Here is a 49,354-nt window from a genome sequence, read left to right as displayed (position 1 = left end):
GCTCACAACTTCCCGCTTGACTTGGCGGCTGGCGAGTCTGCACCGGTTGCACTGACTGCTCCTGCCATCAACGGTTAGTTTTCCTTAGTTAATTCAGGTTAACTATTGTAAGAAGGCGCTCCCACTAGGGAACGCCTTCTTCGCTGTTTAGGGGAAACGGGTGGCTCAGTTAAGGTTACGGAAGCAGGGTCTTCAAATGAGCCGCAAAAAGAGCCGAAAAGCATCGAGATGCTAAGATAATCACCTCGCCTGGCTTCAAAATCCAAAAGCCCCCAGGTGTATGATTCCTGAAGGCCCTGGAACTGAGCATAGAGATTTTATAAAGGGTTGGCTAGGCCAGAATAGAGCTTGCGAATAGAGGGTTTAGTTAGGCGATAAAGAATTAGAGTTTCCCCTAACTCCTGGAGTTTGTACCATCCTAGTCGGCTTTTTAATTTATCGGTAGAAAATATACATAAATTTAAATGATGGGAAAGGTGATCATAACTGCGATCGCTCTATCCATCACTCCCCCCGGGCTATCCTCTGACCTCACGGATCAGGTCACGATCGTTCCGTAAGCTTCTGGATCGACCCCCGTTCACGCGCTACCCCCTACCGCCCTTGAGTTCCTCAACCCTCCACCTGATTGAAGCCGCCGTTGAGGCGCTTTGTTCCCTCAACGCTCAGGCCTTTGCCCGATGTTTTACCCCGGATGCCCGCCTGGTTTTACCCAATGGTCAGCAACTTCAGGGCCGCGCCGAAATTCAAGGCGCCCTTGCCGATCTATCGCAGCGCCTGATTCAGGTTGACCTGAAAATCTCTGGAATGACCATAGCTGCTGGCACTGCCTACGTAGCGTGGCACTGGCGTAGCTTAGCCAGGCAAACGGGGAAGTGGCAGGTTTCAGACAATCTAATTGTCCTACAGTTCAATCAGGGGCTGATCTCTGCCTGGCGAGAGTACCAGGCCCAACCCCTTGAAAACCCTGCTTCTCCCCAGCCCGCGAGTTTAAAATCTCAGCGGCCGCCCGACGCATGACATCCACCTCGGGTGGCGATCCCAGCCAAATTTCCAAGGCTGCTGCACCTTGCTGAACCAGCATTTCTAAGCCGTCGATAGCCTGATAGCCCTGGGCGATCGCCTCTTTCAGCAGCTGTGTTGGCTGGGGGGTGTAGATTAAGTCATACACTAGGGCATGGTTGGGTAACTGCGCCATGGCCTCTCCAGTCAACGGCATTCGGTCCACAGCGGGAGCCATGCCGATGGGTGTGGTGTTGACCAGCAAGTCTGTGTGGGGGAGAAGATCCGTGATCTCATCCCAGGTGTGTAAGGTGATCTGGGCAGGAGAGGGAGTAAAGTCTTGAAGCAATTGGGCTAAGCGCTGGTCGTCGCGACCCACAATCTGAATGTGCTGAAACTGAAGCGTTTCACAGCCTGCAATGATGGCGCGAGCAGCCCCCCCGTTGCCCAGAATTACGGCTGTGCCGTCTGGCCAGTGGGCCTGAAGATGTTGCAAAGGAGCCATGAAGCCTTGCATATCGGTATTGGTTCCCGCCCAGCCCGTGGCGGTTCGCCAAACGGTGTTAACGGCACCAATGCGCGCGGCAATCGGGGTAATGGATTCTAAAAATGGAACAATGGCCTGCTTGTGGGGAATGGTGACATTAAACCCCTGACAGCCCATGGCCTGCAGTCCTGCAAGCGCCGTCCCCAGATCAGGGTTTGCAATCGGAAGGGGAACATAGACATGGGAGACCCCCTGCCTTCCCTGCTGGGTCGCCAGCGCCTGGATCGCTGCATTGTGCATGACCGGCGAGAGGGAATGCTCGACGGGATCGCCGATCACCCCCAACAGTTGGGTGGACCCTAAAATGGGCAATAAACCTGTAGTGCTCATCAATCCAACACAACGGCAATTAAAACCAAGCCGAATCAGTCAGACCCTGGGGCTCACTGATTCGGCCAATCCTCTTAGGCAGCTCCAGGGATCGCAAACGCGGAGCTTCGCCGGTTAAGGAAACTTGGGGGATCTGTAAAGATCGGCTAAAGCGGTCTAGACAGCCTCCATATCTTTCTCGCCGGTGCGGATTCGAATCACTTGGGAGACAGAGGAGACGAAAATCTTCCCATCTCCAATTTCTCCGGTCCTGGCTGCCGAGACAATTTTCTCGACCACCATTTCCACCTGACTATCTTCCACCACAATTTCAATTTTCAGCTTTTGCAGAAACTCTACCGTATATTCAGAGCCTCGATAGCGCTCCGTTTGTCCCTTCTGCCGCCCAAAGCCGCGAACCTCAGATACAGTCATTCCGACCACACCCGCGTTCACTAGCGCAATTTTGACTTCTTCGAGCTTAAAAGGGCGGATAATAGCCTCAATTTTCTTCAAGGGTCTTCTCCAACGTTAATACAAGCGTATTTTCCTATAGTGAACACGAGTTTTCGCAAACTGCGTTCTGTCCATGCACTATAGCTTACAGTGGGAAACCAAGATGTTAAAATCCTACAAAATTATTTTCACAAGAATAATTTAATAGAGGGCTGGCATGCAGGGCTTCAGCTGCGATCAGGCAAATCTCGGTCTGCCAGGTTTGCCTGATCGCTGATCGAATGACCAGCCTGTAGGGACGTAGCCTCTCCCGGTGACGGTGCCAGCTTCTGCACAGCACCGGCCAGGTCCACTCCAGTGGTTTGCTTGATCTGCTCAATAAAGGACGCTGCCTTAATCGCAGTGCCGCCCCGTTCGGCATCAATCACCGTCACGTTTTGTAGCTTGACCTGAGGAATCGTGGACGTCAGAGTTTTCAGCAAGACCTCCAGCTTTTGCAGGACAAAGATATCTCTTGCATTGGGTCCAGCGGCATTCCAGGAGGCGGCCAAACTCTCGGTCCCCTCTGCCAGGGCTTTTCCATCTTCAATGATCTGGGCTGCCTCGCCCTTGGCATAGGCGATCGCCCGCTTAGATTCAGCCTCTGCTGGCGCAATGATGTCCGCCTGAAGCTGTTGACGAACCTGTTTAATGCGCTCCTGCTGCACAGGCAGTTCGGCCTGAGTTTTGGCGAGGGCTGAGGCAATATCGGCCTCGGCTTCTGCCACCACGGCGCCCCGCATGGTGGTCGCATCTTCAATGCGACGTTTCGCCTCCGCTCTGGCAATGGCAATATCGCGATCAATTCGCTTGAGCGCCGTAATTTTCTCGTTCTCTGCGGTTTCAATCGCAGATTCAGCCGAGGCTTCTGCCTCGGCGATGCGGGCATCTCGCAGCAGATCCGCCTGCTGTTTGCGGCCAATGGAATCCAGATAGCGGACATCATCAGAGATATTTTGAATTTGCAACGTATCCAGGATCAGCCCCAGCGACTCGAGGTCCTCTTCTGCTTCGTCGAGCAAGCTGCGAGCAAAGGCGATTTTATCTTCGTTGACCTGCTCTGGGGTCAGCGTGGCCAGGACCCCCCTCAAATTTCCCTCCAGTAGTTCCTTGGCAATCTGTTCAATTTCCTTGCGAGATTTCCCCAGCAGACGTTCAATCGCATTGTGAATTGTGGGTTCATCTCCAGCAATTTTAATGTTGGCCACCCCATCCACCTTCAGGGGAATGCCCCCCTTGGAATAGGCATTTGCCACGTGCAGCTCAATGATCATATTGGTCAAGTCCATGCGCAGCGCCCTCTCTAGCAGCGGCACCCGCAAACTGGCACTGCCCTTAACCAGGCGATAGCCCACCTCTCGCCCGGTGGCGGTCCGCTTTTTGGGTCCCGCAAAAATCAGAATTTCACTGGGCTGGCAGATATAGTAGAGATTTTTAATCACAAAGGTTGTGGCCCCAGATCCTAAACCTAAGATCACTAAAATCAGAAAAATAATTTCCATGGTGCTTGCGTCTTGAGTGCTTACGTTGCTTGTCTGGAATGATTGCGGGTTATCGCCTGGGAAAGGGGCATCGCCAGAGAGTCGGTTCTTCTCAAACTAACGAGACGAGAATTCTCCGTCGATCACCGATTCACCGGGCTAATTGTTTGGGCCGACCGCCTCTGCCCCTGGAAACGGATCTGATGGATCCGCCTTCGATGGGACTGTTTCCAAGGAAGCCGCTAGGGTCTGGGCCTTGGAGGCGGCTGGGGATTTCATCAGCTGAATGCCCAGGGTTTGGTCAACGCGCTCTAGAAACTGGCGCACCATCTCTGGATAGGCATTCACCAGACCTGCGATCGCCTGACCGTTACCCGTATCAATCACGTTGATCCGGTCGATTTGCACCCGGTTGGGAATTTCAGCCGCCTGTTTCAGAATCATCTCAAGCTGCTGAATCAGGAACACCTCGGAGGCGCTGGTGCCGGTGTTCGCCCAAACCTGCGTTAGCATCTCATTTACCTTTGCCGCAGCCTTAGCGTTCTCGGCAAGGGCTGCGGCTGCCCCCTTCGCGTGGAGTTCCTGGGATCGACTGTGGGCTTCGGCGGGCAAAACTTCGTCCGCTTCTAAGCGCAGTCTCTCCAGTTCAGCCCGCACCTTTTGGAGCGTCTGCTCAGCTCGGGCTCGGGCCTCTTTTCCGGCCGCAGTGGTGCGCTCTTCTTCAGATCGAGCCTCCTGTTCCAGCTCAGCCTTAATGGTGCGCAGTTCATTTTGCTTTTGTTGCACCAGGGAAAGGGCCTCGGTCTTGGCAATTTCGGCTCGCTGCTGGCATTCCGCTTCAATGCGCTCTGCCTGCCCAAGGGCCTGGGATTCAGCAATTTCGGCGTCGCGGACAATTTGGGCAATACGGCGTCGACCAATGGAACTTAAATAGTCCACATCATCCGCAACGCTTTGGATTTTGAGGGTATCCAGGTGCAGACCTAGCTTCTCTAGATCCCGCGACACATCTTGAGCAATGCGCTCAGCAAATTGCAGCCGGTCTTCATTGATTTCCTCTGGGGTGAGGGTGGCCACTACCCCGCGCAGGTTACCTTCTAAGGTTTCGCGCGCCACTCGCTTAATCTCGTTACGACTGCGATCTAGGAATCGTTCAATGGCATTCCCCACCACCCGCTCGTCTCCCGAAATCTTCACGTTTGCGATCGCCTGAATATTGAGAGGAGTGCCCCCCTTGGAATAGGCATTGGTCACCTCCACCGGGACCGGCATCGTTGTCAGATCCATGCGCTTGACGGTCTCGATAACGGGAATCACAATGGCCCGCCCCCCAAACTTGACCTGATATCCCACCTCTTTGCCACTTTTGTTACGATGCTTCCGCCCCGAAATAATCAGAATTTCATTGGGATTACAAATTTTGAGGAAGCTTTTAATAAACCAAAGCGTCAGGCCTGCGGCAATTAAGGCTATCACCAGAGGCAAGGCCACTGACATGGATGTCGGGGAAGGAGGCGGCCCCTGTTCAACCACCAGTCCTCCCTCAAGCCCCGCCGGCAGGTCTTCCCTGCGCTCAGAGGCAAACCGGGGTACAAAGGTTGCATTCAGGGACAGGGTGGAATCATTCATAGGTTTTATCATCCTGGACAAACTTATTCACTCCGTCGACTTCACTCCATTAAGGTCAATCTACCCACTTTCCTCTATCGATCAACGCCAATCCTTCAGCCCTCCTGGGTCGGATCGCTTGTGGGGCTTCATGTCAGTCAGGGGATCGCAAGCTATCTTCTGAAACTACCCACAGCTGATTGCTTTCAATCCCCACCACCACCACCGACTCTCCCACCGAGAGGGATCGGGTGTCGCTGGTGCGCGCAATCATCTCTCGACTCCCATCATTAATCTGAATTCGAATCTTGCCACGATGGTCCATGTCAATGGGCAGTTCGACGGTGCCCACCTGACCAATCAAATCCTCTGGTTGTAGGAAGCCATCGGGATTCCGTTGGCGCAAAACCTCCAGAGCTATGGCAATCATACTGCCCACCAGCAATCCCATCAGCAGGGCGATGATCAAAATGACCCGCGCTCCTAGCTGGGGCTGAAAGGCTGTAAACAGAAGCCCGGTCAGTCCAAAAAAACAGCAGCCAAAGGTCCAAAATTTGATCGTTCGCAGCAACAGCAATGGATTGAATCGCCATCGCTGCCGCCGAGATGGGATCAGACGATCGGATCGCTGATTTTGGGGATCAACCAGCTCGGCATCGGCATCTATGCCCGTAGAATCAAACTCGGGTTCACCCCACAGCCCAACATCAGCACCATCAATTTCAGCACCGTCAATCCCCCCAATGGCTGCCAAAAGAACGAAAATGCCGCCAACTGTAAAACAAATCCAGTAGATAGGTTGCATAGGTCAACCAATGCGAGCGCTATGTCCAATCATAGCCAGGCTTTTGGGTCTCTTCTGAAATCTTTAACTTTATTGCGAGAAGTCTGCCCAGGGGTTGCGGCAGGGGAGCTTTGAGGTTGAGCGGTGACGCCCCGCCGTTACGCCACTGCTGGGAAGCGGATCAGATACAGATTAAACAGCTTCCCCTCTCGGGTTTTGACAATTTTGCCACCCCAGGATTTTATCTGCTGATGCCACTCCTCAAGGCTCTGCAAAATGACCTCAGCGCCCAGGTAGGTCTCCAAAATGGCCCAGTCCTCAGCCAACTCATTGGCTGGGTTCACAATATCCAGTAAAACTGTACCACCTGGCTTGAGTACGCGCTTCATCGCTGGGAACACCTGCGCCCAATAATCAACGTCAAAATATCCACTCCAGCCCGTGGCCACGATGCCATCAAAGCTTTGGTCTGGGTAGGGTAACTGATGCCCGCCGCCCAACTGCACGCCCTTAAAGAGCTTAGAGTTTAGCTGCGGACCCCGGCTTCGCAACACCTCACAGACAAAGGAACTGACATCTTGACCATAGAACGAGGCATTCCAGTCCCGCCAGGGGTAAATCAAAAAGCTCAGGCCGCAGCCAATATCAAGCCACACCTGATTCTTCTTGGGCTGATACAGATCCCAAAAGGGGGAGGCAGTCTGGTTTTGGAGCTTGCCGCTGGCCCAGTCCTGAAAGATGGCCATCGCCTCCACCTCCGCAGGCAGGTCAAAGGCCTGTCCTCGATATTCGCGGTCATAACGCTGGGCAATGGGATAGGTCAGCTTCTGCCACGGGGTAGGGGCGTCGCCAGGCCTTGGGGGCTGGTGGTTGGGCACAGCAGCGTTGGACTTTTTCCCCATGGGCTCGAAATGTATCGGTTTATCAAAAATCCATTAACAGACGGAAACCTGACCCCCTACAGTTAGAGTCATTGCTCCGAGTCTAACACCCATGTCCCGAGCTGGCGATCGCCCGAGTTTCGTCTCGAATTATGTGGATGATGCCGGGCTGCGCTGTCCCGGCACCATTCAGCCCCACGGCATGCTGATGTGGGTTCCGACCCTGGAGGGAAGGATTGAGTGGGTTAGCGAGAATCTCCCTCATTTTTTAGGCATCTCCCCGGCGCATCTGTTGGGGCAGCCCCTGGGACGGCTGTTTTCCCCGGCAACCCTGGGTCAGATTCGTCAAAGATTTCAAGCCCCTGGAGGCGCGAACTACTGTGACTGCACGACGCTGCAGTGGTCTGACCCCTGCGCTGGGCTAGATCGATCGAGTTGGGATCGATCCCAAACAGTGGATCTCAGCGCCCATCCTGCTTCCCAAGGAGTCATCCTGGAGCTAGAGCCCGCCCTGCCCCAATCCACCCTGAGGCTCACCGCCCAACTCCAGGCCCTGTTTCACCAGATCCACCAGGCCTGCAGCGTTGATGAACTGTTGCTTGTGGCGGTGCAATCTCTCCAAACCCTCACCGACTTTGAGCGGGTCATGGCCTACCGGTTTGACAGTCAGGGCGCTGGTGAAGTGGTGGCAGAGGTCAAACCTACCCAAGGCGCGATCGCGTATCAAGGGCTGCATTTTCCAGCAACCGATGTGCCTGAGGTTGCGCGGCGGCTCTATCTCCAAGGCATGCTGCGCTACATTCCCGATCTGATGGCTCCATCGGTTCCCCTCATCCCCCATCATTCGCATTTGCTGGAGACTCCTCTGGACCTCAGTGGCGCTAGCTTACGGAGTGTGGATGACTGTTGCCGAGCCTATCACCAGAATATGGGGGTGCGGGCTTTGCTGGTGGTTCCCATCCGGGTCAATCGGCAGCTCTGGGGACTGATGACCTGTCATCATCCCCAGCCCGGTCAAGTTTCCATGGCTCAGCGTCATCAGGTCTCATTACTGGGCCAGCATCTGTCTGCTACCCTATCCACTCTCATTAGCGCTGAAACCGTCACATACCAAACTCACCTGAAGCACCTGCAAACCCGGCTGATTCAATCGCTCTCAGAATCTGAACGATTTAGCGAAGTCCTCATGCAGCCGGACTTGAAAATTCTAGAGCTGGTTCGCGCCCAAGGCGCTGCAATTTGTCTGGGCAATGGTATTACCCTCGTCGGAGAAACCCCGGAGGCGGAGGAGGTGTTTGCCCTGCTGCAGTGGGCCGATCCGCAAGTGCAAGAGTTTATTTTTCACACCCATGAACTCCCGCACTGTTTTCCCCCCGCCCAAGCCTATGCCGATAAAGCTTCAGGGGTGCTTTTGCTCAAGATTTCCGAAACCCAAAAGTTCTCAATGCTTTGGTTTCGTCCCGAAGTGGTACAAACGGTTCACTGGGCCGAAAATCCGGCCAAGGCAGGTCAAATCCCCCCCCCTGGACAGATGGGGCCGCGCCAATCCTTTGCCCGTTGGCAAGAACTCATTCAGCACACCGCCGTTCCCTGGCAACCCTCAGAAGTGGAAAACGCGCTGGGGCTCCGAGCCGCAATTTCAGGGATTGCCCTGCGAAAAGCCGATGAATTAGCCCAGATTAACCAAGAGTTAGCCCGGAGCAACGAGGAACTCTCTTCCTTTACCTACGCCGCCTCCCACGATCTCAAGGAGCCGCTACGGGGCATTTACAACTACACCACCTTCTTGCTGGAAGATTATGCAGAGGTCCTGGATGAAGCTGGCATCGACCGCATGAAAGCCCTACTTCGCCTGACGCGGCGGATGGACCAGCTTATTGATGCGTTGCTGAAGTTTTCCCAGATGCGCCAAACGGATTTAAATATCCGGGAGGTTGACCTCAACCTCGTGGTGCAATCCGTTTCAGAATTGATGAGGATGAGCCGCCCCAACCTGACCTTTGACCTTCAAATTCCGCGATCGCTGCCTAGAGTGCGCGCGGACAAGCTACTGTTGAACGAATTGTTTTCCAATCTCATCAGCAATGCCCTTAAATACAACGAAGCGGACCTTAAAGTCGTTGAGGTTGGATATGTCCTGCCTGGGGAAATGGCCCCCTACGCCCTCGGCAGCATCCCCAAATCCAGCATTCGTGGAAAAATGTTGCTCTATGTTCGGGATAATGGAATTGGCATTCGTCCCCACCATCGACAAACGATTTTTAGACTTTTCAAGCGCCTGCATTCTCGCCATCGCTTTGGTGGGGGGACAGGCGCAGGGCTCACCATTGTTAAAAAGATCGTGGAGCGCCATGGCGGCATGGTGTGGGTCGAATCCCAGGTGGGCCAGGGATCCACCTTTTGGTTTACCTTAACCTAAGAAAAATATTAAGAAGCTCTGAAAATCTCGGTTTATTCGCTAGGCTGTTTTGTAAATTTTTGTAATCGTCTCGGCTTGCCATAAAGAAGGAATGACCCAGGTCTTTAATAATCCGTTATTGATTGTTGAGGATAGCGACGAAGATTTTGTAGTGCTGGAGCGGTTGATGCAGCAGATGTCGGTACAAAATCCAATTTATCGCTGTTTAGACGGGGATGAGGCCCTGGATTTTATCTTTGGAGAAGGGGACTCCAGCAGTTTATCCCTCCCCCAGCGACCGGCCGTCATTCTATTGGATCTCAATTTGCCCGGAACTGATGGGCGAGAAGTCCTGGAGCAGATCAAGCAGCATGAATCCTCTACAGACATCCCCGTGGTCATTTTCACCACCTCTAATAATCCCCAGGACGTTGAATTTTGCTACCTCAAGGGAGCCAACGGCTACCTCATCAAGCCTGTGAGCTATCCCAAACTCGTGGAAACCATCCAGGCATTTGTGGATTACTGGCTTCGAAGCAACGTCATTCCCCAGGAGGGGCTAAGGTTCAAGTCCGTCTAATCTTGTGGTCCTCCCCCCGAAGCAGGTTTGAAGCAGGTTGGATAATCCTCCCTCAGCCCTGATGGTGAATCGCTGTGCTGGTTCACCTGGGTTACATCGTAAAGATTCATGGGTGCCGTACACTAGAGACTATGCGAGTTCCTAGGATGGTTCTAATTGTTGACGATTGTGAAGAGGATCGAGAAGTCTACTGTCGATACCTCCGAGCGTCAACCTATTGCCGGGACTATCGCTATCAAGTCGTTACGGCTGAATCCGCGGAGGAAGGGTTCAAGGTCTGCCACCAGCAACAGTTTGATCTGGTACTGCTAGACTATGATCTGCCCGATGCCAATGGTCTAGAGTTTTTATCCCAATGGCAATCCCTTCATGGTCCGGCCTGTGCGGTAATTATGTTGACGGCCTACGGCAACGAAGCAGTTGCAGTCAAGGCCCTGCGCCAGGGCGCGCAGGACTATCTGGTGAAACAGTCCCTCACCCCAGAATCTTTGCACCATGCCATCCAGATTGCCTTTGAACAAGTGCAGCTGCGTCTGCAACTGTATCAGTCCCAGGAGCGCCAACGGCTCATTGCGACCTCGGCCCTGCGCATTCGCGACTCCTTAGATTTAGACCAGATTCTGGCTACGAGTGTTTCAGAAATTCGGCAGCTGCTCAAGAGCGATCGCGTGGTCGTTTACCGCTTGCTCACCGATACAGCCCTTCAGGTGCTGGCCGAATCGGTTGCGCCGGGATTCCCGGCCGCCCTAGAGATCGTTTCGCCCCAACCGCTCTGGCCCACCGCTCTGGCCCAACACCTCCAGCAGCGTCCTGCCCAAGGCCTGCTAGAAATTCAGGATGTATCCACTGCTCCCCTAGACCCTGAAGAACAAGACCTGCTCGCAGTTTTGCAGGTGCAGTCTCTTTTGGGACTGCCCATTCAGGTGGAGAAGGCTGGGCAGTCTCAGGTTTGGGGCACCTTAATGGTGCATCAGTGCCAAAGCCAGCGATCCTGGTCTGACCCTGAAAAGAAGGTTTTAGAAGAACTCTGCGTTCATCTGGCGATCGCCATTCAGCAGTCCGAGCTGCTGACCCAAACCCAATGTGCACTGCTCAAGGAGCAGGAACTCAACCAATTCAAGTCCCATATTGTGGCCACCGTCTCCCACGAGTACCGCACACCCATTACCTCAATTTTGGCCTCCGCCGCCACCCTGGAAAGGCACGGACCCCGCCTTGAAGTTTCCAAGCAGCAGCGGCTTCTCCACCTGATTATGCAGCAAGCTCGCCATCTGCGTCAGCTGGTCGATGACATGTTAGTGGTGAACCAGGTTGAGTTGGGGCAAATTCAATTTAAGCCCTTCCCCATCGACCTTGAACACTTCCTGCGCAGCCTCATCGAAGAATATTCCATGCTGGCGGAGGTATCCCATGGTTTTGATCTGGAGATTCAGGGAGACTGTAGCCACTTTTGGGGCGATATTGGGTTGCTGAAGCAAATTTTCGGCAATATTATTTCTAACGCGCTCAAATATTCCAACCAGCCGTCTCCCGTACAGATTCGGATGGGCGGGGACGAAATAGGCGTCACGATTCAGGTGCGAGATCAGGGCATTGGCATTCCCCCCGTAGATTTGGCCCAAGTTTTCCAATCCTTTTCTCGGGGCAGCAATGTGGACTCCATTCCAGGCACAGGGCTGGGACTATCCATTGCCAAGGCCTGTACCGCCCTTCACCAGGGCACCATCGCCCTGGACAGCGAACTAGGACATTACACGGCGGTCACGGTTTGGCTGCCCAAGCAGCATCGGCCTGGGCTGGCGGCTTGAGCCCCCCTAAAATGGACAGGACTGTTCCCTCGCGCCTAATTGAGAAACAGCCTGTCATCGTCCATGAGGGTGGTCAGATCTCGCATACTAAAGCGCCGCTGCTGGTCAAGCTGCTGCAGATACTGCTTTTCCTGGTAGTAAAGTCGCTTGAGTTCTTCCAGCTCCTGCAAGCAGCCATGCTCTTCCACCAATAAGGCTGAGATATGCTCAGTCTCTTCCGTCAGAATATTTTGCAGGTAGGCGGTAAACAGCGGCGTTTCTGGCCAGGATTGTTTGGCTGTTCGCACCGCTGCATCCCACATATTTAAAAGGTGGCGACAACGCTTTTCACAGATAATGCGCTCTAAGCTCGCGCTGGCGGCTTGAATTGCCAGTTTAGGCCGCAGAATATCCAACTGGGCACGCTCATCCAAATACAGCAGATGCTGAATCTGCTGAACTTCGGTGGGAAATTTGGTGCCCAGATCCCACAGGACTGCCACCAGGTCAAACGCCTCTGGAAGAATGGCCAGTTCGGGGTGGATTTGATCTCCCAGATCGACAGGGATTTGGGAAAACTCCTGCTCAATCGCCAAAATCTCTCGCCATAGAAAGCGATGGTGGGAAAGACAGAACTCCACATCTCTCTGCCGCAGGGCGTCTCGTACCTCAAAGCGCACCTCTGGACAGTGCAGGTAAATGCGCAATAGCTGCTCTTCTGCCGCCTCGCGCAGGGTATAGTCCGCCGGACGCTGCCACTTTTGCGATCGCCCATGCCAGCGCTGACCCCGCACCTGGGTTAAGAGCGCTTCCTCTAGCTGCAGAGTCATACGCGGATCGCCCTGACTCAAGAGTTGGGCGCATTGATGAACATAATGGGTGCGTAAGGCCGCATTGGGCAGCTTTCCCAAAATTGCGGCAATGTCCTGCGAGGCTTGCTGAAACTGATCAGCCTGGCTTAAATCCTGGCGTCGAATAGCGGCCTCAATTTGCCAGTCTACCCAGAGGGGAGCCTCCTCTAGGAGAGCAAAATAGTCATCGGCGCTGTACGCTTGCAAATATTCATCGGCATCCTTCCCATTGGGCAAATTTAAAATTCGCAGCTGCACATCTCCCCGGTAGGCCAGATCCTCAACCTCTGCAATTGCCCGCTCCGCCGCCTTACTGCCAGCGGCATCCGCATCAAAATTGAGGACAACCTGCTTTGACTCGCTATAGCGCAGCAGCAGCCGCACCTGATCGCGGGTCAACGCGGTCCCCATCGAGCCCACGGCATTTTCAATGCCAGCCGCATGGAGCGCAATCACATCGAAGTAGCCTTCTACCACAATGGCGCGGTCTTCTTGAACAATACTTTTACGAGCCTTGTCCAGACCAAACAAAAGCTTGCGCTTATTAAACAGCTCGGTTTCTGGCGAGTTTAAATATTTTGGCTCTTCCCCTGTCAAGGTGCGGCTCCCAAAGCCCACCACCCGCCCTTGGGTGTCATGGATGGGGATCATCAGGCGATCGCGAAATCGATCGTAATATCCTTCCCCCTGACGACGCGGCACAATTAAGCCGGCCTGTTCCACCAGGGTCGCTGGGATGCGCTTTTGCTGAACCAGGGCCTCATACAGGGTCTGCCAGCCGTCCGGCGCATAGCCGATCTGAAAGTGAAGGAGGGTCTGTTGACTGAGTCCACGCTCATGCTGCGCGTAGGCCAGAGCCCCTTTTCCCTGAGGTTGAGTCAGGGCCTGCTGATAGAAGCGGGTGGCTAAGGCCAACACGTCGTACAACTGTTCCCGGAGCGTGAGCTGACGCTGTAACGATTGCCGCTCCTCCTGCTCCAGGGTTTGGACTGGTACCTGGTAACGCTGGGCTAGATCCAGGACAACCTCAGCAAAGGGGCGTTGCTGGATCTCCATGAGAAACTTAAACACGTTCCCCCCAGCCCCGCAGCCAAAGCAGTGGTAAAACTGTTTTTCAGGACTGACCGAAAAGCTAGGAGACTTGTCGTCGTGGAATGGGCAGCAGCCGCTAAACCCTCGCCCCTGCTTTTTTAAAACAACGTGCTCAGAAACCACATCGACAATATCAGCCGCCTGACGAACGGCCTCAATGGTGTCAGGATGAAGGCGAGGAACACTCATGTGGCGGGGAGGATTGATCGGGAATAGCGATAGAGCCTGGGGGCGTCAACCAGCATGCAACGGTGATTGCGATCACGCCAATTCAGCTTGGGTAATCTAGCATAGCAGAGGTTTTTGAACGGGGCCTGCCTGGGTTGTAGCAGCTTAACGGCTCCGGTCAGAGCCCCTTCCTTGAGTTGTCTTACCCCTCGATAGTTATGGCTTGGGATCAACGCTCCACCAACACCCCTTCCAGGGTCTCCAGACCTTCCTCCAGCCAGCGGACAAGGCGCGGTTCTCGAGGGTCCATGGGGCACGGGGTCATCTTGGCGCTGCTGCTGCTGTTGGGATGGGGCGGAGGACACTGGTTTATCCACAACGGCACGATCCAGGGGGTTCCCACCACCATTATTCTCAAATTTCTCACCGACGAAGTCGCTCGTGACGCCTATTTCTCGGACCATAAAGATCTCTTGCACCAGCGACTCAATGAGCTGGGCATTGAGGAAGAGATTAAGGACTTTTACCGGCCCACCATCCCTGACGAGGCGGAGCTGGATCAATATATCCACCAACTTCTGTACGATCGCACCGGCTATGTGGGTCGCAGCTACAAGGTCGTCAACCAGCAGCTAGTTCTCAAAACCAGGCTGGATCAATCCTTTCCCCGCTGGTTTTCCCTCGCCTATCAAGCCGGGATTGTGGTGGGCAGCAAGGAAGATAACGGTCACTGGATCGTCATTACCCCCGATGGAGAATGGATTCCCTACCCCGCCATGGCCACCCTCTATCCCCCGAAAACTCTCCGACGCATGATTCGGCAGAAGAGCCGATCGGATCTATAGTTCCGCGACCGCCCGCTCAATTAGGCGACGGGCTAAGGTTTGGGTGCCAGTATGACCGTAATACTTGGCTGCGATATCCAGAAACGCGCCCAAGTAGTCAGCCTTATCTTCCGTAACCTCAACAAATCGGGTGAGATGATCAATCACCGCTTCTCGCGTCACGCCTCGAGAGGTCACAAAGTGGCTCATCCAGTCTTTGACCGAGCCAAAACTCTGGAGGATGAATCCCTGTTGACCCGCCGGATTGCCCCCTGGAATCAGCTCACTCACGCCTTGGAAGGTTTTATTCTGCTTGAGTTCAGAAGGAGAAAGGCGCTCAAGGGCATCAATTCCTTTCTGAATAAAGTCAGGCCCCAGGGGCACCAGGCCATCGAAGCAGACCAGGGCCGCCATGCGCATCAAGGATTCTCCGCTGTAGTCGCCTAAGGCGGCTACGAAGTCGCCAATGCTGTCTCCTGGGATCCCGTTGATCTGGCAAAAGGCCACGAGTTCCACCACAAGCTTCACGGTCAGATCGATGGACTGAGCCTTCTCGGGCTTGGGGGTGAGCTTATTCATAAATCCCAATAGGGGAACCTTCTGACCCACCTTATTGGCTAAGGCTGCTGTCCCGAGGGCTCCGGAGGCGCTATCCACACTGTCGTAAAGCCACATTGCACGCTGGTAGCCTTGGGATTTGTCATTGTAAAGGTAAACAGCCCGCTCACCAATTTGCTTGATGAGGGCCGGGTCCGTCTCTCCTGTCACGGCTTTGATGGTGTTATCAAAGCCCACCAAATTTTGCCATTCCCCTGGCACCACAAAATCTAGCGAACGGAGGGCAAGGATGTTAATGCCGCTGGTGGGCAGATCATCCACCCGCTTGTAGATGGGTTTACTCATGGTTTCTAGGATGTAATTGTCTAGGGTGTAATTGTCTAGGGTGTAATTGGCGCAAGGGTTCTAACAAGCTCACCCAATCTATTGATGCGATTGTTGATGCTACTGTTGGGCACTCGCCTGCAATTGCCCTAGACCTGATAGATCAAATTTTTGAATCCAGGCTTGACGATCTGCGGCGGTAAAGCTAGGGTCGCGCGATAAAATCTTCACCTGGTAGCGATCGCCCACAAGCACTGAAGTTTGGGTATTGCCCAGGGTGACGGCTGGATATCCAGCAATGGTCTGATTACTCTGGGCATATTTAGCCGCAGCGGTCGGCAAGCTCACGGTGTCGGAAATCGAGAGCATGGCTAATGTCTTGCCAGACTGCTTGAGCTTGGCTTCGGCAAAGCCTTTCTTTTCCTGGGTATAGACCCGCTCGTAGCCCTCGCCAGGCTTGGGGAAAAACTGATTAAATTGACTCCCCTGGGTCGCCTCTTTGACGATGGCCTTCGGGGCATTGCGCTGAGTGCTCTCCGCCTGCACATCGGCATAGGGAGAAGGAGGAGCCTGCTGGCAACCTGTGATCAACAACATGACACAGAGCAGCATGGCCGCCATCAGCCGCTGAAAATTAACCTGCTTCATCTCCTCCTCCTGGGGATATCAAGGTAAACGGGGGGATCGGAACTTTGATCCATAGGCCTAGAATCATTAAGCGATGACATGGATTAAGCCCCGAACTAAATCGCCTCTGTTGACAAGGTAAGGGGTATTTTCAAAACCGGGCCCTAAACTTTGGAAAATACAACAAGTGACCTTGAAGTTCAACGGTTTTTAGATTCAACCCATGGCAGACACTCGGACCCTCGGGCGGTGGATCATTGGAGTGGCGTTGGTCGGCAGCTTGCTAGGCTGCCAATCACAATCCACTTCAGGCCCATCGCCCTTTAAGCTCAAGGTTTCAGCCCAGATCCATGGAAACCTGGTCTACGTTCCCACCGCCATTAACGGTGGCCCGCCTCGTCCCCTCATTTTAGATTCTGGGGCGCAGCCGAGCCTCTTAACCCAGGAGGTGACCCGGCAAGTCGGAGCAACGTCCGCTGGGCCCATCATTATTCACGGCATCGGGGCTGCACCGGTTCAGGCCAAACGCCTGAATCCTCTGCTGTTCGACCTGACCGGGGTTCCACTGCAGCCGAGCCAAGTCCTGGCGATCCCGGACTCTGTATCCCAATCGTTGAGCCAGCAGACCGGCCGACCTTTCCAAGGAATTTTGGGATCTGTTCTTTTTCAATCCTACGTGGTGGAAGTCGATTTCCAGCGTCAAACCCTCCAGCTTCAGTCTCCCAGCACATTTCGCTATTCAGGATCCGGTCAAGTTCTGCCCCTAAAGATCAAGCAGCAGCGTCCCTATCTGGAGGCGACCGTGAGGTGGAATGACCAGGATCAGACTCCAGGCGAGTTTTTGCTGGACTTAGGCAGTACTCAAGCGCTGGATCTTCAGTCTGGTTTATCCCTCGCCGAGGCCCAGCGGTTTCAGGGAGATCCCGAACGCTGGATGATTGGTCTTGGTGGGCAGGAGCGATCGCGGGTGGGCCGGGTTCAGGCTCTTGAGTTGGGCCCCATCACCGTACCCAACCCCATCACTGCCGTCTCCCACCCAGCCTTGCTGAAGGCGGGGCAATCCAAATCACCGCGATCGGGTGTTCCTCTGGCTGGGCGGATTGGCAATCAGATTTTGTCCCGCTTCAAAGTAATTTTCAACTACCATGACCGGGTGGTCATCTTAGAACCGAACGCTCAGGTTCAGGCCCCGTTTTTCGCTGACATGAGCGGTCTGCAGATTCTAGCCGAGGGATCACAGCTCAACGAGTACCGTGTGGCTACCGTCTATCCCCACACCCCGGCCCATCGCCAGGGATTTGCGCCTGGCGATCGCCTGCTCACGATCGACCAAACTTCCGTCTCCACCCTATCCCTTCATCAGGTGAGGCAGCGGTTCATCTCATCCCCTGGAACTGTGCGGCAACTGCAAGTAGAGCGTCGGGGGGCTATTCTGACAAAATCGCTCATTTTGGAGGATCTCCTTCGCTAACACCCAAGGGCAGGATTGGGGCGACGAATCTATGCCTTTAGACTGGACCGCCGCATTCACCGCCGCATTCCACTAGAGAGAAAAATTCACATAAGGGGAAAACCTAACGGCCCTTGGGTTGGGGGCGATTTCAGCGTAGATGACTGAAAAAACTAGACATTTTCCGTTACATCCGACTAAAATGAATGGCCAGGATTCATGAATCCTCTTCAGAATGTTCAACACCCTCCAGGATAAGTACATAATTATGAAAAAAGTGTGGAAAAAGCCTAAGTTAATATCCTTTGGCAGCATCGAGTCCGTAACCCAAATGCAGATTGACGACGTGATTCAGCTGGGTGAATATGTCATTCCCAGCGACAGTCTAGGTTTGTTTTCCAGTCTGCGCCTGTAAGGAGTAAGAGACTTCGCCTGCGCTAGAGGTAATCTTTGCGAAAATCTTTAATGCAGGAGAGTTGGGCCAACTCTTCAGCTCAGGATAAGCGCCATCTTCACGACGGGGGGTGTTTTAGGGCGTTAGTCCACTGAAGAATACTTGCGTAGGGTATGCCTGTGGCGTACATCGTGATTCGTTTTCTAAATTTGTTCGATCGATGTCCTGATCTCTTAGGGATGAGGGCATTTTTTTGTCAGCGTTTTCCTTGATGACCTATCCCCTGCCTTTGTGTAACGGTATCCCTGGTGCAACGTTATACCTATCGAGCCTATGGTCTGACCATTCAGTCAGAAGTTGAAATTCCAGCCTTTTTGCAGGGAACCGGTCCTGCCCAAGTGCAGCTGAGGGTAAACCCCACGGGACAATCGGCCTTGGCACTCCCGAAAGGTCTGGCAAGTCAACCCATCGTTATTCAGCGATCGCCCTCCCACACCCTTTGGATCCACATCCAGAACGTTGGGTGTTTACGGATTCAATCAGGTCACCTCATCGATATTTTTCCTGAACCAGAGGTGTCTCCTCGCCTTCTCGGCATGACCGTCGCTGGTATGGGGATGTCTGCCCTGCTGTATCAGCGTGGCGTTTTAGTGCTCCACGGCAGTGCCGTGAAGGTCGGCAATCAGGCCGTCCTATTTGTGGGGCAATCGGGGGCCGGGAAGTCCTCTGTGGCCCTCGCTCTCCACCAGGCGGGATACTCGATCTTGACGGATGATTTAGCCGCCATTGAAACCCACGGCGGCCCTCCCACCCTCCTACCCGCCTTTCCGCAAATGCGACTCACTCAGGCATCGGCCCAGGCCTTTCAGTTAGATTGGCCCAGGCTGCAGGATCTATCCCCACTCCCCAAGCGTGGCTTTCAATTTACATCCTCATTCTGTGCGGATCCGCTGCCCCTAACGCGCATTTATTTATTACAGCGATCGCAAGATGACATTACCTTGCAGCAGTTGGGAGGGGCTGAATCGATCATGGCTCTGTTGCCCCATGCGGAGGCGATGATGCTTTTTTCCGCCAATCGCCAAGCACCCTTGCAAGCCTGTAGCCAATTAATCCAGAGGGTCCCTCTCACCCTGCTATCACGGCCCTGGGACTGGCAGGCTTGGCCACATTTGCTCCTGCAACTTCAGCAGGATTGGGCCAGAGGGACAACATCCCCTCATCGTTGCCGGGAGGAATCCTAAGATGTCCAGGAAGTCCCGCATGGCGGCAGTGCAGTCCCCCATCATCCCGGTCATTGGCAAGCTGGTGCAGGAAACCCCCGAGGCGATTTCCCTGGGACAGGGGGTGGTGTTCTATCCCCCGCCTCCAGAGATTTATCCCGCCATTGAAAGGGCGATCTCAGACCCTGCGATCCATCGCTATCAAGAGGTTCAGGGGCTGATTCCCCTGCGTCGACTTCTGTGGAGGAAACTCCAGCGTGAGAACCAGCTTCCACTCCAGGGGATTCATCAGGTGGTGGTTACTGCCGGATCCAATATGGGATTTATGAATGCCATCCTGGCGATCACAGAACCTGGCGACGACATCCTGCTCCTGACGCCCTACTACTTTAACCATGAAATGGCGGTGCGGATGGCGGGCTGTCATCCGCGGCTGGTGGCCACCGACGAGAACTATCAGCCCTCCCTGGCGGCCATTGTTGCCGCGCTGACTCCTAAAACCCGAGCCATTGTCACTATTTCTCCCAATAATCCCACGGGAATGGTCTATGCACCCCAGACCCTCCAGGCCATTAATCAGCTTTGCCAGGAGCGAGGCCTCTATCACATTAGTGATGAAGCCTACGAATATTTTATCTACGGCGATCGCCCCCACTGCTCACCGGGCTGCTTTGATGAGTCTTACCGCCACACCATTTCTCTCTTCAGCCTGTCCAAGTCCTACGGATTTGCCGGTTGGCGAATTGGCTACATGGCCATTCCCGCGGCCTTGCAATCCGCCATGCAAAAAATTCAGGACACCCTCTTGATCTGTCCTACCGTTCTGGCCCAGTGTGCCGCCTTGGCTGCCCTGCAGGTGGGACGATCCTACCCTCAATCCCATCTGCCGGCCCTGCGTCGGGTTCGTCAGACCGTGCTGGCCCAGCTGGCAACCCTAGGCGATGGCTGCCAGCTAGGCCAGCCAGACGGCGCCTTTTACGTGCTGGCCCGCATTCCAGAGACGGTCTGGCCAGGGCAGCAACCCCATCAGGTCATGGCGCTGGTGAAGACCCTGATTCGTCAGTACGGCGTGGCCGTTATTCCTGGGTTTGCCTTTGGGCAGACTTCAGGCTGCACGCTTCGCATTGCCTACGGAGCCCTGGCCCCTGACACCGTCAGTCAGGGCATTGATCGGCTGGTCACCGGACTGCGATCGCTCAGCGCATCCCCCCCTTCGTATCCAAGGGATTGATCTGGAGGGGAAGCGTAAACCGACTCAGGCTGCGGCCGTCCTCTAGGCGATGGAACTCCAGCTTGCCCCCCAGCCATTGAATAATGGTTTGGCAAGCATGGAGGCGACGCCCAGCGCCACTGTCGGCTGGAGAGGAGACCAGGCGATTGCGATGATGCCCCAGCTTCAGGTCCAGCAGGAGACGAGAGTCCCACTGACCATTGTCCGTAATGGATAACTCTAACCACTCAGGATGCTCAGATCGACTCCAAAGGTCAATGCGCCCACCCGGCTTGGAACGCTCACAGGCTTCTCTGAGCACCTCATCGAGCACCATTTGTAAATGTGGCTTTGAGCTGTTGAGGGTTACATTCGACTGGGTCAGATGGTGCACTTGCGACCAGATCTGGCGAGCTTGAAATGCATCTTCCAGTCCATCCAACACCTCACGCAGCAGGCGAACGAGGGAAATTGTCTCTGACTGTAGCGTTAGCGCCCAACTGTCTTGGGCACACAAGGTCTGAATCGCTTGCATGTCTCGCTCCGCTGCCTGAGGGCTAGCCAGCGATTGCCCAGGACCAAGGGGATGGAGATGGGCCTGGAGGCTCTGACAGTGCAGATTCAGCACCTTTTGCTGATACCAGATAAAGGTCTCCAGTTGACTGTTAATCTGGCGCCAGCGATCGTTGAGCTGGGTACTCCAGAGCACCCAGGCGATCTGCTGGGCAAAATCCTGGAGATTATCATGTTCAATCCCCTGCCACTCTTGAGGGGAAGGGAGCGCCACCAGAATCGCCCCCAGGACAGTTTGCTTCGGCTGGGGCTGGATAGGCCATAGCTGTAACGGGCAATCCAAGGGCGCCGTCAGCCATGCCTGGGTTTGAGTCGTCAGGTCCCGATAGACAAAGGAGAGGGCCTGCCCATCGACAGCCTGGGATTTCCCCTGGGCGATGACTGCCTGCAGGAGGGGATCGCTCAGATCGACCTTCGTCCCTGGATCGAGCTGAAATTCAGGCTGACTCACCTGAACCGCCTGCACCTTGGCATAGCTGCGGTGGGGGGACCACAGCAGAATGCCCACCAGGGGCACCTTCAGCAAATCTCGCAAGGATTGGACGGATTGGGTGGCAAGATCGTGGCTGGATCGAGCAGATTGAAGATTGCGCAGACCTTCCCGAAAGAGCGCCTGCAGCCTTTGGTTGCGCAGCAGATCCACATGAACTTGGTGCTTCTCCTGATGGGATTGGAACGCCTGGGCAATCTCCTGGAGCGCTTTGATTTCCTCTGGGGTCCAGGGGCGAGGAACGTCCCGACCGACCAGGATGATGGATTGCAGCGATCGCACCGGGGCCGCGCGGGCAATGAGGGCGCTTTGCAGATCCAAGGACTGGAGCGCTTCTTTCCAGGAAACCAAGCGTAGATCTTCAATCAGATCATCAATGGCCACTGCCTGCTCACTCCGAGAGAGCAGCTTAAAGTCCACCTGGCTCAAGGGGGGCAGCGTGCTTACAAACTCTGGGATGCTCCGACGACTTGAGGATTGGGCCAGCAGAATCTCAAAGCTCTGGGTCTCCTCATCACAGCGCAAGAGCAAAACCCACCGAGCTTTGAACAGCCGTTCAATCTCCATGAAGTAGCGTTTGATTCCACTTTCCCATGCGGCTGGGTCGCTCTGGGGAGAGGGCAGGGACAAAAGACCGCGATCCTCTTGGGTCCCTGGCAGGGCAGAAATCTCTTCCTCACTTGGGGGAGGCCAGATCAGTTGCAATAGGTTGGCCGCAATCCCCAGTGAGGCTTTCTCTAGCTCCGTCCAGTTTCTGGGTTGGGGATGGCTGAGAAATAAAAATCCCTGTAATGCTTGCTGAACCAAGATAGGCTGGAGCAGCAGTGATCGTGCCTCCAAGTGCTGGGTTAGGGGAGCCGGAGCGCGTAAATCTACGCTGGCCTGGACATCACTGATCGCCAGGAGGCTCTGGCTGGCCAGATATCGGAAAAAGCTGGAATTTTGCCGAGCCGACAGACGATGTTCCCGAGCCTTACCGCGATTGCTCCGCCGATCTTTGGGATCTAGAAAAGTGGGACTCACCCAGTCCTGGGATGCTTCATCCAGGTAGTAATATCCACAGCTGAACTCAGGATGCTGCCGCTGCAGATAGCTCAGCACCTGAGCCATCTGCAGGTCAAAGGCAGTCAGCTGAGTCAGGATCGTCAACAGTGGTGGGAGTTCAGCGGATAGGGATGCCTGACCCTGTCGCGGTTGGGGGACCATCGGATTGATCGGTATGCTATGCAACACCATTCCCAGCGTCCCGGCCAGAATAGAAACATGAGTTCTCTCCGGTTTTCGCGGGTTAATGCCCCAGTGGGTCGACCCCACCAGCAGCATCCCCACGGGCTCTTTGCAGTGATGAATGGGCTGGAGAATCGCCCCTTGAGTCCCAGTCCGTTTCGCTAGCTTTTGCCATCGTCCCACGCGAGTTTCATCCTGCAGGCTAGGAACGATGGCCGGTCGGCGTGTGAGCAGAGTTTGATCAAACAAATCCCCAGCTAAAACCGTCAGCGTCTCCCGAACCGGCTGTCGACTGGAAAATTGCTGGTAGTCTCCGGTTAAAGCTTGGGTTTCAGGATCGAAGCGGGCCAGCCAGACGAGGGGGTATCCAAAGTGAGCTTGTAAATAGCCACTCAAAGCTTGCAGAAGAGCGGTTTCATCCTTGGCCGATTGGAGCTGAGCCAAGATTTGCTGCAAACTCTCCAGATCCTGACTAAGTTCACCACGAGGTATGGATTGAGTCATAGAACAAGAATGCTCCCTACTCCCTTCGGTATTTGATGCATTGGCGGTCGCCCTTCCCCCTAGAGTGATCCGTCAGCCACAGATCTCCGACAGACGGATTAAAATTGCGTGGAATTACGCCCCGTCGATCCCCTCACATTCCGGGATCCGTGAGATCACGGAGGGTTTCAGTTTCGGTAACTGAGACTGTGACAAAACCTTTCCCTGTCATAATGGGCCTACCTCTGACCCACCCAGATCATGTCCCATGCGAAATGTCTCGCCGTCTCAGACGCTTCCCATCGTTTTAAGCAGCCTAGCGCTGAGCGCTCTTGCTCTTTCCGGCTGCTCCGGTGCCGTGCAGATGGAATCCGCCGCACCCGACAGCGGAGAGGTCTCCGCTGAGCGCAATCAAGATCTCGCCCAAGAATCCACGGCCCCAGATCCCAATCAGTCTGCAGAGGCCCAAGGCAATAGCCTGTCTAGAGGCAGCAATCCCCCTAGAACGGCCCCAAAGCTGATTAAAACTGCAAACTTAACGCTGCGCGTGGAGTCGGTCTCAACCGCCATCGACACTGTGCGCTCCCTGCTGCAAACCGAGCAGGGGGATCTGATCAATCTCCAGGATCAGCGTCCCCAACGAGCGGGCGATCGCGCCACTGCCTCTCTGGTCCTCAGGGTTCCCCAGGATCGCCTGGAGTCCGTTTTGAGCCAGCTCGAAACCCTGGGCACCGTTCAAGAGCAATCTATTCAAGCCGAGGATGTCTCCAATCAGCTTGTTGATGCCCAGGCCAACAAACTCTGGGATGCTCCGACGACTTGAGGATTGGGCCAGCAGAATCTCAAAGCTCTGGGTCTCCTCATCACAGCGCAAGAGCAAAACCCACCGAGCTTTGAACAGCCGTTCAATCTCCATGAAGTAGCGTTTGATTCCACTTTCCCATGCGGCTGGGTCGCTCTGGGGAGAGGGCAGGGACAAAAGACCGCGATCCTCTTGGGTCCCTGGCAGGGCAGAAATCTCTTCCTCACTTGGGGGAGGCCAGATCAGTTGCAATAGGTTGGCCGCAATCCCCAGTGAGGCTTTCTCTAGCTCCGTCCAGTTTCTGGGTTGGGGATGGCTGAGAAATAAAAATCCCTGTAATGCTTGCTGAACCAAGATAGGCTGGAGCAGCAGTGATCGTGCCTCCAAGTGCTGGGTTAGGGGAGCCGGAGCGCGTAAATCTACGCTGGCCTGGACATCACTGATCGCCAGGAGGCTCTGGCTGGCCAGATATCGGAAAAAGCTGGAATTTTGCCGAGCCGACAGACGATGTTCCCGAGCCTTACCGCGATTGCTCCGCCGATCTTTGGGATCTAGAAAAGTGGGACTCACCCAGTCCTGGGATGCTTCATCCAGGTAGTAATATCCACAGCTGAACTCAGGATGCTGCCGCTGCAGATAGCTCAGCACCTGAGCCATCTGCAGGTCAAAGGCAGTCAGCTGAGTCAGGATCGTCAACAGTGGTGGGAGTTCAGCGGATAGGGATGCCTGACCCTGTCGCGGTTGGGGGACCATCGGATTGATCGGTATGCTATGCAACACCATTCCCAGCGTCCCGGCCAGAATAGAAACATGAGTTCTCTCCGGTTTTCGCGGGTTAATGCCCCAGTGGGTCGACCCCACCAGCAGCATCCCCACGGGCTCTTTGCAGTGATGAATGGGCTGGAGAATCGCCCCTTGAGTCCCAGTCCGTTTCGCTAGCTTTTGCCATCGTCCCACGCGAGTTTCATCCTGCAGGCTAGGAACGATGGCCGGTCGGCGTGTGAGCAGAGTTTGATCAAACAAATCCCCAGCTAAAACCGTCAGCGTCTCCCGAACCGGCTGTCGACTGGAAAATTGCTGGTAGTCTCCGGTTAAAGCTTGGGTTTCAGGATCGAAGCGGGCCAGCCAGACGAGGGGGTATCCAAAGTGAGCTTGTAAATAGCCACTCAAAGCTTGCAGAAGAGCGGTTTCATCCTTGGCCGATTGGAGCTGAGCCAAGATTTGCTGCAAACTCTCCAGATCCTGACTAAGTTCACCACGAGGTATGGATTGAGTCATAGAACAAGAATGCTCCCTACTCCCTTCGGTATTTGATGCATTGGCGGTCGCCCTTCCCCCTAGAGTGATCCGTCAGCCACAGATCTCCGACAGACGGATTAAAATTGCGTGGAATTACGCCCCGTCGATCCCCTCACATTCCGGGATCCGTGAGATCACGGAGGGTTTCAGTTTCGGTAACTGAGACTGTGACAAAACCTTTCCCTGTCATAATGGGCCTACCTCTGACCCACCCAGATCATGTCCCATGCGAAATGTCTCGCCGTCTCAGACGCTTCCCATCGTTTTAAGCAGCCTAGCGCTGAGCGCTCTTGCTCTTTCCGGCTGCTCCGGTGCCGTGCAGATGGAATCCGCCGCACCCGACAGCGGAGAGGTCTCCGCTGAGCGCAATCAAGATCTCGCCCAAGAATCCACGGCCCCAGATCCCAATCAGTCTGCAGAGGCCCAAGGCAATAGCCTGTCTAGAGGCAGCAATCCCCCTAGAACGGCCCCAAAGCTGATTAAAACTGCAAACTTAACGCTGCGCGTGGAGTCGGTCTCAACCGCCATCGACACTGTGCGCTCCCTGCTGCAAACCGAGCAGGGGGATCTGATCAATCTCCAGGATCAGCGTCCCCAACGAGCGGGCGATCGCGCCACTGCCTCTCTGGTCCTCAGGGTTCCCCAGGATCGCCTGGAGTCCGTTTTGAGCCAGCTCGAAACCCTGGGCACCGTTCAAGAGCAATCTATTCAAGCCGAGGATGTCTCCAATCAGCTTGTTGATGCCCAGGCCAGGCTGAGAAATCTCAGAAAGGAGGAGGAAACCGTGCTGGAAATCCTGGAGCGGTCCGGAGAAATCTCGGAGGTGCTTTCGGTATCCCAGGAACTGAGCCGCATTCGCGAAGCCATTGAAACCCTTGAGGCGCGGCTGAAAAGCCTCAACACTCAGGTTGCGTTTTCAACCATTCGTTTAAGCCTGGAGGCAACGGCCACCAGCCTGCCGCCGGAGGCCAGACTGGGCGTACAGGTCAAAGACACCTGGAATCAGGCCACCCATGCCCTCGGCTCGGTCACTGTGGGACTACTCAAACTCAGCATTTGGTTGCTGACCTTTAGCCCCTACATTGTGGCGCTCGGTCTTTTCGGCTGGGGTCTTCGTCGCTTGCGGAACCGTCCCCGCCCCCAATCAGCGCAGTCCTCGCGAGATCTCAGTGAGCCGCAGCCCTAACCTCTCGTGCAGAAACCAGGACTTAAATTTGACCCGCCGCGATCCAAAACAGCCCATCTACCACCAAAGTACAGAGAATTGCGCCAGAAAAGGCCCACCAGTGAATGCTCTGGGGGGATCCTTGCCGTACAGATTTAATCAGCACCAAGGGCAACAGTCCCCCAGTGAGCAAGATCGCAATTAGCACTCCTGCCCAACCTAGGGCCCAGGGCGTTTGCATGCTAGCGAGTGCAAACTGCAAAATGGAACGTCCCAGATCGGGATCAACCAGCATGACGCTGCGCCAGTAGGGAATGAGATCCACCAAATAAAAGTAAATATCGGTAATCGCCGTGCCCAGGAGCGACCCCAGATAGAAAAAGCCTCCCACTCGCCACTGCCCCCGACGCAGCATCCAAACCACCAGGGGTAGACCAATGGCCTCTACCGGCAGATGTAGCAAAGGCTCCCACCGCAGCCATCCCCAGTAGAGAGACCCTGCTAGCCAGGTTAGGGTGAATCCCCAAAGTAAGTCCCCCCAGCGGTTGGTTGGATTACGGTGCTCTAACCCCCAACTTAGAATGGCCCAGAAGGGCGCGATCGCCAGACTAATCCAGGGATAGCTACGCACAAGCGGAGCTTCCACAAACACAGGCACAGAAACCAGGAAACTCGCCGCCCCAAACAGATGCCATCCCTTCCAGCGATCCCGTTGCCAGGCCAGCGGTGTGACGGGAGGCTCAAGGCATTGAGGGGGAAATCCTTGAATGATTGAGGAGTCTGTCATCAAATTTTGCGCTTCTAAGGTCTGCCCCGATCGCGACGGAAGAGTATTAATCAAGATTTATATTAAGTTTCCTAACGGCTCTCATATTAACACGTCTCTCCAAAAGCCCTCCGGGGGGATTTTGGGATCTCACCCTGGATCACCCCTCAGAAATCAGTACCTCTACTAGGAGTTACCTAGAGTCGCGGGCGACGCAAAAAGTCACTAGAGTCAGTGGATAATCCGCATTTATAAAATCACGGACGGTAATTGAGTCCCATTATAAGAATTTAGGCCTCCGGCGAGGGCCATGTGGAGATCTATCTCTGGGCATCACGGATTATCACATTTTCTTTACATTGCTTAATCTGACGCGGTTCTGATTAGAATGGTCCTGGCTGAGAGCCTTACACCCTTGTCCCAGCGCTTGTCCCAGTTTGGCCCCTTCCCTGAGGGCAAAATACTCGTGCTTGCAACCAATTCAAGGTATTTTAAGGGGCGCATTGTATTTAGAAGAAGTGAAGCCTCGATGGACATGTCTGAATCCCCTGGACTGATAGTGAGTTTGCTGCAGGCTCTCGTTTTGGGCCTGGTTCAAGGGATCACAGAGTTTTTACCCATTAGCAGCACGGCCCATCTTTTAATCTGGACCAAAGTGTTTCACTGGCAGATGCTCGGGGAGAAATACTTTGTCGATGCCATCCAGTTTGGAAGCGTCATTGCCGTTGTTCTCTACTTTCGTCGCGATATTCAAGCCATTCTGATTGGAAGTTGGCAAGCCTACCAGGCAAAAAATTGGCATCGCGAGGAGTGGAAAATTTTCCTGGGCATCGTAATTGGCACGGTTCCGGCCCTAGCGGGAGGGATGATTTACAAAATATTTTTGCCCGAGGCTACCCAAACAATCTTAGAGGGGGCCATGGTGATCAGCGTTATGTCCATCGTCATGGCGCTGCTGCTGGGCCTGGCCGAAACCTTTGGGCAGCATAAACGAGATTTTAATCAGCTCACCTTGCAAGATGGCCTTGGAGTGGGTCTGGGACAGATGCTGGCCCTCATTCCAGGGGCCTCACGATCGGGATCGACGATTACCACTGCACTGTTTCTCGGACTGAAGCGAGATACTGCCGCACGATTTTCATTTTTGCTGGGGCTACCGACGCTGACGCTCGCGACCCTCTACCAGTCCCTAGAGATTGTGCACCACCTCAATGCGCTGCCGGCCTTACTCATTGGCATCACCTCGACCTTTATCTTTTCCTATCTTTCTATTGCGTGGCTCTTGCAATATTTGCGGCGGCAAAGCGCCTGGATTTTTGTGTGGTACCGGCTTGGCTTTGGGCTGGCGCTGATCAGTGCGATTGGGGCTGGGGTCATCTCCATGACGTAACCCATCCATGACCTAACCCACCCATGGCGTTGCCTTAAACCCTTTAAGATAGAGAGGTGAACGCCCCCTATCCGTTAGTCGCTCCCATGGGCCTATCGACCATTCAGCCTGCCAAAATCACCCGTGTGTTGCCCCAATCTATTGCTGAGGAGGTCGGGTTTGAAGCGGGCGATCGCCTGGTGTCCATTAATCAGCAGCAGCCCCGAGACCTGATTGACTACAAGTTTCTATGCGCCGATGAGTGGCTAGAGCTGGAAGTCATTGATTGCAACGGTCATCAGCACAGGGTCGAAATTGAAAAGGACTTTGATCAAGACCTTGGGCTTGAGTTTGAGTCAGCCCTCTTCGATCAGCTCATTCAATGCAACAATCGCTGCCCCTTTTGCTTTATAGATCAGCAGCCCCCCGGCAAACGAGAAACACTCTATCTTAAGGACGATGACTATCGTCTGAGCTTTCTTTACGGAAGCTACTTAACCCTGACCAACTTAACAGCACGGGAATGGCGACGTATCGAGCAGCTGCGGCTCTCGCCTCTCTACGTATCCGTTCACGCGACAGAGCCGGAGGTACGCCGTCGTCTGCTTAAAAATGAGCGAGCTGGAGAAATTCTGCAGCAGCTAACCTGGTTCCGGGAACGGCGACTCCAAATTCATGCCCAGGTGGTTTTGTGTCCCGGTATTAACGATGGCGTGCACCTAGAGCGCACCCTGCTGGATCTGGCTCAATTTCATCAAGGGGATCTGCCCACGGTTTCTTCCGTGGCGGTCGTTCCAGTTGGGCTGACCCGCTTTCGGCCTGCCGAGGATGATCTGGTAGCCGTCACGCCCGTCAAGGCTCGGGAGGTGATTCAACAGGTAGAGCAGCTCCAACACCAGTTTCAAGACCGGTTTAATTCTCACTTTGCCTGGCTAGCCGATGAGTGGTTTTTACTTGCGGGGCAACCCTTGCCTCCCGCCTCCTTCTATGAAGGGTATCCCCAGATTGACAATGGCGTCGGTTCCATTCGCCTGTTTCTAGAGCAGTTTCAGCGGGCGGCGCACAGTCTGCCCGATCAGGTGTCACCCCCCCGCCATCTGACCTGGGTCGTTGGCAATACGGTGGAGAAGGCCTTTGCCCCTATTGTCAGTCAGCTCAATGCCGTTCAAGGCTTGACGGTTCACCTAGCAGCCCTGAATAGTCTCTATTGGGGACAGTCGATGACCGTGACGGGTCTACTGACAGGATTTGACCTGATCCATCATCTCCAAGACCAGCCCTTGGGCGATGCCCTCCTGCTGCCCTCCCTGATGCTCAAGCATGGAACAGAACAGTTTTTAGACGACCAGACCCTCGATCAGGTGGCCGCAACCCTGAACACGTCGATTCAAGTTGTGCAGGGAGGGGCGCAGGCACTCATCGAGGCCTGCATTCAGTTTCCTGCGGTGGCACGCTGAGGCAACGCCTTCGGCTGCGTCTCCATTGCCGTCTGAGACTGTTTCAAAAAGGCTAGGACATCGGGACGACAGGCCGCTAGGGTGGCCGCTGCCGCGCTCCCCAGCGTCGAACGTTTCTCCAGGCTGTCCAGGGATACACTGAAGCTCGTGAGGGGGTCATTCAAGTGGGGTAAGGCCAAAATCTTTAAAGTATTTCCAACTCGTTTACCCGTAAAGCAGCTGTACTCGGACTGCGGATAATAAAAGGCGCCCACTAAAGACTCGCCTTGCTCTGTAAAAATCAAATAGCCCTGGCTAGGTTGATTAGGCTGAGGCGATTCAGCGTACACCTGAACCGTGGGTGGAGAGTCGGGCTGGGGCGCAGCCAGAGAGGACAAGGGGGCAAGGATCGCACTTCCCAGCAATAAACCGCCAGCGCCCAAGGAGGTGGCGAGCGTCGAGAAGCAATGAGCTGAAAGAGGCATGGATACAACTCCTGGAAGCTGAAGCAGCAGCAAATTTATTCTCCGGGGTGTTGGGGTCAGCTCAAGTGACTGAGTACAGCACGACGGGGTGAATCTGTTCACATTCTTAGTGTGAGCGGGATCACCCTGGCCCGTTTCTGACAATAGCCAACCTCCTGAACTGGCATATCAGTTCAAGGGCAAACCAAGCAATTGTGTCAGACTAGATTCACCGCTCGCCGCCGCCATACTCACCGGCCGTTTAGCAGCCAGAAGTTCAGCCTCAAAAACGCTGACATGCCCTTCTCCAGGACCTTCCAGAGTTTTTGTCAGTAGTTTCTGTCAGCCATCGCGAGATAGGGATGCCAGATTTAATCGGACGCCTCCGCAAACTCTGCGTCGCCATCGTCCTCCGATGGCGGAACCAGAGTCACCGCAGCGATAGAGTCCTCGGTGTCAAGCCGCTGCACCCGCACGCCAGTGGCACTTCGAGATTGGGAGGAAATGGCATCGACTGCTTGGCGAATCACCACGCCACGGCTGGTGATCAACATCAGCTCGTCCCCTGGATGAACAATTCGCAGGGAGGCCACGTAGTCTTTCTGCTTGAGTTTTTTAAACTTCGTGGAGGTAACGCCCTTGCCAGCTCGTCGCTGGAGCCGAAACTGCGAAACCGGCACTCGCTTGCCATAGCCCTGGGTGGTAATCACCAACACCCAGGGACCAGCCGTCTCTTCAATGATTTCTTCCTCCACTTCGAGATCGGGGGCATCCTCCTCCAGCGTTTCATCGAGTCCGGCGGTAACCGCACCGGCAATGACATCCATTCCAATGAGAAGATCTCCGGTCTTTAGCTTCATGGCCTTAACCCCGCGGGTGGCTCTTCCCAGGGGCCGCAGCTGTTCATGATCTGCACGAAAATGAATTGCCATTCCTTGGTGTGTACCAATGATGATGGTGTCTTCCTCCCTGGCGCGTCTAACCCAGCGAAGCTGATCGTCTTCCTCTAGAGCAATGGCAATTAGGCCATTGGTGCGAATGTTGCTAAAGGCAGACAAGGCCGTTTTTTTGATATAGCCATTGCTGGTCATCATGACTAAATATTCATCCTCGGTAAACTCACTAACGGCTAAGACCGAGGTGATTTTTTCCTCCCGTGGAATTGGCAGCAGCTGCACCAGGGGCACTCCCCGCGAGGCGCGAGATCCCATGGGAATCTGATAGGCCTTGAGGCTGTACACAACGCCGCGATCGCTAAAAAAGAGGATGCTATCGTGATCGCAGCAGGCAAAGAAATGCTCCACGGCATCGTCTTCCTTAATGCGAGCACCGGCGCGGCCCCTTGTGGCTCGATTTTGGGCCTCAAAGGTACTGATGGGCATGCGCTTGATGTAGCCCTGTTCCGTCAGCAGAACCACCGACTGTTCATTGGCAATGAGGTCCATATCATCAAGCTCACCCATGGTCAGCTCAATAACGGTGCGACGCGGCGTTGCAAACTTTGCCTTAATCTGGCCAATCTCATCCTCGATAATGGCCAGACGCCGTTCTCGACGGGCCAGAACATCTTCTAGATCCGCAATTTGCGTCAGCAGGTCCTCGTGCTCACGCTGAATTTTCTCGGCCTCTAAGGCGGTTAGACGACGCAACTGCATCTGAAGAATCGCGTCAGATTGGGATTCCGAGAGCGCATAGCGGCTCATCAGCTCCTGCCTGGCCACGCTGGCATCGGCGGCATGACGGATCAAGTGAATCACCTCATCTAGATTTTCCAGGGCAATGAGCAGCCCTTGCAGGAGGTGATCGCGCTCTTGGGCCTTCCGAAGCTTGAAGCGGGTGCGACGCATGATGGCGTCTTCCCGAAAGTCTAGAAACACGCTCAGAAACAGCTTCAGGTTCAAAAGCTGGGGATCACTGCTCACCAGGGCCAGCATGTTCGCCCCAAAATTGGATTGCAGTGGCGTTTGCTTATAGAGATTATTGAGGACCACCTGGGGATAGGCATCTCGCTTGAGCTCAATGACAATCCGCATTCCATCGCGATCGCTCTCATCCCGAATATCGGCAATGCCCTCCAGTCGCTTCTCATTCACCAGCTCCGCGATTTTCTCGATCAGGGCGGCCTTATTGGTTTGGTAGGGCAGCTCTGTAATGATGATCGTTTCCCGATCCGGGCGTCCCCGCTGCTCCTGGGTTTCAATGCTGGCCACCCCGCGCATCGTAATCGAGCCCCGGCCAGAGGTGTAGGCTTCGCGGATCCCTGAGGTGCCCAGAATTTTGCCCCCTGTGGGAAAGTCCGGTCCCGGAATGAACTTCATCAACTCCCCATCGGTAATCTCAGGGTTGTGGATCAGGGCTGTCAAACCATCGATGACTTCGCCAAGATTATGGGGTGGAATGTTGGTGGCCATGCCCACCGCAATCCCCGACGAACCATTCACCAGCAGCTGCGGAATTCGGGCGGGAAGAACCAGGGGCTCTTGCTGGGAACCATCAAAATTATCGGCAAAGTCAACGGTGTCCTGCTCAATGTCCTGTAGGAGGGCATCACAGCTCAGCGCGTGCAGTCGCGACTCGGTGTATCGCATCGCTGCAGGCGGATCGTTATCGATAGATCCGAAGTTTCCATGACCATTAATCAGCGGATCGCGCATGGAAAAGTCCTGGGCCATGCGCACTAGGGCATCGTATACTGCCGTATCTCCGTGGGGATGGTACTTACCCAGAACTTCCCCCACCACCCGCGCACATTTGCGGAAGGGGCGATCTGGGGTAAGCCCCAGTTCATGCATGGCGTACAAGATGCGTCGATGCACCGGCTTTAAGCCGTCGCGCGCATCTGGCAAGGCTCGGCCCACAATGACGCTCATGGCGTATTCCAGGTAGGACCGAGACATCTCTTCCCTTAAATCCGTTGGAATGATCCGCTCTTGGGCTGGGTCCGGAGAAAAGGTCATAAAACTTCAGCGAATAAAGAACGAAAGACAGCCCAAAAAATGCTATTTTCAGAAGCAGAGGGCAAAACTATCGCAATTTGCCTTTTTGAGGCAGACAGCGGTTAATATTCTACCATCTTTCTAAAGCTATAGGCGGATTGGCCCCAGGTGCGTTGCCAGGGAGTACAGCCCAAACCCAATCAACAAAACACCACTGGTGGGGGTAATCCAGCTTGACCAGCGGCGTAGCTTGAGCAGGTTCTGAATCACCGTTGTAAAGGTTCCGGCGAGAATCAGCGGGGCCGTGTAGCCAAGGGTGTAAGACAGCAGTAAGCCTGCCCCCAGGATGGGATCTTGGGTGCTGGAAATCCAGGCCAGAAGGGTGGCAAGCACCGGTGTGCTACAGGGAGAGGCAATGAGCCCGAAGGTGATGCCTAATAGATAGGTTCGAACTGCGGGGGGAAACGTCTCGGAGATGACCTCGCTGCCGCTCCAGGAGGGAAACCTCAGAGGCAGGGCCTCTAGCAGATTTAAGCCCATCACAATGGCGATGAGACTGACCGCGATCGCGAGTCCATGATTCACCTGTCCGTAGATGCGCCCCAGGGAAGCGGCCCCAACCCCCAGAAGGGTCAGCATGGTGGCCAGTCCTAGGGCAAACCAGGCCGATTGCCAGGCCCCTTGCCAGCGACTTTTAGCCTGATAGCCGCCAATGTAGCCCACGGTAATGGGCAGCATGGAGAGCGTGCAGGGGGTCAAGCTCGTCAGCAGTCCTGCCGTAAAAATCAGGCCGATGCTCAGCGGCGTCAGGTGGTTCAGTTGATGGGCAACCACAGCATTTGCATATTGACTGAGCCAGTAGAGCTGGGCTTGCAGGGCTTCGAGCATGGTCAATGAGACTTAGGACGGTGTTTTAGGTTTTCTCCACTGTAACGTGCAGCCCTCCAAAGGGTTGACCCATGTTGCTGGCCCTTGCAAGTTGGTGAGCCTGCTAAAGGGGCACCTCTGGGATGGCCTCAATAGCGTCAAGAGCAGAGGTGCCGGGGTTGGGGAAAGGGACAGCAGGAAGGCGCTGACAGCGCTCTGCGTAGGCACAGGTGTGGGTCGCTCCAAAGCACTCTCCCTGGGCAAGGGCGACCTTGGGCAGCGATTGTCCCTGGTCATGCTCCTGCAGCCAGCGGTGCAGCTGTTGCAGGTGGGCTGCAATTTCGCAATGGTTGGTCTGATGACGCTGGGCAGAATAGGGAAAGTGATAGACGGGCGCGTCCTGAGGCGATCGACCCTGGGCAAACCAGTAGGTCATCGAAATTTGGTCTGGCCTAAAAGGGCTGGTCTGGGCCAGAAGATAGGGATACAGACGAGTTTGCCAGCTTTGGCTGAGCAGATCGGGGGAATTGGGCTGTCGGAAGCTTTTCCAGTCCACAATTTGGGCTTGGGAGGATCCTACTACCAGTAAGTCAAACACTCCCAGCAGCAAAAATGTCCCGCTTTGCCAGGTGCAGCGGTATTCCGTAAGGCGATCGCCCCTGATCAAGGGGGGCGGCGAGGCCTGAAACGCTTGAAAGCGCTTTCGCAGTCCTGGAGACTGTTCCAAAATTGGTTCAATGGGGAGATCCATCCAGTATTGCTGCATGAGCCGATGAAAGTTTTGCCCCATCCGTTGCTGGCTCTGTTGAGGCGGCAGCAAACTGGGTGCCCCCACCCGATCAAGAAAACGATGCTGAAACAGACGTGGACAAGCGGCCAGGATCTTGAGGTGGGATTGGGAGATCGGAATGAGCGCTGGAGAGGTCACTAGGTATTGCAGTAAGTGGGATGGGGATAGCGCTGATGGGCATTGGCAAACAGCTGTTTGGCCTGGGGCGATCCAATGTAGCGCCAGTGCCAGGGTTCAAAGCTGACACCCTGGCGGTTGCCCTCCGGGAAGGAAAGCTCAAATCCGTAGGTACAGCCATTGTCGAGCAGCCATCGATAGGCAGCGGTGTTCTCCATGGCATACTTCAAGTCTGTATCGGGCTGATCGAGATCGCGAATATCCAGCGTATAGCCCGTGTGGTGCTCGCTATATCCCGGCGGAGCGCTCAGTGTTGCCGCTTCTTGGGCAGACCCTCCATGCCGCTGAATTTGCCGCTCAAAGAGCTGCGCTTGATCGGCAATGGTGCGAAATCCAGAAATAGGACCCAGCCGAATCCCAGAGGCGGCTGCAGCATCCTGCATGGTCCAGAAGGCCTGGGCCACCTCCGGCACCAGCTGCTCAGGGCGATCATAATATTCACCCACCGTCATCAGCTCACCCGTCGCTTCCTGATAGGGCAGATGATTATAGTGTGGCTCCCCGCCACGGGCTGCAACCTGAGGATCGGCAGTGGAGAGGATTGAGGGATTATCGGACAGGGGAGGACTCGCGCTCGGTGTCGGCACTGCTTGGGACGGCTGGGGGGGAGCCGGAGTCGCTGGAATCCGCGGGGGGGATGCTTGCGTGGGGGGCGCGGCGGTCACTCGATCGGGAATATCGTCCACCTGGTTAGGCGGCGCCATCTGGCGCCAGGCAAACAGAACAAGCATGCCAATCCAAACCGTGACGATGGCCGCCAGCAGCGTGAGGGCAATGAACTGAAAAGGGCTATGAATATGCAAACGAGAGCGATGTTTCATGCCGTTGAACTTTTGGAATTGTCTCCATTCTATCGAGCCGCTAGTCGTGTTCAATGAGCTGAGCCGCGATCCAGCCGGTGGTCTGCCCTGTGTTAACGTTGTACCAAAGATAGCCGCCGCTATCGTAGTCGCTGCCTAGAATCTGAAGGCGATCGCCGGTGGCGATCTGGCCTACGACCGCATAAACTGTGCCCGGACCAGAGCGAATGTTTTTCAGGCCACCGCCCACCACCGTGGCATTGGTCTCTAATTGGGGCGGAGGTAGCGGGTCAGGAGGCGAGGGATCCCCATCAACCTCTACCAGATGATGGGCCATCCAGCCCTGCACCCCGGCTGCAGGGGCATAGACTTCATACCAGGTAAAGCCATTGGATTCTTGACTCGATCCTAAGATCTGGAGGCGATCGCCCGGATAGACATTCCCCACCACTTCATAGTGGGGACCTGGCCCTGAGCGAACATTTTTCCGTCCAGGATTTCCAACCACGGTGGCATTGGTTTGCACGGTGGCCGGAGGCGGAACCGGAGACGAAGCCACGGGCGGGTTTGCCACGGGCGGGTTTGCCACGGGTGGGTTTGCCACGGGTGGGTTTGCTACGGACGGGGCACTCGAGGCGGGGACCTCGGGACTCACCGTAACTTCAGGGGACGAGGGGACCGGGTCTGGATCGAACCAGCTGCTTAACTGGGCACGCAGCATCAGAGTGCCCCCCAAAATAGACGCACCAATCAGTCCGCCAATAATCACCGCCTTGGGCCAGTCGCTGCCGGAGGCTGCCGGAGCCGCTGCGGGGATCTGCGATCGGGAATCTGGTGTGGCGAAGTTCTGGGCCGCATAGACGGGCGTCACGGGGGGCGTTATGGGGGGCGTTATGGGGGGCGTTATGGGGGTCACCGGCGTGCCATAACCCTGGACGCCTTGGGCATACACTGGCGACGCAGATGGGGGCGAGAGAGGAACATTGACCGGAGGAGAAGGTGCAGAAAAGGTCCGGGGCTGGGGTTGCGTATGCACGACCACGGTGGCATCACCGCTGCGATCATGAGTGACCGACAGCGCCTGCATCATCTCTCCGGCCGTCATGTAGCGTTGGGAAGCTTGCAAATGAGTTGCCCGATTCAGGATCTCGGCGAAGGCTGGGCTGACGGCCGTCAGGGTCTGCCAGTGCATGATCCCAGTCATGGGATCTGTCTCAATATTTTGGGGCAGTTGGCCTGTGAGCAAGTAAATGGCCGTCAGACCGAGACTGTACAGATCGCTGCTAAACACAGGACGACCAGCACTTTGCTCGGGCGGCATAAATCCGGGTGTGCCCACAACGATGGATTGGGAGCTGTTGCCCTGGGAATTAATCACCGTTCCCATGGTTTCTTTCACAGCCCCAAAGTCAATTAAGATCGGCAACTCATCGGGCGATCGCAGAATAATGTTGTCCGGCTTGATATCTCGATGAACCATTTTGTGACGATGCACGTGATCGATGGCTGGCAGAATTTTAAGCAAGAGATCGCGAACTTGGGCTTCCGAAAAAAGGCCGTTGCGCTGCACCCGCTGGGTCAGGGTCTCTCCGGCAATCCATTCCTCTACGAGATAAAACTGATTATCCTGGGAAAAATAGGCATATAGATGGGGAATTTGGGGACAAGATCCCCCCAAGGATTCTAAAATCGTCGCTTCACGCTGGAATCGGGACTGGACTAGCTGATAGATTTGCTGATTATTGTTCAGCGGCTTCAGCTGCTTGACGACACAGGTGCGTCGCGAGGGCATTTGAGTATCGATGGCCAAATAGGTCGTCCCAAATCCACCTTCTCCCAAAATTCGATCAACCTGATAGCGGTTGGCCAGCAAGGTATCCGGTTCATGGAACGGCGTTGAGGCTGGAGGTCGGGGCGTAGTCGTCATGATGGATTTATCCCGTGAGGAGACTGCAAAATTGGCAGATTGAACGCAGTCGAGACGCTCTTAGGGGGGAGCGCGGGAACATCTTAAAGACGAGCGTAAAGGCGGTTACAAGCTACCTTTATTGTCCAGGCTGCGGGGAAAAATGCTGTGATCTGAGCCAATTAATTTAATTTTGACCCCAGGCTCCTTTGAGGACCATAGCGTCTTGATCAAGGCTGGGATCGCGCCTGAGGTCAGGGTTGAGGGCCTGCTTTTTTCTCCCACGGGAGCACTGAACCCTTGCTGAACTATTACAGTTGAATCGATCCCGGTTACCCAACGATACAAATTGTGAGGAAACTTTGATTGACTCCCGACAAGGCTCTCCTATGATCGGACGTAATCAAAACATTGGTCAATTAAGAATTAGAGGCGAAGTCTATGGTTGCATTCGCACCCACCAGGGAGAAATCGGTCGGAGCATCGATCGATCAAGGACTCCCAAACATCTGTGGACATGAATCAGAAATTTTGGCAGCTGTTAACCATTCCGATCCGGTTTTCTTGCCAGAGACAAATCTAAATTTGGATCAAATTTCAGCAGGATTTGCCTGTGCGCTGCATATGCACCAGCCCACCATTCCGGCTGGTGCCCAGGGAGAACTCATCAGCAATCTCCAGCATATGTTTGAGCATCAGGGGATTGGTGATAACCACAATGCCCATGTGTTTGCAGACTGCTACAAGCGCATGGGGGATTGGATTCCTGATCTGGTGGCTAACGGGCAAAATCCGCGCATCATGCTGGATTACTCGGGGAATTTGCTCTGGGGAATTGAGCAGATGGGCCGCGAGGATATTATGGACAATCTGCGGCGGATGGCCTGCGATCGCCAATATCAGCCCTACGTTGAGTGGCTGGGGACCATGTGGAGCCATGCCGTGGCTCCCTCAACCCCTATTCCAGATTTAAAGCTGCAAATCCTGGCTTGGCAGCATCATTTTGCCGCCCTGTTTGGGATGGACGCGCTGCGACGGGTGAAGGGGTTTTCGCCACCCGAGATGCACATGCCCAACCATCCAGACACGCAGTACGAGTACATCAAAGCCCTGAAGGAGTGCGGCTATCGCTGGCTGCTGGTTCAGGAGCATTCGGTGGAGCGGATCGATGGATCTTCCCTGCACCATGAGGACAAGTACATCCCCAATCGCCTGGTCGCCCGCAACTCTCGGGGAGAAACCATCAGCATTACGGCCCTAATTAAGACCCAGGGATCGGATACAAAGCTGGTGGCGCAGATGCAGCCCTACCATGAGGCCAAGGGACGCGGTCGCCAGCAAATTGGCGGCGTTGAGGTGCCCTGCTGCGTCTCCCAGATTGCCGACGGGGAAAATGGCGGCGTGATGATGAATGAGTATGCCCGAGACTTTCAGCCTCTCTGGTCCGAGATCACCCAAAATGGTCGCGGCGTCACTGGTGTGGTGGGCCTGAACGGAACCGAATACCTGGAGCTGATTGAAGCTGCTGGGGTCAATCCCAATGACTATCCCGTTTGTCAGGCGGTGCAACAGCATAAGATCTGGCAGCGAGTGAACCCAGACCAGGCCACCCCTGAAGCGGTGGAAAAGGCGATCGCGGAGCTGAAGGAAACCGACCATCGGTTCCACATGGACGGAGCATCCTGGACCGATGATTTGAGCTGGGTGGCTGGTTACGAAAACGTCCTAGAGCCGATGAACCAGCTCAGCGCCAAGTTCCATGCCAAGTTTGATCCCCAGGTGGAAAGCGATTCCGCCACTACCCAAACCAGGGAATATCGGGAGGCCTTGCTTTATAATCTGCTCACCCAGACCAGCTGTTTCCGCTATTGGGGACAGGGCACCTGGACAGACTACGCGCGGGAGCTATACAACCGGGGCATCGCCTTGGTGTAAGCCACAGCAATGGGATAGGGTGCTAGAGGTCTGGCCTCAGCACCCCTCCTGAACCCCAAGGGATAGCACCTAGAGGGACCGCCAAAGATGCCCCGAGGATCCAGGCGATCGCTGGGTTTCAGGATTGAGAGTGATCGGACTCGTGATCAGCATGCTCAGGCGAAGACGGCATCGGTAAAACGCTTTTTACCTTGTCCACAGCGGACTGAGCGCTCTCCCTGAGGGCCGCCAAGTCCTCACGGGTTTGCTCGTAGTCAGCCCTTAAAAATTCAGCAATCTGCTCGGCCCTATGGCCTAATCCCTCTGTTTCTTGTTCCATATGTCCTAGCATGGCCTCAAGCACAATAATTCGCTTGCTGCCAATGTTTGACACTACGATAGGCGGAATTCGATAGGTGCCTTCCATCACACCCTGCCAGCCTTTGCAGGCAAAGATGTAGTGAACCACCGCACCCGTGGCAGGTTCCAGAACGAGGTCGACCAATTGACCGATTTGGTTACCGCTATCGGTCCACAGCTCGTGGCCGATGGGGGCTTTAATGGGGCTCGATCCTTTCCAATCGAGATCCCACTGCGGACCACTCACTAAAATACTATCGTTGCCAATGCTGTGAATTTGGTCCCAATGAAACGCCTGCCGGGCACCGCCGAACAGTCCGCCGCCGCAGTAAAATCCCACAATTTTTTGCGCGGGGGGATCCAACAGAAGCTGGGTCAGGTGCCCAACCTTTTCTGAGGTTTGGCGATCCAGAACAAGGCGATGGTGTAGATTGCTAGACTTAAGATTGGATTCAGGCATTGCAGGACTCCATCACAGACACCAAGACTAGGGCCAACCTGAGCCAGTTAGGCTTCAAGGTTGAGTTTAAAAGAGAATGAACATGCGATTTTCCCTTATCGTAGCGCTGATCATCGCGCTGCTGACGCTGATTTTTGCCTATCAAAATGCGGCGCTTGTGGTGGTCAGCCTGGGAACGTGGCAGTTTCAAGCTTCCTTAGCTGCGATCGCCCTGCTGACGCTGTTCTTGGGCTTTGTGATGGGATTGCTGGTTTCATTGCCAGCGATCATGAGACGCGGCTGGAAATCCTCACGCCGCAAACAGACCATTCAAGAGCTGGAGCAGGCATTGGATCGGCAACAGCAAACCATTGCTGACCAGAAGCGGCGGATTGAGTTTCTAGAGCGAAATCTTCCCCAGGGAATTGAGTAGACATGGGCGCAACCTGCGTTCAAAGTCCTGATCGCGTTGTTTTGCCCCATGTCAGTTGGCAAACCTACCAGTCCCTGCTGAAGATGCGTGATTTGAGGCAGGGAACTCAGGCTGGAGAAAATGCGATCGTCAAGCAGTTTTGGCAGTGGATAAAAAAGCAAATCAACTAATCCTTTGACCAGCCCAGGTGTTATCAGAGCAGTCCCCTCTGGTGGTTATGTAATATGTCTTACGAAGGTGACCACAAAACGGCAAGAGAAGTCTTTCAGCGTTACCTAATGGAAGTTAATCCGCTTCTGGTTCGATAAATTTCAAAATGCCTGCACCAAGCCGGAGGTTGATCGGAGACGTTGGTCTCGACAGGACAACCCGTAGGCTTCCGTCTCATCCACGATGTTCAGATTGCCTTCCGGTGCGGCTTGCTCCCCGGATTTGGCCTAGAGGGCGTGATCTTGCAGGCGATCGATCCCGCCAGAGCCGCGTTAAAAGTTGCTGCCCATGGCACCAGGCTTTGTTGTGTATTTGTTGTGTATTTGGTTTGGATCTGCGCTCTTAAACTGATTCCCTGCATTCCCTCCAGATCACAATGCAGGAAGATACGGACAGTGGCGTTTCTGAGGAATAAATCTGGTTTGCCGGAATTGAACAGGGAGGTTGAGCCATCGGAGGACTCTATGGTCTGCAACAACCTTTGACCGAACCGGATCGGATCAGACTTTCCGAGGCACGTTACACTAGAGTTTGTTGAGAATTGTTGCACAGGATACGCGATGGTGCCTGCGATTCAGATTTCAAACTTGCGAAAGCGTTACGGGTCTGTGGACGCTGCGAAGGATATCTCATTTCAGGTGGAGCCTGGGCAAATTTTTGGTTTGCTGGGACCCAATGGGGCGGGTAAAACCACGACCTTACGGTGCCTGTGTAGCTTAACGACTCCCGATGCCGGAGACATCGAGGTTTGCGGTGTATCGGTGATTCAGTATCCCCGTGCCTCTCGACAGTTGCTGGGGTACGTGGCCCAGGAGGTGGCCCTGGATAAGGTGTTAACCGGACGCGAGATGCTCCAGCTGCAGGCCGCGCTGTACCATATTCCAGCCAAGGCGATTCCCCAGCGGATTGCAGCCATTGTTGAACAGATGGGCCTACAGGACTGGATTGATCAAAAGACCGGTACCTATTCTGGTGGGATTCGCAAGCGCCTGGATCTGGCTACCGGGTTGCTGCATGATCCCCAGGTGTTGGTGTTGGACGAGCCCACGGTGGGGTTAGATATTGAAAGCCGGGTGGTGATCTGGGATCTGCTGCGTCAGTTGCGCGATCGCGGTACCACTATTTTGATGACCAGCCACTACCTGGAAGAAGTGGATGCCCTCGCCGATCGGGTCGCGATTCTTGATCGCGGCACCGTGATTGCTACAGGAACGTCCTCGGAACTGAAGGATCAGGTGGGAGGCGATCGCATCACCCTACGCATTCGTGAATTTACGCCCCCCGACGAAGCTGAGCGGGCCAAAAGCCTGGCGCAGTCCCTACCCTTTGTTCAGGATGTGCTGATCAATCAGGCTCAGGGGAACTCTCTGAATCTGGTGGTCACCCCCCAGAGCGACGCGCTGCTGACCCTACAGCAGGCCCTGAAGGAGTCTGGAATTCCAGTTTTTGGCGTCTCTCAAGCCCGACCGAGTTTAGATGATGTTTATCTGGCGGCCACGGGCCGCACGCTACTGGACGCTGAGATTGCAGCGGCTAGCTCTCGCGATCCGAAGGCTGAACGCAAGCAGAACATGCGTTGATGAGATGAATTGAAGGAGGAATTGCTCAGGATGACCACGACCCCTGCCACCCAAGAGGCGATCGCCGCCTCGCCATCGTTCCCGAACCGGGAACAGCTGCTGAAGTCTCCCGGTTTGTTTTCTGGCGAGTTTGTCCAGGAAACCCTGGGCCTAACGCGCCGCTTGTTTATTCAACTGCAGCGTCGTCCTTCTACCCTGATTGCTGGTGTCTTGCAGCCGTTACTCTGGCTTGTGCTGTTTGGTGCCCTGTTTAAGAATGTTCCGGAAGGACTGTTTGGGACCAGTCAAACCTATGGTCAATTTCTCAGTGCGGGCGTCATTGTGTTCACGGCCTTTAGCGGTGCGCTGAACGCGGGCTTGCCCGTCATGTTTGACCGTGAATTTGGGTTTTTGAACCGCCTCCTGGTGGCTCCACTGGTTTCACGTTTTTCGATTGTCCTGGCCTCAGCCATTTTTATTACGGTCATGAGTCTGGTGCAAACCCTGGCAATTATTGGTGTCAGCATGCTGCTGGGGGCAGGGCTCCCGGCTCCTGCCGGGCTGCTGGTGGTGGCGCTGATTGTGCTGTTGCTGGTGCTAGGGGTGACAGCCTTGAGCCTAGGCCTATCCTTTGCCCTACCGGGACACATTGAGCTGATTGCGGTGATCTTTGTGACCAATCTACCGCTGCTGTTCGCCAGCACCGCCTTGGTGCCCCTGAGCTTTATGCCCACGTGGCTGCAGTTTGTGGCGAGTCTCAATCCCCTCAGCTTTGCCATTGAGCCCATTCGCTATATTTATCTGCACCCGGACTGGAGTTTTAGCAGTGTTGTCATGGCTGCGCCCTGGGGGAATGTCTCTTTAGGGGCGGCCCTGGCAGGGTTGGGCGGGTTTACGGCCATCGCCGTTGTGAGTATCCGTCGTCTCCTGCAGCGTCGTTTGGCTTAATCGGTTTCAGGTTAGATCAGTCTAGGTTAGATTTAGTCTAGGCTAGTCTTAATTCCCAGCCCTTTTCCCTGCCATCTTATTGAACCTATGAGACGCACTCGCTCTGCTCCGCCCCGCCGATCCATGGGGGCGCCACCCCCGCCCAGGTCTGGCGGTGGGCTGTTTGATAAGCTTTCTGGGGTTGTCATCGCGGTCATTGGCGGTGTGTTTGCTCTGGGTATTGCCATTGGTGTGGCTCTGGGAACCAACACCACCATCACCACTGACAACGTTGCTTCTATTCAAACGATTGACCAGAGCGTCCCCAATGCAGAATTCTGTCAGGCCTACGGCGCCAGCGCCACGGTGATGGATACGCGGGTGTTTCTCACCTTTAAGCCCTTTAGCGTATTTGTTTCGCAGCCCCTGCTGCAGCCCGGTTGCGTTATGCGCCAGAACAACATGGCGATTTTGGAGCAGCGTAAGCTGGTGGATGGCAAAGCGCTGCGGGAATGCCGCCAGCGGCTGAACACCTTCGGCTTTACTGGAAAATTAGAGGATAAGCCCAACATTAGCTGCATCTATCAGAGCGAGAGTGAAAAGAACCGCTTTTTGAACCAGCCTGGTGTGGGACCGCTGCCGGACGAAGCCGATAATTTCTAGAGTTTAGGGTCTTCCAGGAAGCGGCACTCCCTCAGCAGCGGTGCCGCTTTAGCCTTGCTAGGTAGGGAAATCCGAATCCCAAAAGTGAGGCAATCCCCCGGAATCGGTGACGACTTTTCAACGGTTTTTACGCAAGATTGTTAGGAGACAACGCTGTCTGTTCCAAAGTTAAACGAGTAAGAGTCAAGAGAAGCCATGGCGATCGCAGAACAGGGAACGATTTCGATACATACCGAGAATATTTTCCCGATCATTAAAAAGTGGCTGTATTCAGACCATGAGATTTTCCTTCGGGAGCTGATCTCCAACGCCGTGGACGCCATCAAAAAGATGCGCATGGTGTCGCTCTCTGGGGAATATTCCGGTGAGGTTGGGGAGCCAGAAATTGTCATCACCCTCGATCAGGATAAGAACCAGCTGTCCATTACCGACAACGGCATCGGAATGACGGCGGAAGAGGTGAAAAAATATATCAACCAGGTGGCCTTTTCCAGTGCCGAAGAGTTTGTGGAGAAGTACAAGGCCAGCGAAGACCAGGCCATCATCGGTCATTTTGGCTTAGGTTTTTACTCCTCCTTCATGGTTGCTAAGCTGGTTGAGATTGACACCTTGTCTTACCAGGAAGGGGCGGAGGCGGTCCACTGGTCCTGTGAAGGCAGCACCACCTTTTCTCTGGAGGCTTCCGAGCGCACCGAGCGCGGCACCACGATCACGCTGACGCTGCAAGAGGAAGAAAAAGAGTACCTGGAAGAGGCACGCATTAAGCAGCTCGTTACCAAATACTGCGACTTTATGCCGGTGCCCATCAAGCTGGGCGAAGAGCAAATCAACAAGCAAAAGGCTCCCTGGAAGGAGTCTCCCAGCAATCTGACCGACGAAGATTATCTGGAGTTCTATCGCTATCTCTACCCGTTCCAGGAAGATCCGCTGCTCTGGGTGCATATCAACACTGACTATCCGTTTATCGTGAACGGGATTCTCTATTTCCCGAAAATCAAGCCGGATATTGACGTGACCAAGGGGCAGATCAAGCTGTTCTGCAATCAGGTGTTTGTGAGCGACAACTGCGAAGAGGTGGTGCCCCAGTTTTTGCTGCCGCTGCGGGGCGTCCTCGACAGCACCGATATTCCCTTGAATGTTTCCCGCAGCTTTTTGCAGGCCGATCGCACCGTGCGCCAAATCGCCAACCATGTGGCCAAGAAGGTGGGCGATCGCCTCAAGGAGCTATACCGGGAGGATCGGGCCAAGTACATCAGCTCCTGGCAAGACTTAGGCACCTTCATTAAATTTGGCTCGATTAACGACGACAAGTTTAAAAAGCAGGTGGAGGATATTCTCATCTTCCGCACCACTGCAACGCTAGGTGCAGACGTGCCAGAGGGTGAAGGCCAAGAGGGCGACGTTTGGGGCGATGATAAGCAGGCGGATTCCTACTGCACTATCCAGGAATATCTGGAGCGAAATAAGGAAAAGCACGAAAATAAGGTCTATTACTGCACTGACGAGGTCAACCAGGCGACCTATGTGGATCTGCTGAAGAATCAGGGCATTGAAGTTCTGTATATGGATGCCTTTATTGACCAGCATTTTGTGCCGTTCCTGGAGCGGGAATATTCTGATGTGAAGTTCCTGCGGGTGGATGCGGAACTAGACGAAACGCTGATTGATCAAGACAAGCCTGCGGAGATTGTGGATCCGAACACCAATCAGACTCGCAGCGACATGATCAAGGAGCTATTTGAGAAGTCCCTCAATAAGCCTCAACTGACCATTCGCACCGAGTCTCTGAAGGGAGACAATGCCCCTCCGGCCATGCTGCTGCTGCCCGAGTCGGCACGGCGGATGCAGGAAATGATGGCAATGATGCAGAATCAGGCGGTGCAGTTCCCCACGGAGCATACGCTGATGGTGAACACGGCTCACCCGATGATTCAGAATTTAATCAATCTGAGTCAGGGCAGTGTGATCAGCGGCAGCGGTGAGTCTCCTTCAGCGGCGCTGTCTAAGCAAATTTGCGAGTACGTCTATGATCTGGCGCTGATGGCGCAGAAGGGCTTTGATGCAGATGGGATGAAGTCGTTTACGGAGCGATCGAACCAGATGCTGACAAAGCTGACCGAATTAGCTGTGAAGTAAATCAACGGCTGAAATAATTCGCGATCCATCATCAGGGGCAGGCTTTCGGCTTGCCCTTTGTTGGATCTTTGGATACAACATCGAATTCCTGCTATCGCTCAAAGCCTGATTCTTCAGATGAAAGCTTATTTATGAGACCATCCGGACTAAACTTTTGTCAGTCAATCAGGGGGCTATTATACCAAGCTTATTAATCTCTCAAGGGCACCTCGAAAAATAGCCTTATTGACAAATTAGAGTTAATAGGACACCTAACTTTCCGTTGGTCATTCTCAATAAGCTTGAATTATTCGAGGTGCCCTCAACATATTAGATGGTGCTTTGCAAGAGACATGTTAGATGATTTTGCAGCCTAACGACAAAGTTGTGCGGCGGCAGATAACCTTGACTGCAAACCGATAACCTCTGTACCGCACCAACGTAGTGTTAGCTAGCTGCTGCCGCTCAAATACCTTAAATAAGCAGTCTCCTGATACCTTAGAGATGAGAACTCGCTTACCCGTCTCATACTCATGGCTAGGATCAACCTATTAGATACGCGTACGACTAGTTTTGGCGACTTGATCGGTAATGGCAAGATTTACCGAGTACCGCTGTTTCAGCGTGATTACTCCTGGAAGGAAGAGAATTGGGAGGATCTTTGGCAAGATATTCTGATTATTTACTATGACCCTGATTCCAGTCATTATATGGGAGCTCTTGTCTTACAAAGTTCTGGCACTTCAGACAAAGAATTTACAATCATTGATGGACAACAACGGCTAGCCACTCTTAGTATTGTTGCCATTGCTGTCATTGAGAAGATTCAGAAGCTAGTAGAGCAAGAAGAGCATAAAGAAGCTAATCAGGAACGCCAAGAAATTTTAAAGCGTACTTATCTTAGTGATAGAGATCCACGATCTCTTCGCTACTCAAGCAAGATTATTTTGAATGAAAATAATAACGATTTCTATCAAAGTAATTTAATTAATCTTAGGCAGCCACTTAATGTACGATCACTTTCGAAATCCAATCAACTACTTTGGCAAGCTTTCCAGTATTTTTCCAATCGATTGGGAGAGCTTCAAGAGGTTATTCAAGATGGGGAAAAGCTGGCTGAGTTTTTAACAAATGCAATTGCCCAAAGACTGCTTTTTATTCAGATTAACGTTGAGGATGAGTTAAATGCTTATACCGTATTTGAAACTTTGAATGCTAGAGGTATAGAGCTGAGTTCAACAGATTTGTTGAAGAACTACTTGTTTTCTCGATTTCAGGGGCCGGATGATTTGCAGGAAGCTCAGAGGCAATGGAGAAGAATTGTCAATACAGTTCAGATGGAAAAGTTTCCTGAGTTTCTTCGATATTATCTAAGCCTTAAAGAAACTAGAGTAAGGCGTGAACGATTATTTAAAATAGTTCGAGAAGCTGTTAAAAATGGGCAACAAGCATTTGAGTTGTTGGATCGACTTGAAGATTATAGTAGTCTTTTCATTGCTCTTGGCAACTCCAATGATGATTTCTGGCGTGACAATCCAGAAAATCGGCCTTATATTCGCGAACTTGAACTATTTCGAGTAAAGCAAGCTTATCCAACTTTGTTTGCTGCATATAGGAATTTTTCGCCTGACAACTTTACTCGCCTTGTGAAACTCGTCTGCGTACTCTCTTTTCGCTACACCGTTGTCAGCAGTTTAAACCCGAATGAGTTGGAAACGCTCTATAACAAGGTAGCAATTTCAATTATGAAGGGTGAAATAACTAACCCAAGACAAGTATTTGATGCCCTTCGCTCAATCTATGTTTCAGATGAGAAGTTTTCACAAGATTTTTCCCTACTCTCAATATCTACAAAAGGACAAAAGAGAAAGTTGGTACGGTACATCCTTTGGAAGCTCGAGATTGATGCATCAGAGCGACAAGATATTAGTGAAGATAGTTTTTCAGTTGAGCATATCTTGCCTGAATCTCCAACCGATGATTGGCGGAGAAACTTCACTGATTCTCAAATAGAAGAAATGGTATACCGTATTGGAAATCTAACCCCTTTAGAACCAAAACTTAATCGTCAAGTTGGAAACGGGTCTTATTCAATCAAGCAAGAAGCTTACCAGGAAAGTGTGTACAGGCTGACACGGAATATCTCGGCTGAAGATTGGGTTGTAGATGCGCTAACTACGAGACAACGGCAATTGGCGCAGCGTGCCACTCATATTTGGAGATCCGATTTTTACTCGTAAGGGTTGTTGCCTGTAAGTATTGATAACCTTAGGAACCCTCGACGCCAAAGAACTAAGGCTAGCTAACGTTCCCAACCAGCGGTGGTAGATCACCTTTGAATCAACACCAACGGCTTTCGCCCGTCCGCTGCGTTGGGGTGTACGCCCAGCATGGGCGTGAACTCATGGAGTGCAAGTCCCCTGTAGGCGGATCAAGTCCAAATGTCGGAAAGTTATTGGGACCGAGTGACTACAACTACTAGCCTAAGGCAAGGGGGTCTTCGTGAGAAGGGGTCTGAAGGAAGCCAGCGGCAAATCTGCGAGCCGACGAACAGAAACGTCATAGAAGGCCGAGTCTCTGGGGTGAGTCAG

39 protein-coding genes are annotated in these 49,354 nt (G+C 54.1%); 21 read left to right on the top strand and 18 right to left on the bottom strand.

Going from position 1 to position 49,354, the window contains the following annotated elements; translation table 11 throughout:
* The first annotated feature begins 603 nt into the window (after window positions 1-603).
* Window positions 604-1,020 (top strand): nuclear transport factor 2 family protein, encoded by a 417-nt coding sequence (locus QQ91_RS06860; protein WP_166281384.1) that lies wholly within the window; start codon window positions 604-606, stop codon window positions 1,018-1,020.
* Here the strand turns inward: QQ91_RS06860 and QQ91_RS06855 are convergent.
* From QQ91_RS06855 to QQ91_RS06830, 6 genes are all read right to left on the bottom strand, one after another.
* Window positions 911-1,879 carry a shikimate dehydrogenase gene (locus tag QQ91_RS06855; protein WP_166281382.1) on the bottom strand — a complete coding sequence of 323 codons (969 nt, stop codon included), beginning with the start codon at window positions 1,877-1,879 and terminating at the stop codon, window positions 911-913. The genes QQ91_RS06860 and QQ91_RS06855 overlap by 110 nt on opposite strands.
* A gap of 156 nt (window positions 1,880-2,035) precedes the next feature.
* Window positions 2,036-2,374: a P-II family nitrogen regulator gene (locus QQ91_RS06850; RefSeq protein ID WP_166281380.1), complete on the bottom strand. Its 339-nt coding sequence runs from the start codon at window positions 2,372-2,374 to the stop codon at window positions 2,036-2,038.
* Window positions 2,375-2,541: 167 nt separating this feature from the next.
* Entirely contained in the window at window positions 2,542-3,855 is a 1,314-nt protein-coding gene (locus QQ91_RS06845) for a flotillin family protein (protein WP_166281378.1), read from the bottom strand.
* Window positions 3,856-3,993: 138 nt separating this feature from the next.
* On the bottom strand, window positions 3,994-5,463 hold the full coding sequence (locus tag QQ91_RS06840) for a flotillin family protein (RefSeq protein ID WP_250833280.1): 1,470 nt from the start codon (window positions 5,461-5,463) through the stop codon (window positions 3,994-3,996).
* 133 nt (window positions 5,464-5,596) lie between these two features.
* Window positions 5,597-6,247, bottom strand: a complete 651-nt coding sequence (locus QQ91_RS06835; RefSeq protein WP_166281375.1) for an NfeD family protein — start codon at window positions 6,245-6,247, stop codon at window positions 5,597-5,599.
* 137 nt (window positions 6,248-6,384) lie between these two features.
* Window positions 6,385-7,128 (bottom strand): class I SAM-dependent methyltransferase, encoded by a 744-nt coding sequence (locus QQ91_RS06830; RefSeq protein WP_166281373.1) that lies wholly within the window; start codon window positions 7,126-7,128, stop codon window positions 6,385-6,387.
* Window positions 7,129-7,219: 91 nt separating this feature from the next.
* On the opposite strand from QQ91_RS06830, the gene QQ91_RS06825 reads away from it, so the two are divergent.
* From QQ91_RS06825 to QQ91_RS06815, 3 genes are all read left to right on the top strand, one after another.
* Window positions 7,220-9,526 (top strand): ATP-binding protein, encoded by a 2,307-nt coding sequence (locus QQ91_RS06825; RefSeq protein ID WP_166281371.1) that lies wholly within the window; start codon window positions 7,220-7,222, stop codon window positions 9,524-9,526.
* A 91-nt stretch (window positions 9,527-9,617) separates the two neighbouring features.
* Window positions 9,618-10,085: a response regulator gene (locus QQ91_RS06820; RefSeq protein WP_166281369.1), complete on the top strand. Its 468-nt coding sequence runs from the start codon at window positions 9,618-9,620 to the stop codon at window positions 10,083-10,085.
* 146 nt (window positions 10,086-10,231) lie between these two features.
* Window positions 10,232-11,893 (top strand): ATP-binding protein, encoded by a 1,662-nt coding sequence (locus tag QQ91_RS06815; protein ID WP_166281367.1) that lies wholly within the window; start codon window positions 10,232-10,234, stop codon window positions 11,891-11,893.
* Window positions 11,894-11,928: 35 nt separating this feature from the next.
* On the opposite strand, the gene dnaG is transcribed toward QQ91_RS06815, so the two are convergent.
* On the bottom strand, window positions 11,929-14,004 hold the full coding sequence (gene dnaG, locus QQ91_RS06810) for a DNA primase (RefSeq protein WP_166281365.1): 2,076 nt from the start codon (window positions 14,002-14,004) through the stop codon (window positions 11,929-11,931).
* 287 nt (window positions 14,005-14,291) lie between these two features.
* Between dnaG and QQ91_RS06805 the strand changes: the two genes are divergently transcribed.
* A complete protein-coding gene (locus tag QQ91_RS06805; RefSeq protein ID WP_166281363.1) occupies window positions 14,292-14,828 on the top strand; it encodes a hypothetical protein in 537 nt (178 codons plus the stop codon).
* Here QQ91_RS06805 and QQ91_RS06800 read toward each other — a convergent pair.
* Both QQ91_RS06800 and QQ91_RS06795 read right to left on the bottom strand, forming a co-directional pair.
* Complete coding sequence (locus QQ91_RS06800) at window positions 14,823-15,710, bottom strand: hypothetical protein (RefSeq protein WP_166281361.1); 888 nt, start codon at window positions 15,708-15,710, stop codon at window positions 14,823-14,825. The genes QQ91_RS06805 and QQ91_RS06800 overlap by 6 nt on opposite strands.
* A gap of 99 nt (window positions 15,711-15,809) precedes the next feature.
* Complete coding sequence (locus tag QQ91_RS06795) at window positions 15,810-16,337, bottom strand: hypothetical protein (protein WP_166281359.1); 528 nt, start codon at window positions 16,335-16,337, stop codon at window positions 15,810-15,812.
* Between the two features lie 202 nt (window positions 16,338-16,539).
* On the opposite strand from QQ91_RS06795, the gene QQ91_RS06790 reads away from it, so the two are divergent.
* The 4 genes from QQ91_RS06790 to QQ91_RS06775 all read left to right on the top strand — a co-directional run bounded on the left by QQ91_RS06790 (window position 16,540) and on the right by QQ91_RS06775 (window position 20,614).
* The gene (locus tag QQ91_RS06790; RefSeq protein ID WP_166281357.1) at window positions 16,540-17,787 is read left to right on the top strand and encodes a PDZ domain-containing protein; all 1,248 of its coding nucleotides are present in this window, start codon (window positions 16,540-16,542) and stop codon (window positions 17,785-17,787) included.
* Between the two features lie 247 nt (window positions 17,788-18,034).
* Entirely contained in the window at window positions 18,035-18,181 is a 147-nt protein-coding gene (locus QQ91_RS06785) for a hypothetical protein (RefSeq protein WP_166281355.1), read from the top strand.
* Window positions 18,182-18,468: 287 nt separating this feature from the next.
* The gene (locus QQ91_RS06780; protein WP_166281353.1) at window positions 18,469-19,404 is read left to right on the top strand and encodes a phosphoenolpyruvate carboxykinase (ATP); all 936 of its coding nucleotides are present in this window, start codon (window positions 18,469-18,471) and stop codon (window positions 19,402-19,404) included.
* Between the two features lies 1 nt (window position 19,405).
* Window positions 19,406-20,614: a pyridoxal phosphate-dependent aminotransferase gene (locus tag QQ91_RS06775; RefSeq protein WP_166281351.1), complete on the top strand. Its 1,209-nt coding sequence runs from the start codon at window positions 19,406-19,408 to the stop codon at window positions 20,612-20,614.
* Here the strand turns inward: QQ91_RS06775 and QQ91_RS06770 are convergent.
* Window positions 20,580-23,387: a hypothetical protein gene (locus tag QQ91_RS06770; protein WP_166281349.1), complete on the bottom strand. Its 2,808-nt coding sequence runs from the start codon at window positions 23,385-23,387 to the stop codon at window positions 20,580-20,582. The genes QQ91_RS06775 and QQ91_RS06770 overlap by 35 nt on opposite strands.
* 247 nt (window positions 23,388-23,634) lie before the next feature.
* On the opposite strand from QQ91_RS06770, the gene QQ91_RS21815 reads away from it, so the two are divergent.
* A complete protein-coding gene (locus tag QQ91_RS21815; protein ID WP_166281347.1) occupies window positions 23,635-24,189 on the top strand; it encodes a DUF4349 domain-containing protein in 555 nt (184 codons plus the stop codon).
* A 1,504-nt stretch (window positions 24,190-25,693) separates the two neighbouring features.
* Window positions 25,694-26,653, top strand: a complete 960-nt coding sequence (locus QQ91_RS06760; protein ID WP_166281345.1) for a DUF4349 domain-containing protein — start codon at window positions 25,694-25,696, stop codon at window positions 26,651-26,653.
* A gap of 22 nt (window positions 26,654-26,675) precedes the next feature.
* On the opposite strand, the gene QQ91_RS06755 is transcribed toward QQ91_RS06760, so the two are convergent.
* Window positions 26,676-27,473, bottom strand: coding sequence for a DUF3120 domain-containing protein (locus QQ91_RS06755; RefSeq protein WP_250833279.1), 798 nt, complete (start codon window positions 27,471-27,473; stop codon window positions 26,676-26,678).
* A gap of 460 nt (window positions 27,474-27,933) precedes the next feature.
* On the opposite strand from QQ91_RS06755, the gene QQ91_RS06750 reads away from it, so the two are divergent.
* Both QQ91_RS06750 and QQ91_RS06745 read left to right on the top strand, forming a co-directional pair.
* Window positions 27,934-28,788: an undecaprenyl-diphosphate phosphatase gene (locus QQ91_RS06750; RefSeq protein WP_201277373.1), complete on the top strand. Its 855-nt coding sequence runs from the start codon at window positions 27,934-27,936 to the stop codon at window positions 28,786-28,788.
* An 86-nt stretch (window positions 28,789-28,874) separates the two neighbouring features.
* Window positions 28,875-30,224 carry a TIGR03279 family radical SAM protein gene (locus tag QQ91_RS06745; RefSeq protein WP_166281341.1) on the top strand — a complete coding sequence of 450 codons (1,350 nt, stop codon included), beginning with the start codon at window positions 28,875-28,877 and terminating at the stop codon, window positions 30,222-30,224.
* Here the strand turns inward: QQ91_RS06745 and QQ91_RS06740 are convergent.
* From QQ91_RS06740 to QQ91_RS06715, 6 genes are all read right to left on the bottom strand, one after another.
* Window positions 30,200-30,688: a hypothetical protein gene (locus QQ91_RS06740; protein ID WP_166281339.1), complete on the bottom strand. Its 489-nt coding sequence runs from the start codon at window positions 30,686-30,688 to the stop codon at window positions 30,200-30,202. The two genes, QQ91_RS06745 and QQ91_RS06740, sit on opposite strands and share 25 nt — an antisense overlap.
* A gap of 350 nt (window positions 30,689-31,038) precedes the next feature.
* Window positions 31,039-33,624, bottom strand: a complete 2,586-nt coding sequence (gyrA, locus tag QQ91_RS06735; protein ID WP_166281337.1) for a DNA gyrase subunit A — start codon at window positions 33,622-33,624, stop codon at window positions 31,039-31,041.
* A 126-nt stretch (window positions 33,625-33,750) separates the two neighbouring features.
* Window positions 33,751-34,491, bottom strand: a complete 741-nt coding sequence (locus QQ91_RS06730) for a cytochrome c biogenesis protein CcdA (protein WP_166281335.1) — start codon at window positions 34,489-34,491, stop codon at window positions 33,751-33,753.
* Between the two features lie 103 nt (window positions 34,492-34,594).
* Complete coding sequence (locus tag QQ91_RS06725) at window positions 34,595-35,398, bottom strand: PD-(D/E)XK nuclease family protein (RefSeq protein ID WP_166281333.1); 804 nt, start codon at window positions 35,396-35,398, stop codon at window positions 34,595-34,597.
* Complete coding sequence (locus QQ91_RS06720; protein ID WP_166281331.1) at window positions 35,398-36,258, bottom strand: M15 family metallopeptidase; 861 nt, start codon at window positions 36,256-36,258, stop codon at window positions 35,398-35,400. The genes QQ91_RS06725 and QQ91_RS06720 overlap by 1 nt, the downstream gene beginning before the upstream one ends.
* Window positions 36,259-36,298: 40 nt before the next feature.
* Window positions 36,299-38,164, bottom strand: a complete 1,866-nt coding sequence (locus tag QQ91_RS06715; protein WP_166281329.1) for a protein kinase domain-containing protein — start codon at window positions 38,162-38,164, stop codon at window positions 36,299-36,301.
* 420 nt (window positions 38,165-38,584) lie between these two features.
* Here QQ91_RS06715 and QQ91_RS06710 point away from each other — a divergent pair, with 420 nt between their 5' ends.
* Entirely contained in the window at window positions 38,585-40,078 is a 1,494-nt protein-coding gene (locus QQ91_RS06710) for a polysaccharide deacetylase family protein (protein ID WP_166281327.1), read from the top strand.
* Between the two features lie 118 nt (window positions 40,079-40,196).
* Here the strand turns inward: QQ91_RS06710 and QQ91_RS06705 are convergent, their stop codons facing one another.
* On the bottom strand, window positions 40,197-40,877 hold the full coding sequence (locus tag QQ91_RS06705) for a PRC-barrel domain-containing protein (RefSeq protein ID WP_166281325.1): 681 nt from the start codon (window positions 40,875-40,877) through the stop codon (window positions 40,197-40,199).
* 82 nt (window positions 40,878-40,959) lie between these two features.
* Here QQ91_RS06705 and QQ91_RS06700 point away from each other — a divergent pair, with 82 nt between their 5' ends.
* From QQ91_RS06700 to QQ91_RS06670, 7 genes are all read left to right on the top strand, one after another.
* On the top strand, window positions 40,960-41,289 hold the full coding sequence (locus tag QQ91_RS06700) for a LapA family protein (protein ID WP_166281323.1): 330 nt from the start codon (window positions 40,960-40,962) through the stop codon (window positions 41,287-41,289).
* A 2-nt stretch (window positions 41,290-41,291) separates the two neighbouring features.
* Entirely contained in the window at window positions 41,292-41,459 is a 168-nt protein-coding gene (locus QQ91_RS06695; protein WP_166281321.1) for a hypothetical protein, read from the top strand.
* Window positions 41,460-42,059: 600 nt separating this feature from the next.
* On the top strand, window positions 42,060-43,079 hold the full coding sequence (locus QQ91_RS06690) for an ABC transporter ATP-binding protein (RefSeq protein WP_166281319.1): 1,020 nt from the start codon (window positions 42,060-42,062) through the stop codon (window positions 43,077-43,079).
* Window positions 43,080-43,109: 30 nt separating this feature from the next.
* Window positions 43,110-44,006, top strand: a complete 897-nt coding sequence (locus QQ91_RS06685) for an ABC transporter permease (protein ID WP_166281317.1) — start codon at window positions 43,110-43,112, stop codon at window positions 44,004-44,006.
* An 87-nt stretch (window positions 44,007-44,093) separates the two neighbouring features.
* A complete protein-coding gene (locus QQ91_RS06680; protein ID WP_201277372.1) occupies window positions 44,094-44,648 on the top strand; it encodes a DUF3172 domain-containing protein in 555 nt (184 codons plus the stop codon).
* Between the two features lie 195 nt (window positions 44,649-44,843).
* Window positions 44,844-46,784, top strand: coding sequence for a molecular chaperone HtpG (gene htpG, locus QQ91_RS06675; protein WP_166281315.1), 1,941 nt, complete (start codon window positions 44,844-44,846; stop codon window positions 46,782-46,784).
* A 512-nt stretch (window positions 46,785-47,296) separates the two neighbouring features.
* Window positions 47,297-49,003, top strand: coding sequence for a DUF262 domain-containing protein (locus tag QQ91_RS06670; protein ID WP_166281313.1), 1,707 nt, complete (start codon window positions 47,297-47,299; stop codon window positions 49,001-49,003).
* Window positions 49,004-49,354 lie beyond the last annotated feature (351 nt).

The organism is Lyngbya confervoides BDU141951 (assembly GCF_000817775.3).
Classification (GTDB): Bacteria; Cyanobacteriota; Cyanobacteriia; order Thermosynechococcales; family Thermosynechococcaceae; genus Lyngbya; species Lyngbya confervoides.
This window is presented reverse-complemented; position numbering and strand designations above follow the sequence as displayed.

Excerpts from the sequence above, each read along its gene's own strand:
- QQ91_RS06845 (WP_166281378.1), bottom strand. The coding sequence starts at position 3,855 with ATGGAAATTATTTTTCTGATTTTAGTGATCTTAGGTTTAGGATCTGGG.
- QQ91_RS06740 (WP_166281339.1), bottom strand. The coding sequence starts at position 30,688 with ATGCCTCTTTCAGCTCATTGCTTCTCGACGCTCGCCACCTCCTTGGGC.
- QQ91_RS06700 (WP_166281323.1), top strand. The coding sequence starts at position 40,960 with ATGCGATTTTCCCTTATCGTAGCGCTGATCATCGCGCTGCTGACGCTG.
- QQ91_RS06795 (WP_166281359.1), bottom strand. The coding sequence starts at position 16,337 with ATGAAGCAGGTTAATTTTCAGCGGCTGATGGCGGCCATGCTGCTCTGT.
- QQ91_RS06750 (WP_201277373.1), top strand. The coding sequence starts at position 27,934 with ATGTCTGAATCCCCTGGACTGATAGTGAGTTTGCTGCAGGCTCTCGTT.
- QQ91_RS06855 (WP_166281382.1), bottom strand. The coding sequence starts at position 1,879 with ATGAGCACTACAGGTTTATTGCCCATTTTAGGGTCCACCCAACTGTTG.
- QQ91_RS06730 (WP_166281335.1), bottom strand. The coding sequence starts at position 34,491 with ATGCTCGAAGCCCTGCAAGCCCAGCTCTACTGGCTCAGTCAATATGCA.
- QQ91_RS06790 (WP_166281357.1), top strand. The coding sequence starts at position 16,540 with ATGGCAGACACTCGGACCCTCGGGCGGTGGATCATTGGAGTGGCGTTG.
- QQ91_RS06840 (WP_250833280.1), bottom strand. The coding sequence starts at position 5,463 with ATGAATGATTCCACCCTGTCCCTGAATGCAACCTTTGTACCCCGGTTT.
- QQ91_RS06800 (WP_166281361.1), bottom strand. The coding sequence starts at position 15,710 with ATGAGTAAACCCATCTACAAGCGGGTGGATGATCTGCCCACCAGCGGC.
- QQ91_RS06760 (WP_166281345.1), top strand. The coding sequence starts at position 25,694 with ATGCGAAATGTCTCGCCGTCTCAGACGCTTCCCATCGTTTTAAGCAGC.
- QQ91_RS06705 (WP_166281325.1), bottom strand. The coding sequence starts at position 40,877 with ATGCCTGAATCCAATCTTAAGTCTAGCAATCTACACCATCGCCTTGTT.
- QQ91_RS06680 (WP_201277372.1), top strand. The coding sequence starts at position 44,094 with ATGAGACGCACTCGCTCTGCTCCGCCCCGCCGATCCATGGGGGCGCCA.
- dnaG (WP_166281365.1), bottom strand. The coding sequence starts at position 14,004 with ATGAGTGTTCCTCGCCTTCATCCTGACACCATTGAGGCCGTTCGTCAG.
- QQ91_RS06830 (WP_166281373.1), bottom strand. The coding sequence starts at position 7,128 with ATGGGGAAAAAGTCCAACGCTGCTGTGCCCAACCACCAGCCCCCAAGG.
- QQ91_RS06825 (WP_166281371.1), top strand. The coding sequence starts at position 7,220 with ATGTCCCGAGCTGGCGATCGCCCGAGTTTCGTCTCGAATTATGTGGAT.
- QQ91_RS06835 (WP_166281375.1), bottom strand. The coding sequence starts at position 6,247 with ATGCAACCTATCTACTGGATTTGTTTTACAGTTGGCGGCATTTTCGTT.
- QQ91_RS06715 (WP_166281329.1), bottom strand. The coding sequence starts at position 38,164 with ATGACGACTACGCCCCGACCTCCAGCCTCAACGCCGTTCCATGAACCG.
- QQ91_RS06690 (WP_166281319.1), top strand. The coding sequence starts at position 42,060 with ATGGTGCCTGCGATTCAGATTTCAAACTTGCGAAAGCGTTACGGGTCT.
- QQ91_RS06775 (WP_166281351.1), top strand. The coding sequence starts at position 19,406 with ATGTCCAGGAAGTCCCGCATGGCGGCAGTGCAGTCCCCCATCATCCCG.
- QQ91_RS06745 (WP_166281341.1), top strand. The coding sequence starts at position 28,875 with ATGGGCCTATCGACCATTCAGCCTGCCAAAATCACCCGTGTGTTGCCC.
- QQ91_RS06710 (WP_166281327.1), top strand. The coding sequence starts at position 38,585 with ATGGTTGCATTCGCACCCACCAGGGAGAAATCGGTCGGAGCATCGATC.
- QQ91_RS06805 (WP_166281363.1), top strand. The coding sequence starts at position 14,292 with ATGGGGCACGGGGTCATCTTGGCGCTGCTGCTGCTGTTGGGATGGGGC.
- QQ91_RS06685 (WP_166281317.1), top strand. The coding sequence starts at position 43,110 with ATGACCACGACCCCTGCCACCCAAGAGGCGATCGCCGCCTCGCCATCG.
- QQ91_RS06720 (WP_166281331.1), bottom strand. The coding sequence starts at position 36,258 with ATGAAACATCGCTCTCGTTTGCATATTCATAGCCCTTTTCAGTTCATT.
- QQ91_RS06815 (WP_166281367.1), top strand. The coding sequence starts at position 10,232 with ATGGTTCTAATTGTTGACGATTGTGAAGAGGATCGAGAAGTCTACTGT.
- QQ91_RS06820 (WP_166281369.1), top strand. The coding sequence starts at position 9,618 with ATGACCCAGGTCTTTAATAATCCGTTATTGATTGTTGAGGATAGCGAC.
- htpG (WP_166281315.1), top strand. The coding sequence starts at position 44,844 with ATGGCGATCGCAGAACAGGGAACGATTTCGATACATACCGAGAATATT.
- QQ91_RS06695 (WP_166281321.1), top strand. The coding sequence starts at position 41,292 with ATGGGCGCAACCTGCGTTCAAAGTCCTGATCGCGTTGTTTTGCCCCAT.
- QQ91_RS06770 (WP_166281349.1), bottom strand. The coding sequence starts at position 23,387 with ATGACTCAATCCATACCTCGTGGTGAACTTAGTCAGGATCTGGAGAGT.
- QQ91_RS21815 (WP_166281347.1), top strand. The coding sequence starts at position 23,635 with ATGCGAAATGTCTCGCCGTCTCAGACGCTTCCCATCGTTTTAAGCAGC.
- gyrA (WP_166281337.1), bottom strand. The coding sequence starts at position 33,624 with ATGACCTTTTCTCCGGACCCAGCCCAAGAGCGGATCATTCCAACGGAT.
- QQ91_RS06670 (WP_166281313.1), top strand. The coding sequence starts at position 47,297 with ATGGCTAGGATCAACCTATTAGATACGCGTACGACTAGTTTTGGCGAC.
- QQ91_RS06785 (WP_166281355.1), top strand. The coding sequence starts at position 18,035 with ATGAAAAAAGTGTGGAAAAAGCCTAAGTTAATATCCTTTGGCAGCATC.